The organism is Achromobacter sp. HZ01 (assembly GCF_003267925.1).
GTDB lineage: Bacteria > Pseudomonadota > Gammaproteobacteria > Burkholderiales > Burkholderiaceae_B > Achromobacter > Achromobacter pulmonis_A.
This window is the reverse complement of sequence record NZ_LWKV01000006.1, coordinates 110735-165227: the sequence shown is the minus strand read 5'-3', so window position 1 is coordinate 165227 and position 54493 is coordinate 110735. Positions and strand designations below refer to the sequence as shown.

The 54493-nt window shown below is 67.9% G+C and carries 60 protein-coding genes and 1 tRNA gene (2 of these 61 cut by a window edge); 8 read left to right on the top strand and 53 right to left on the bottom strand.

Features of this window, described 5'->3' with window-relative positions; genetic code table 11:
- Positions 1-613 carry the start of a cbb3-type cytochrome c oxidase subunit I gene (locus A6B37_RS24635; RefSeq protein ID WP_111827185.1) on the bottom strand. Its footprint begins 1901 nt before the window's first position, so the window shows 613 of its 2514 coding nt (coding positions 1-613); the start codon lies at positions 611-613; its stop codon lies beyond the left edge, outside the window.
- Positions 610-1587 carry a c-type cytochrome gene (locus A6B37_RS24630; protein ID WP_111827184.1) on the bottom strand — a complete coding sequence of 326 codons (978 nt, stop codon included), beginning with the start codon at positions 1585-1587 and terminating at the stop codon, positions 610-612. The genes A6B37_RS24635 and A6B37_RS24630 overlap by 4 nt, the downstream gene beginning before the upstream one ends.
- Positions 1588-1717: 130 nt before the next feature.
- On the opposite strand from A6B37_RS24630, the gene A6B37_RS24625 reads away from it, so the two are divergent.
- Entirely contained in the window at positions 1718-2134 is a 417-nt protein-coding gene (locus tag A6B37_RS24625) for a c-type cytochrome (RefSeq protein ID WP_111827183.1), read from the top strand.
- Complete coding sequence (locus A6B37_RS24620; protein ID WP_111827182.1) at positions 2131-2961, top strand: c-type cytochrome; 831 nt, start codon at positions 2131-2133, stop codon at positions 2959-2961. The genes A6B37_RS24625 and A6B37_RS24620 overlap by 4 nt, the downstream gene beginning before the upstream one ends.
- On the opposite strand, the gene A6B37_RS24615 is transcribed toward A6B37_RS24620, so the two are convergent.
- A complete protein-coding gene (locus A6B37_RS24615) occupies positions 2958-3137 on the bottom strand; it encodes a hypothetical protein (RefSeq protein ID WP_102772667.1) in 180 nt (59 codons plus the stop codon). The two genes, A6B37_RS24620 and A6B37_RS24615, sit on opposite strands and share 4 nt — an antisense overlap.
- A gap of 92 nt (positions 3138-3229) precedes the next feature.
- Here A6B37_RS24615 and A6B37_RS24610 point away from each other — a divergent pair, with 92 nt between their 5' ends.
- The gene (locus tag A6B37_RS24610; RefSeq protein WP_111827206.1) at positions 3230-3754 is read left to right on the top strand and encodes a YetF domain-containing protein; all 525 of its coding nucleotides are present in this window, start codon (positions 3230-3232) and stop codon (positions 3752-3754) included.
- Positions 3755-3821: 67 nt separating this feature from the next.
- Here A6B37_RS24610 and A6B37_RS24605 read toward each other — a convergent pair whose 3' ends face one another.
- From A6B37_RS24605 to A6B37_RS24535, 15 genes are all read right to left on the bottom strand, one after another.
- Complete coding sequence (locus A6B37_RS24605; protein ID WP_111827181.1) at positions 3822-4451, bottom strand: UdgX family uracil-DNA binding protein; 630 nt, start codon at positions 4449-4451, stop codon at positions 3822-3824.
- A gap of 10 nt (positions 4452-4461) precedes the next feature.
- Positions 4462-5499: a UDP-glucuronic acid decarboxylase family protein gene (locus A6B37_RS24600; RefSeq protein WP_102772871.1), complete on the bottom strand. Its 1038-nt coding sequence runs from the start codon at positions 5497-5499 to the stop codon at positions 4462-4464.
- Positions 5499-6470, bottom strand: a complete 972-nt coding sequence (locus A6B37_RS24595; RefSeq protein ID WP_246842569.1) for a glycosyltransferase family 4 protein — start codon at positions 6468-6470, stop codon at positions 5499-5501. The genes A6B37_RS24600 and A6B37_RS24595 overlap by 1 nt, the downstream gene beginning before the upstream one ends.
- Positions 6467-7528: a glycosyltransferase family 9 protein gene (locus A6B37_RS24590; protein ID WP_111827179.1), complete on the bottom strand. Its 1062-nt coding sequence runs from the start codon at positions 7526-7528 to the stop codon at positions 6467-6469. The genes A6B37_RS24595 and A6B37_RS24590 overlap by 4 nt, the downstream gene beginning before the upstream one ends.
- On the bottom strand, positions 7525-8529 hold the full coding sequence (locus tag A6B37_RS24585) for a glycosyltransferase family A protein (RefSeq protein WP_111827178.1): 1005 nt from the start codon (positions 8527-8529) through the stop codon (positions 7525-7527). The genes A6B37_RS24590 and A6B37_RS24585 overlap by 4 nt, the downstream gene beginning before the upstream one ends.
- Complete coding sequence (locus tag A6B37_RS24580) at positions 8526-10262, bottom strand: carbamoyltransferase C-terminal domain-containing protein (protein ID WP_111827177.1); 1737 nt, start codon at positions 10260-10262, stop codon at positions 8526-8528. The genes A6B37_RS24585 and A6B37_RS24580 overlap by 4 nt, the downstream gene beginning before the upstream one ends.
- Entirely contained in the window at positions 10250-11356 is a 1107-nt protein-coding gene (locus A6B37_RS24575; RefSeq protein WP_111827176.1) for a glycosyltransferase family 9 protein, read from the bottom strand. Before A6B37_RS24575 ends, A6B37_RS24580 begins: the two co-directional genes overlap by 13 nt.
- A 1-nt stretch (position 11357) precedes the next feature.
- Positions 11358-11933 carry an HAD family hydrolase gene (locus tag A6B37_RS24570; protein ID WP_102772675.1) on the bottom strand — a complete coding sequence of 192 codons (576 nt, stop codon included), beginning with the start codon at positions 11931-11933 and terminating at the stop codon, positions 11358-11360.
- On the bottom strand, positions 11924-12652 hold the full coding sequence (locus tag A6B37_RS24565; protein WP_102772676.1) for an SDR family oxidoreductase: 729 nt from the start codon (positions 12650-12652) through the stop codon (positions 11924-11926). The genes A6B37_RS24570 and A6B37_RS24565 overlap by 10 nt, the downstream gene beginning before the upstream one ends.
- 11 nt (positions 12653-12663) lie before the next feature.
- Positions 12664-13935: a glycosyltransferase family 1 protein gene (locus A6B37_RS24560; protein ID WP_111827175.1), complete on the bottom strand. Its 1272-nt coding sequence runs from the start codon at positions 13933-13935 to the stop codon at positions 12664-12666.
- On the bottom strand, positions 13932-14693 hold the full coding sequence (locus A6B37_RS24555; RefSeq protein ID WP_102772678.1) for a BON domain-containing protein: 762 nt from the start codon (positions 14691-14693) through the stop codon (positions 13932-13934). Before A6B37_RS24555 ends, A6B37_RS24560 begins: the two co-directional genes overlap by 4 nt.
- A 132-nt stretch (positions 14694-14825) precedes the next feature.
- Entirely contained in the window at positions 14826-17543 is a 2718-nt protein-coding gene (locus A6B37_RS24550) for an ATP-binding cassette domain-containing protein (RefSeq protein WP_111827174.1), read from the bottom strand.
- 57 nt (positions 17544-17600) lie between these two features.
- Entirely contained in the window at positions 17601-18077 is a 477-nt protein-coding gene (locus A6B37_RS24545; protein ID WP_102772680.1) for a hypothetical protein, read from the bottom strand.
- Between the two features lie 17 nt (positions 18078-18094).
- Entirely contained in the window at positions 18095-19006 is a 912-nt protein-coding gene (locus A6B37_RS24540; RefSeq protein ID WP_111827173.1) for a glycosyltransferase, read from the bottom strand.
- A complete protein-coding gene (locus tag A6B37_RS24535) occupies positions 19003-19791 on the bottom strand; it encodes a PIG-L family deacetylase (RefSeq protein WP_168202326.1) in 789 nt (262 codons plus the stop codon). The genes A6B37_RS24540 and A6B37_RS24535 overlap by 4 nt, the downstream gene beginning before the upstream one ends.
- Before the next feature lie 81 nt (positions 19792-19872).
- Between A6B37_RS24535 and A6B37_RS24530 the strand changes: the two genes are divergently transcribed.
- Positions 19873-20226: a hypothetical protein gene (locus tag A6B37_RS24530; RefSeq protein WP_102772683.1), complete on the top strand. Its 354-nt coding sequence runs from the start codon at positions 19873-19875 to the stop codon at positions 20224-20226.
- Positions 20227-20274: 48 nt separating this feature from the next.
- Here the strand turns inward: A6B37_RS24530 and A6B37_RS24525 are convergent, their stop codons facing one another.
- The 6 genes from A6B37_RS24525 to A6B37_RS24505 all read right to left on the bottom strand — a co-directional run bounded on the left by A6B37_RS24525 (position 20275) and on the right by A6B37_RS24505 (position 24412).
- The gene (locus tag A6B37_RS24525) at positions 20275-20700 is read right to left on the bottom strand and encodes a CBS domain-containing protein (protein ID WP_111827171.1); all 426 of its coding nucleotides are present in this window, start codon (positions 20698-20700) and stop codon (positions 20275-20277) included.
- 84 nt (positions 20701-20784) lie between these two features.
- The gene (locus tag A6B37_RS26135) at positions 20785-20937 is read right to left on the bottom strand and encodes a hypothetical protein (protein ID WP_168202325.1); all 153 of its coding nucleotides are present in this window, start codon (positions 20935-20937) and stop codon (positions 20785-20787) included.
- A 55-nt stretch (positions 20938-20992) separates the two neighbouring features.
- A complete protein-coding gene (locus A6B37_RS24520; RefSeq protein ID WP_111827170.1) occupies positions 20993-21379 on the bottom strand; it encodes a YkvA family protein in 387 nt (128 codons plus the stop codon).
- A 239-nt stretch (positions 21380-21618) separates the two neighbouring features.
- Complete coding sequence (locus A6B37_RS24515) at positions 21619-22668, bottom strand: NAD(P)-dependent oxidoreductase (RefSeq protein WP_111827205.1); 1050 nt, start codon at positions 22666-22668, stop codon at positions 21619-21621.
- Entirely contained in the window at positions 22572-23789 is a 1218-nt protein-coding gene (locus A6B37_RS24510) for an ABC transporter substrate-binding protein (RefSeq protein WP_111827169.1), read from the bottom strand. The genes A6B37_RS24515 and A6B37_RS24510 overlap by 97 nt, the downstream gene beginning before the upstream one ends.
- A gap of 194 nt (positions 23790-23983) precedes the next feature.
- Positions 23984-24412: a VOC family protein gene (locus tag A6B37_RS24505; protein ID WP_102772688.1), complete on the bottom strand. Its 429-nt coding sequence runs from the start codon at positions 24410-24412 to the stop codon at positions 23984-23986.
- Positions 24413-24648: 236 nt separating this feature from the next.
- Between A6B37_RS24505 and A6B37_RS24500 the strand changes: the two genes are divergently transcribed.
- Positions 24649-26214 carry a sensor domain-containing diguanylate cyclase gene (locus A6B37_RS24500; protein ID WP_146748021.1) on the top strand — a complete coding sequence of 522 codons (1566 nt, stop codon included), beginning with the start codon at positions 24649-24651 and terminating at the stop codon, positions 26212-26214.
- Between the two features lie 81 nt (positions 26215-26295).
- Here the strand turns inward: A6B37_RS24500 and A6B37_RS24490 are convergent, their stop codons facing one another.
- From A6B37_RS24490 to A6B37_RS24415, 16 genes are all read right to left on the bottom strand, one after another.
- Entirely contained in the window at positions 26296-27000 is a 705-nt protein-coding gene (locus A6B37_RS24490) for a GntR family transcriptional regulator (RefSeq protein ID WP_111827167.1), read from the bottom strand.
- Positions 27001-27188: 188 nt separating this feature from the next.
- Positions 27189-27605, bottom strand: coding sequence for a PaaI family thioesterase (locus A6B37_RS24485; RefSeq protein ID WP_111827166.1), 417 nt, complete (start codon positions 27603-27605; stop codon positions 27189-27191).
- On the bottom strand, positions 27602-28609 hold the full coding sequence (locus tag A6B37_RS24480; RefSeq protein WP_111827165.1) for a zinc-binding dehydrogenase: 1008 nt from the start codon (positions 28607-28609) through the stop codon (positions 27602-27604). Before A6B37_RS24480 ends, A6B37_RS24485 begins: the two co-directional genes overlap by 4 nt.
- Positions 28606-30150, bottom strand: a complete 1545-nt coding sequence (locus tag A6B37_RS24475) for a class I adenylate-forming enzyme family protein (protein ID WP_111827164.1) — start codon at positions 30148-30150, stop codon at positions 28606-28608. The genes A6B37_RS24480 and A6B37_RS24475 overlap by 4 nt, the downstream gene beginning before the upstream one ends.
- On the bottom strand, positions 30147-31244 hold the full coding sequence (locus A6B37_RS24470; RefSeq protein ID WP_111827163.1) for a M14 family metallopeptidase: 1098 nt from the start codon (positions 31242-31244) through the stop codon (positions 30147-30149). The genes A6B37_RS24475 and A6B37_RS24470 overlap by 4 nt, the downstream gene beginning before the upstream one ends.
- 20 nt (positions 31245-31264) lie before the next feature.
- A complete protein-coding gene (locus tag A6B37_RS24465) occupies positions 31265-32047 on the bottom strand; it encodes an ABC transporter permease (protein ID WP_111827162.1) in 783 nt (260 codons plus the stop codon).
- A 10-nt stretch (positions 32048-32057) separates the two neighbouring features.
- Positions 32058-32891 (bottom strand): ABC transporter ATP-binding protein, encoded by an 834-nt coding sequence (locus A6B37_RS24460; protein ID WP_111827161.1) that lies wholly within the window; start codon positions 32889-32891, stop codon positions 32058-32060.
- A gap of 18 nt (positions 32892-32909) precedes the next feature.
- Positions 32910-34007 (bottom strand): ABC transporter substrate-binding protein, encoded by a 1098-nt coding sequence (locus A6B37_RS24455; RefSeq protein ID WP_111827160.1) that lies wholly within the window; start codon positions 34005-34007, stop codon positions 32910-32912.
- 78 nt (positions 34008-34085) lie between these two features.
- Positions 34086-35006 carry a VOC family protein gene (locus tag A6B37_RS24450; protein WP_246842568.1) on the bottom strand — a complete coding sequence of 307 codons (921 nt, stop codon included), beginning with the start codon at positions 35004-35006 and terminating at the stop codon, positions 34086-34088.
- Positions 35007-35407: 401 nt separating this feature from the next.
- Positions 35408-35484 (bottom strand) — tRNA-Arg (locus tag A6B37_RS24445).
- A 31-nt stretch (positions 35485-35515) separates the two neighbouring features.
- Entirely contained in the window at positions 35516-36154 is a 639-nt protein-coding gene (locus A6B37_RS24440) for an XRE family transcriptional regulator (protein WP_102772690.1), read from the bottom strand.
- A gap of 12 nt (positions 36155-36166) precedes the next feature.
- On the bottom strand, positions 36167-37459 hold the full coding sequence (locus tag A6B37_RS24435) for an FAD-binding oxidoreductase (RefSeq protein ID WP_111827158.1): 1293 nt from the start codon (positions 37457-37459) through the stop codon (positions 36167-36169).
- A gap of 11 nt (positions 37460-37470) precedes the next feature.
- The gene (locus A6B37_RS24430; RefSeq protein WP_102772692.1) at positions 37471-38160 is read right to left on the bottom strand and encodes an amino acid ABC transporter permease; all 690 of its coding nucleotides are present in this window, start codon (positions 38158-38160) and stop codon (positions 37471-37473) included.
- A gap of 2 nt (positions 38161-38162) precedes the next feature.
- Positions 38163-38855, bottom strand: coding sequence for an amino acid ABC transporter permease (locus tag A6B37_RS24425; RefSeq protein WP_111827157.1), 693 nt, complete (start codon positions 38853-38855; stop codon positions 38163-38165).
- Between the two features lie 4 nt (positions 38856-38859).
- Positions 38860-39651, bottom strand: coding sequence for an ABC transporter substrate-binding protein (locus tag A6B37_RS24420; RefSeq protein ID WP_102772694.1), 792 nt, complete (start codon positions 39649-39651; stop codon positions 38860-38862).
- 53 nt (positions 39652-39704) lie between these two features.
- Positions 39705-40454, bottom strand: coding sequence for an amino acid ABC transporter ATP-binding protein (locus tag A6B37_RS24415; protein WP_111827156.1), 750 nt, complete (start codon positions 40452-40454; stop codon positions 39705-39707).
- A 130-nt stretch (positions 40455-40584) separates the two neighbouring features.
- On the opposite strand from A6B37_RS24415, the gene A6B37_RS24410 reads away from it, so the two are divergent.
- Together A6B37_RS24410 and A6B37_RS24405 are read left to right on the top strand one after the other, a co-directional pair.
- Entirely contained in the window at positions 40585-42087 is a 1503-nt protein-coding gene (locus tag A6B37_RS24410) for an aldehyde dehydrogenase family protein (protein ID WP_111827155.1), read from the top strand.
- A 146-nt stretch (positions 42088-42233) separates the two neighbouring features.
- Positions 42234-43526, top strand: a complete 1293-nt coding sequence (locus A6B37_RS24405) for a phospholipase A (protein ID WP_111827154.1) — start codon at positions 42234-42236, stop codon at positions 43524-43526.
- Positions 43527-43646: 120 nt separating this feature from the next.
- On the opposite strand, the gene pdxK is transcribed toward A6B37_RS24405, so the two are convergent.
- The 8 genes from pdxK to cnbCb all read right to left on the bottom strand — a co-directional run bounded on the left by pdxK (position 43647) and on the right by cnbCb (position 50166).
- Positions 43647-44510 (bottom strand): pyridoxine/pyridoxal/pyridoxamine kinase, encoded by an 864-nt coding sequence (gene pdxK / locus A6B37_RS24400; protein ID WP_111827153.1) that lies wholly within the window; start codon positions 44508-44510, stop codon positions 43647-43649.
- 24 nt (positions 44511-44534) lie between these two features.
- Positions 44535-44900 carry a cupin domain-containing protein gene (locus A6B37_RS24395; RefSeq protein ID WP_102772699.1) on the bottom strand — a complete coding sequence of 122 codons (366 nt, stop codon included), beginning with the start codon at positions 44898-44900 and terminating at the stop codon, positions 44535-44537.
- Between the two features lie 56 nt (positions 44901-44956).
- Positions 44957-45511, bottom strand: coding sequence for an XRE family transcriptional regulator (locus A6B37_RS24390; RefSeq protein WP_111827152.1), 555 nt, complete (start codon positions 45509-45511; stop codon positions 44957-44959).
- Positions 45512-45586: 75 nt separating this feature from the next.
- Positions 45587-46369 carry an aldolase gene (locus tag A6B37_RS24385; RefSeq protein WP_102772701.1) on the bottom strand — a complete coding sequence of 261 codons (783 nt, stop codon included), beginning with the start codon at positions 46367-46369 and terminating at the stop codon, positions 45587-45589.
- A gap of 23 nt (positions 46370-46392) precedes the next feature.
- Positions 46393-47034: a glutathione S-transferase family protein gene (locus A6B37_RS24380; protein WP_111827151.1), complete on the bottom strand. Its 642-nt coding sequence runs from the start codon at positions 47032-47034 to the stop codon at positions 46393-46395.
- 3 nt (positions 47035-47037) lie between these two features.
- Positions 47038-48009 carry a tripartite tricarboxylate transporter substrate binding protein gene (locus tag A6B37_RS24375; protein WP_246842567.1) on the bottom strand — a complete coding sequence of 324 codons (972 nt, stop codon included), beginning with the start codon at positions 48007-48009 and terminating at the stop codon, positions 47038-47040.
- A 393-nt stretch (positions 48010-48402) separates the two neighbouring features.
- Positions 48403-49215 (bottom strand): tRNA U-34 5-methylaminomethyl-2-thiouridine biosynthesis protein, encoded by an 813-nt coding sequence (locus A6B37_RS24370; protein WP_111827150.1) that lies wholly within the window; start codon positions 49213-49215, stop codon positions 48403-48405.
- Positions 49216-49242: 27 nt separating this feature from the next.
- A complete protein-coding gene (gene cnbCb, locus A6B37_RS24365) occupies positions 49243-50166 on the bottom strand; it encodes a 2-aminophenol 1,6-dioxygenase subunit beta (RefSeq protein ID WP_102772704.1) in 924 nt (307 codons plus the stop codon).
- Positions 50167-50408: 242 nt separating this feature from the next.
- Between cnbCb and A6B37_RS24360 the strand changes: the two genes are divergently transcribed.
- Entirely contained in the window at positions 50409-50894 is a 486-nt protein-coding gene (locus A6B37_RS24360; protein ID WP_246842566.1) for a MarR family transcriptional regulator, read from the top strand.
- A 200-nt stretch (positions 50895-51094) separates the two neighbouring features.
- Here A6B37_RS24360 and A6B37_RS24350 read toward each other — a convergent pair whose 3' ends face one another.
- The 5 genes from A6B37_RS24350 to A6B37_RS24330 form a co-directional block, all read right to left on the bottom strand.
- Positions 51095-51364: a hypothetical protein gene (locus A6B37_RS24350; protein ID WP_111827147.1), complete on the bottom strand. Its 270-nt coding sequence runs from the start codon at positions 51362-51364 to the stop codon at positions 51095-51097.
- Between the two features lie 55 nt (positions 51365-51419).
- Positions 51420-51803, bottom strand: coding sequence for an Hsp20/alpha crystallin family protein (locus A6B37_RS24345; protein WP_102772708.1), 384 nt, complete (start codon positions 51801-51803; stop codon positions 51420-51422).
- A gap of 37 nt (positions 51804-51840) precedes the next feature.
- On the bottom strand, positions 51841-52284 hold the full coding sequence (locus tag A6B37_RS24340; RefSeq protein ID WP_102772709.1) for an Hsp20/alpha crystallin family protein: 444 nt from the start codon (positions 52282-52284) through the stop codon (positions 51841-51843).
- A gap of 255 nt (positions 52285-52539) precedes the next feature.
- On the bottom strand, positions 52540-54162 hold the full coding sequence (gene groL, locus A6B37_RS24335; protein ID WP_111827146.1) for a chaperonin GroEL: 1623 nt from the start codon (positions 54160-54162) through the stop codon (positions 52540-52542).
- Between the two features lie 31 nt (positions 54163-54193).
- On the bottom strand, positions 54194-54493 hold the 3' portion of the coding sequence (locus A6B37_RS24330; protein WP_111827145.1) for a co-chaperone GroES. 18 nt of this gene lie beyond the right edge of the window; 300 of the gene's 318 nt are visible here — the last part of the coding sequence; its start codon lies beyond the right edge, outside the window; it ends in the stop codon at positions 54194-54196.

Here is a 54493-nt window from a genome sequence, read left to right as displayed (position 1 = left end):
GCATCTTGTCCAGCGTCATGCCGGGCGCGCGGGTGCGCAGAATGCCCACCGCCAGCTCGATGGCGCCGGCGATCGCCGAGATCTCGATGAAGCCTATGCCCAGCAGCCACAGGTCGGCGTTGAGCGCCGGCGAATACGCCGTGCTGGTCAAGGGCGGATACATGAACCAGCCGCCGTCCGGGGCCAGCCCCACGAATATGCTGCAAAAGAACACCAGGCCGCCGATGGCGTAAGCCCAGTACGCGTAGGCCGACAGGCGCGGGAACGGCAGATCGCGCGCGCCCAGCATGTTGGGCAGCAACAGCACCGCCACGGCCTCGACCGCCGGCACCGCGAACAGGAACATCATCACGGTGCCGTGCATGGTGAACAGCTGGTTGTAGAGCGCGTGTCCGATCAGCGCGTTGTCCGGCACGGCGAGCTGGGTGCGCATCAGCAAGGCCAGCATGCCGGCCAGCAGGAAGAACAGCAGCGCCGTGGCGATATACAGCAGGCCGATGGAAGTGTTGTTCACCACCGTCAGCGCGCGCCAGCCGGTCGGACGCCGCCAGGCGCGCTCCAGCCCCTGCAGTTCGCCGTCCGGGCGCGGCAGCGGATTGGGCGGCGGCCTCATTTCAGGCCGTCCAGGTAGCCGGCCACGGCGCGCAGTTCCGGCCCGCTCAAATGGTCGAAGGCCGGCATGCGGTTGCCGGGCTTGATGTGCTGGCCGCCGGCGATCCAGCCCGCCAGCGCGCCCACGTTGTTGGACAGCGCGCCGGCCGCCAGCATGGGCCGGCTGCCCACGTGGGTCAGGTCCGGCCCCAGCGTCCCGGCCGCCGCCGTGCCGCGCACCGCGTGGCACTGGGCGCAATCGCGCTGGAACACGCGCTCGCCCAGGCGCAGCGCCGGCGCGGCCGCGGCCGCCGGGCGGCGCTGCGCCTGCATCCATTGCTCGAAACGCGCCGGCTCCAGCGCCTGCACCTCGAACCGCATATTGGCGTGCTGGGCGCCGCAGTACTCCGCGCAGAAACCGCGGAACACGCCGGGCTCGGGCGCCAGCACGCGCAGCCGGTTGACGCGCCCGGGCACCAGATCCAGCTTGCCGGCGAGGCTGGGCGCCCAGAAGCTGTGGATCACGTTGTCGGAACGCAGCAGGAACTCCACCGGCACGCCGGCCGGAATCCGGATCTCGTTGGCGGTTTCGAACAGCAGGCCGCCGCCCGCGTCCCGGTAGCGCACGCGCCACCACCACAGTTCGCCCGCCACTTCGATGCGCAGGGCCGGCTCGGGTCCGCGCGCCATGGCGGCGGCCGTCTGCAAGGCGTAGACCAGCAGGGCCGTCAGCGCCGCCGTCGGAAACGCGACGCCGGCGGCCACGATCAGCGCCGGGCGGCCCAACAGACGGCGCGCCCGCGCCGGACCGTACATCGCCAGCCCCAGCAGCAGCGCCGCCGCCACGAAGATCGCCGCGGCGCCCAGGTACAGCACCCAGCCGATTTCGGCCATGCGGGCCGCGTCCTCGCCCTGCGGCTGCAGCACGGAATGGGTCTGCGCCCGGGACGCGGCCGGCAGCGCGACGGCAAGCAGGAAGGCAATGATGGGCGCCATATGAGAAAGCGGAAGTCCGGCCAAGACGCGAGCAGCCGCAGGCGGACGCCGCGCCGCCCGTGCCCAGCACGCGGCGTGCCCGCCGCACGGGGCATAAGACTTGCTGGACGCGCCAGCCAGGAGGCCCGCCGTGCAAGCTCATGCCCGCCCCATCGCCGCGCTCTTGGGCGCCGCCGCCCTCGCGCTGCTGGCCGGGTGCGAGGACGGACGTCCGCCGCTGGCGCGGGCCGGCCCCGCCGCGGCGCAGGCCGACCCGGCGCGCGGCCGCGGCCTGGTGGCCGCGCGCGGCTGCGTCGCCTGCCACACGGTCCCTGGCGTGCGCGGGCCGCGCTCGAACGTCGGGCCGCCGCTGGAGGACCTGGCGCGGCGCGCCTATCTGGGCGGCGCGCTGCCCAACACGCCGGCCAATCTGGCGCGCTGGCTGCTGGACCCGCCCGCCTTCAACCCGGGCACCGCCATGCCCGACATGGATCTGACGCCGGCCGAGGCCGCGGACATCGCCGCGTTTCTGCTGGCCCCCGCCTCATCCGGGGGACGCGCGCCATGAAAAACTGGAAAGTCGCCGCCCTGACCGTGCTGGCCGGCGCCGCCGGCGGGGCCGGTCTGGGCGCGGCCGCCGTCTATTGGGGCTGGTACGACGTCAGCGCCACCGCCTCGCACACCATCGCCGTGCACCGCCTGCTCGACGTTGCCCAGGTACAGGCGGTGCGGCGGCGCGCGGCGGACATCGAAGTCCCCGATCTGGACGATCCGGTCCGCGCGCGCAACGGCCTGGCGCTCTACCAGGCCCATTGCGTGCAGTGCCACGGCGCGCCGGGCGTCGCGCCCGAGCCCTATGCGCTGGGACTGAACCCGGCTCCCGCCGCGCTGGTCGGCAGCGCGCGCGAGCGCCCTGCCGCCGACATTTACTGGATCGTGCGCGAAGGCATCCGGATGACCGGCATGCCGGCCTGGCGCTACCGCCTGACGGATGCCGAAATCTGGGACGTGGTGGCGTTCATGCGCGTGCTGCCGGCGCTGTCGCCGCGCGACTACCGGGCGCAGGCCGACGCCGCCGGTCCGACGGCGCGCCCGCAAGCGGTCGCGCCACGCGTGGGCGACGCCGCGGCCGGACGCGACGCATTGCAGCAATACCTATGCGCCACCTGCCACGCCATACCCGGCGTGGCGGGCGCCAACCATGACGTGGGACCGCCGCTGGCCGGCATCGCCAGCCGCCCCTACATCGCCGGGACCCTGCCCAACACGCAGGCCAATATGCAGCGCTGGCTGCTTGCGCCGGACAGCATCAAGCCCGGGTCGGCCATGCCGGACCTGGGCCTGAGCGAGCAGGACGCGCGCGATATCGCGGCGTTTCTCGATACGCTGCGCTAGCTTCTGCTGCGCGCGCCGCCGCCGCGGTTGCGCTGGCTCTGCTGGTCCTGGCCGGTGCCGACCTGGCTGACATGGCCTTCCTTCTTGGTCCGGTTCTGCACGTCGCGGTGGCTGGCCTGGGTTTCGCGCGCGGTGTCGTCGGCCGACGGATTGGGCTTGCTGTCTTTGGGTTTCATGGCGGACTTCCTCGGATATGCCGGATGGTGTCCAGGCAGCAAGCCCCATGCCCGCAAGCCCCGTCCGGCACGGCGCTTGCTTGGGCTGCGCCATGGACAAGTTCATCGAAATCTTCGCGCTGCAGGCCGGCTTCGCCGAAATGCTGATACGCGGCACCACGATGTACTGGGTGCTTTACGCCTTGTTGCGCATTTCCGGCAGGCGCGACCTGGGTTCTCTGGGCATGGCCGACATGCTGGTGCTGGTGCTGGTGGCCGACGCCGCCGGCAACGCCATGTCGGGAGATTCCTACTCCATGGGCGACGGCATCATCGTGGTCGCCACCATCGTGGGCTGGAGCTATCTGCTGGACCGTCTCAGCTATTACATCCCACCGTTGCGCCGCCTGCTCGAACCGCAGCGGGTCTGCCTGGTGAAATCCGGCCGCGTACTGGCCAGCGGCCTGAAGCGCGAACACGTCACGCGCAGCGAACTGATGGAGCAATTGCGCCTCAAGGGCGTGGCCAGCCTGTCGGAGGTCCACCGGGCGTATCTGGAGACCACCGGCGAATTCAGCGTGATCCGCGCGTCCGACGCCAACAAGGGAGGCGCCTCCACGCTGGAGGAGGACGACTGAGCGGCGCAGATATTCCACCCTGTCGGTACTTTTTTCCGAATGCCGCGGATTTCCGCCGGACCGGACGCTAGCCGCCGGCCAGCTTCCTGGCGCGGACCAGCGCGTCCACGATGGTCCGGTACACGGCCTGGCGGCCCTGCTCGTCCGGATTGCGCAACGCGTACGAGGGATGGTAGGACGCCAGCACCGGTATGCCATCGCGCGCCAGCGTGCGGCCCAGCGCCGCCGCCAGGGTCTGGCCGCGGTCGCGCACCACGGCGCCCAGCGCGGTCGCCCCCAGGGCCACGATGACGCGCGGCCGGACGGTTTCGAGTTCCTTGTCCAGCCAGTAGGCGCAGGCCTGGATCTCGGCCTGCGCCGGCGTCTTGTGCATGCGGCGCTTGCCGCGCAGTTGCCATTTGAAATGCTTGACCGCGTTGGTCAGGTAGACCGCTTCGCGCGCCACGCCCGCCTGTTCCAGGGCCCGGTCCAGCAACGCGCCGGCCGGTCCGACGAACGGCAGGCCGGCCAGGTCTTCCTTGTCGCCCGGCTGTTCGCCCACCAGCATGATGGCGGCGCGGCGCGCGCCGGCCCCGGGCACGGGCTGGGTGGCGTTGCGCCACAGCCCGCAGCGCCGGCAGGCCTTCAGCGTTCTGGGGCGCTGCTGCGGGTCGACGTCGTCGGGCCCCGGTTCGGGCGGCGGTCTGGAAGCGGCCATGCGCCTGCCCCTAGCGGCGCGCCAGGGAACCAGGCGCGTACAGCTGCCGCCACGCCGCCGTGTCCGGCGGCCGGCGGCGCGCGCGCGCCGTCAGCTCCCGTTCCGCGCTGAAGTACGCCACCGTGCGCGCGATGCCCTCGGCCGGGTCGACGCGCGGCCACCAGCCCAGGCAGCGCCGCGCCAGCGAAATGTCCGGGCAGCGCTGGGTCGGATCGTCCACCGGCAGGTTGCGGTGCACCAGCGGCACCTGCGCGCCGGTCAGCACGCGCACCATGTCCGCCATCTGCAGCATGGTCAGTTCGGCCGGATTGCCCAGGTTGACCGGCCGCGCCATCTCGGCCGGGCTTTCCATCAGCCGCACCAGGCCGTCGATCAGGTCGTCCACATAGCAGAAGGAGCGCGTCTGCGTGCCGTCGCCATAGATGGTCAGCGGCTGGCCGGCCAGCGCCTGCATGATGAAGTTGGACACCACGCGGCCGTCGTCCGGCGCCATGCGCGGACCGTAGGTGTTGAAGATGCGCGCGATCTTCACGACCACGCCTTCGTGGCGCGCGTACTCCATGAAAATGGTCTCGGCGCAGCGCTTGCCCTCGTCGTAGCAGGAACGCGGCCCGATCGGGTTGACGTGGCCCCAGTAGCCCTCGCGCTGCGGATGCTCCAGCGGGTCGCCATAGACCTCGCTGGTCGAGGCCTGCAGCACGCGGGCGCCGCAGCGCCGCGCCAGCTCCAGCAGCTGCATGGAGCCCAGCACGCAGGTACGCAGCGTTTTCAGCGGATCGGCCTGGTAGTGGACCGGCGAGGCCGGGCATGCGAGGTTGTAGATCCGGTCGACTTCGATGCCGGCCAGCGGTTCGACCACGTCATGCCGCAGGCACGAAAAGCGCGGCTGGTCGGCGAAGCCGGCCAGGTTGCGCGCCCGCCCCGTCTGGAAATTGTCCACGCACACCACTTCCCAGCCGTCGGCAAGCAGGCGGGCGCAAAGGTTCGAGCCCAGAAAGCCGGCTCCGCCGGCGACCAGCGCGCGGCCGGTCCGTACAGTATCGTCCATCATGCAGCCTCCAGGATCGTATCGAAGACGTCCACCCAGTCGGACACGAATCGTTCCATGCCGAATCGCGCCAGCGCGGTCTCGCGGCCCCGGGCGCCCCACTGCCGCGCCAGTTCTGGCTGCTCCAGCAGCGCGCGCGCCGCCTGCGCCAGCCGCTCGGGACGGGTGTCCACGTAGCCGTTCTCCCCGCTTCTGATGACGGTGGGCAGTTCCGTCGCGGCGAAGCCCACCACCGGCACGCCGCAAAGCATGGCTTCCACCAGCGACAGCCCCAGGCTGGCGTAGCGGATCGGGCTGAAGAAATACCGGTAGCGCGCCATGAAGGCGCCGACTTCCATATTGGGCACCTCGCCCAGGCCGCCCAGTTCCTCCGCCCCCATGCCGATCAGGTCCAGCGGCGTGCGCGCGCGCATGTCCTCGAACAGGTCCAGCCCGATGCGCCTGCCGCGCCGCGCCAGATGGTTGATGGCGACGACGCCGCGCGCCAGCGAACCGTCGTAGTGCGCCGCGGGCGGCGGCACGCCGTGCTCGACCACGTGCACCGGCATGTCGCCGCAGTCCCACATCGCCGCGTTGTACGGGGTGACGTGCACGATCAGGCCGCGCGCGTGGCGAAACGGATGCACGCTGTCGGTGGGATGCGGGGCCGGCGGATTGTGCTCCAGATACGCGCAGGGCAAGGCGCGCTGCTCGTCGTCCAGCAGCAGCCGGGCGTCGTCCAGGTTCTGGCGCGACTGGTACAGCACGCAGTCGAAGCGCAGCGAGCGCAGGTCCTGCGCGGGCACCTGGACCACGTTGCCGGTCCACGGGATGCGCCGGCCCAGTTCGCCATAGCCCGGCGGGCCGCCGGGCAGCCCCGGCACGATGAAATCGTGCGGCACGTGGCCCAGCGCATACAGGTAATTGCCATGCACGTGCCAGGTCAGGATGCGCAGGCGGCGCGCGGCGCGCGGCGTTGTTGTCGGCATCATGGTTCAACCCTTCCCAGTTGCGCCCGCGCGCAGGCCAGCACCTGCGGCACGCTCACGGCCAGGGCGCAGGGATGGCCGATCGGACAGGTTTCGTAGGCGCACGGCCGGCAAGGCGCGTCGGCCGCCAGCACCGCGTGGCGGCGCCGGTCCAGCGGCGCCCAGCGCGCCGCGTCGCTGCCGCAGGCGATCACCACGCTGCGCGCGCCGACCGCGGCGGCCACGTGCGAGATGCCGGTGTCGTTGCACACCAGCAGACGGCAGCCGGCCACCAGCGCGGCCAGGCCGCCCAGCGCGGTCGCGCCGCAAAGATCGGCCAGCGGCACGCCCGCCCGCCGCCGCAGTTCGGCGGTCATGCCGCGTTCGGCCTCGGTTCCGGTCAGCGCGACCTGCCAGCCCTGCCCGGCCAGCGCCTGCGCGACCTGCGCATAGCGCTCCAGCGGCCAGCGCCGCGACGGCAGGCGCGCGCCCACGTGCATCAGCACCAGCCTGGCCGGGTCCAGCGCGTGCTCGCGCAGCAGGCGCCGCGCCTCGTTCCGGTCGGCTTCGCCGATGGGAAACTCCAGGCCGTCGTCCTCGGCCGGCAGGCCCAGATGGCGCAGCAGCGCCAGATAGCGCCGCGGCTCGGGCAGGCCGTCGGGCCAGGCCAGACGCTGGCCGGGGATCTCGGCGGCGGCCTCGGCCACGAAGCCGCCCCAGCGGCGCGCGCCCAGGCGTTCGACCAGCGGATTGGAGCGCGCGCCGCTGCCATGCATCTGCAGGGCCACGTCGTAGCCGCTGCGGCTCATGCGGCGAAAGAACGCCGGCAGCGCCTGCGGCCGCGCCGGCTGCTCGGGAAACGCCGGGATGCCGGGGAACTCGATCAGTTCGTCCACATAGGCGTGGAAGCGCGCGCAGAAGTCGCGCGCGCCGGGCAGCCCCACCAGCGCGACGTGCGCGTGCGGAAATGCGCGCCGCAGCGCGCGCAGGGCGGGCACCGCGCACAACATGTCACCCAGCTGCAGCGCGCGGAACACCGCGATGCTGGCCGGCGGAGAGGCGGGATCGAGCAGCGGCGTCATGCGCGCCTCCCGGCGCTGCGCACGCCCGCGTAGCGGACCCAGCCCACGCAGCGCCACCAGATCGACAAGAGCGGAATGCAGGCCGACGTCACGGCCAGGTCGATCACCTCGCGCACGCCGCGGCGCGTGCCGCGCAGGCGGCGGACAAAGAAATTCACGCTCAGCCCGGCCCACAGCACCGCCGCCGCCAGCGCGGCCTGCGCATGGCCCAGCGCGGCCAGCGCCACGGCCGAAACAAAGGCCGCCGCCACCACTAGGTAATAGCGCCAGGCCGTCGAACGGATGCGGCGCCGGTACAGCGACGGATACTTGCGGCGCAGCAGCATGTCGTACATGGCCTTCTTCTGCATGCCCAGCCCGGCCGCGAAACGCTGGCCGCGCAGCGGATGCAGCACCCGCGCGCGCGGCTCGCGCCGCACCTTCAGGCCGTGGTCCAGCAAGGCGAAATGCAGGTCGGAGTCTTCGCGCCAGGCCATGGCGTAGCGCGGATCGAAGCCGCCCACGGCCAGCAGCGCCGAACGCCGCACGAAGCAATTGGCGGTGATGAATTCGGAACGGGTCAGGCCGGCCGCGTCGCGTTCGTAGTCGCTGGGCGGGTCGGGGATGGGCATCTCGGTGGCGCCGGCCACGGCCGCAAGCTGCGGCGCCAGCGCGCGCACGCCGTTGCCCAGCCATTCCGGCTCGGGGATGGTGTCGTCGTCGGTGAACGCGATGATCTCCGCCTTGGCGCTGCGCCAGCCCAGGTTGCGCGCGCCGGCCGGGCCGCGCGTGCCGGTCACGGGCAGGTAGCGCAGCGCCGGCCGGTTGCCCCAGGCCTGCCGCAGTTCGCCGACCTGGCGCTCGGTGGCGCTGCTGGCCGCGTCGTCGCACACCAGCACTTCGTAGTCGTCGAGGCAGTAGCATTGGCGCGCCAGGGCCTCCAGGCAGCGCGCCAGCAGGTCCGGCCGCTTGTACGTGGGCACGACGACCGATACCAGGGGCTGGGCGGGGACGCGGTTCATCGGGGTTTCTCGATCAGGTAGGGGCCGATGACCAGCGCGTCCAGCGGCGAGGTCCAGAAGCATTCGACGGCGTCGCGCGGCGTGCAGACCACGGGCTCGCCGCGGGTGTTGAACGAGGTGTTGACCAGCACCGGCACGCCGGTCAGCCGCTCAAACGCGGCCAGCAGGTCGTAGTAGCGCGGGTTCTGGTCGCGCCGCACCGTCTGCACCCGCGCGGTGCCGTCTATGTGCCGCACCGCCGGAATCTGCTGCGCCCGGTGCGCCAGCACGTCATAGACGAACAGCATGAACGGCGCGCAGATCGAGCCGCCGCGGCCGTCGAACCACTCGGCCGCGCGCTCTTCCATCACCACCGGCGCGACCGGGCGGAAGTCCTCGCGGTCCTTCAGCCCGTTGAGCCGCGCCTGCATGGCGCCGTCCAGCGGCGAGGCCAGGATGGAGCGCGCGCCCAGCGCGCGCGGCCCGAACTCCATGCGCCCCTGGAACCACCCCAGGATCTTCTCCTGCGCGAGCAGGGCCGCGGCCTCGCCGGCCACGTCGTCCAGCCGCCGGAAGTCCAGGCGCGACGCATACAGGAAGCGCTCGATCTCCTCGTCCGGATAGGACGGACCCAGGTACGCGTGCTCCATGGTCCATTCACGCTTGCCGCCGCGCCGGTGGTAGTCCACGTACAGGGCCGCGCCCAGCGCGGTGCCGGCGTCTCCCGCGGCCGGCTGCACCCAGACGCTGTCGAACGGGCCGTCGCGCGCGATGCGCGCGTTCATGACGCAGTTCAGCGCCACCCCGCCCGCCATGCTCAGGTTGGCCGCGCCGGTCTTTTCGTGCAGCCACTGGACCATGTGCAGCGCGGTTTCCTCCAGCACGTACTGCAGCGAACTGGCGATGTTCTTGTGGCGCTCTTCGAAGGGCGCGCCGCGCCGCCGCGGCGGGCCGAAGCGCTCGGCCAGGCGCGCCGGATGCAGCGAGTAGCCGCCCTCTTCCTCCAGCTGCAGGATCTCGCGGAACTCCTTGCGCAGCGTCGGCTTGCCGAAAGAGGCCAGCGCCATCACCTTGTACTCGTCGCTGGAGTGCAGAAAGCCGAGATAGCTGGTGACCTCTTCGTACAGCAGGCCGAGCGAATGCGGCAGATCGATCTGCTTGAGCCGCGCGTACTCGCCGTTGCTGAAATTGCCGTAGCTGGTGGTCGTGCGCTCGCCGCGGCCATCCATGGTCAGCACCGCGGACTCGGCGCAGGGCGCGGCCAGGAAGGCGCTGGCCTCATGCGACAGGTGATGGTCCAGGTAGACCCAGCGGTCCATGATGTGCTGCAGCGTCAGGCCGTCGAAGCGAGGCGATTTCAGGTGATGGGGCGCGCCGTCGAGCAGCTGGCGCGGCGCGTTCACCAGGTACGACAGGAACAGCGGGTCCCAGGGCGATTTGCCTTCCTCGCCCGCGCCGGCGCGCGACGGCTCCAGCGGCAGGCTGATGTCCGCGCCGGGCGGCAGGCCTTCGGCCAGCAGCGCCGGATCGTAGGAATACACGATGTGATCCACGTCGCGCAGGTTGATGTGGGCCGCCGACAGGCAGTAGTCGATGGCGTAGTACGGCAGCTGCCAGGTGGTGAAGGGAACCGGGCGCTTGCCGTGCTTGACCCGGGTGAAGCGCTCTTCCTCGGCCGCCGCCAGCACGACGCCGTCGGCGACCAGCGCCGCGGCGCAATCGTGGTAGGCCGCGTTGATGCCTAAAGTGAACATGGGAATTCCTCCTGGGCGGCGCGCGCCCTGCCGGTCGCGGCCATCAGTTCGCGCGCCGCCTCGGCGACGCTGGACGGCTCGACGCCCGCCAGGCAGGCCTGGTGGCCTTCGGGGCAGACGCTGCGATAGCAGTACTTGCAAGGCACGTCACGGTTGAGCACCCGGGCGGGGGTCTGCCAGGGCGTGTGCTGCGGATTGGTCAGGGCGTACAGGTCCACAACGGGCACGCCCAGCGCGGCCGCGACGTGCGCCGGACCGCTGTTGTTGCAGATCAGCACGGCGGCCGCCTCCAGCGCCGCGCCCAGTTCGCCCAGCGTGAGGCGGCCGGACAGGTCGATCAGGCCGGGCAGCAGGCGGCGCGCGTGCGCCAGCGCATCCTCCAGCGCCGGGTCCTCGTGCCCGCCCAGCAGCAGCACGCGGCGGCCTTCGGCGCGCAGGCCGACCAGCGCCTGCATCATCTGCTGCGCGGGGTAGCGCCGCGATGCGGCGCTGGCCCCGGCATGCGCGCAGATCCAGCCGCCGGTCTCGGTCACGCCTTCGTGGTCGAGCTTGTGCCGCAGCGATTCGCGATCCTCGGCGCGCACCTGGAACGACATGCGCTGGTCCGCGCAGCGCGCGCCTATGCTGGCGACCAGGTCGAGCTGGCGCCGAACTTCGTGGCGGATGCCGGCCTGCGGCTCGGTCTCGCGCACCCATTCCGTGATCAGGCGGTAGGGATTCTCGCGGCTGTGGGCCAGCACGCGCGGCACGCCGGCCAGATGGCACAGCAGCGCGGCCGGCAGCGCGCTCTGGCTGTAGGCGGTGAAGATCACCGCCGCGTCCGGACGCAGCGCGCGCAGCCGCGCGATCATGCGCTCGTCCTGCTCGCGTCCCTGCGTGTCGTTCTTGATCCAGGCCGCGTCGTAGGCCAGCACGGTGTCCACGTCGGGCAGGTGCGGCTGCAGCCGCGCCCCCGCCGTGGAAGTCAGCAGCGACAGGCGGCGCGCGCCGCTTTGCTTGAGCGCGCGCAGCGCGGGGCTGCACATCAGCACGTCGCCCATATTGTCCAGCCGCACGCACAGCACGTGCGGACATTCGCTCCAGTCCCAGGCCATCTCAGGCCTCCCCGGCCGCGGCGGCCAGCACGATGCGGGCGGCGGCATCCAGGTCGGGCGCGCGGCCGAACGGCACACGCTGCGGGCCGGCGCGCCATTCGGTCTCGTGCCCCACGTCCAGCAGGATGCTGCGGCAGCCCGCCAGATTGCCGGCTTCCACGTCGTCGAGTATGTCGCCGATCAGCCAGGACGCCCGCAGGTCCAGGCCGAGTTCGCGCGCGGCGCGCAACAGCAGCCCGGGCCGCGGCTTGCGGCAATCGCAGGCCCCGGCGTAGCCCTCGACCACGCCGTCGGGATGGTGCGGACACCAATAGAACCCGTCCAGGTGCGCGCCGGCCGCGCGGAACATGGCGGCCAGCCGGGTGTGCACCGGCTCCAGCGCCGAGGCCGGAAACAGGCCCTTGGCCACGCCCGGCTGGTTGCTCACCACGACCAGCACGGCGCCGGCCGCGCCCAGGCGCGCCAGGCCCGCGAACGCCTGCGGCGCGTACGCCATGCGGCCGGGATCGACGTTGTAGGGCTCGTCGGCCAGCACCGTGCCGTCCTTGTCCAGGAATACGGCGGGCCTCAGGGCCATGACGTTTCCTTCATGGGCAGCACCATCACTTCCGGCACCACGGTCTCGCCCGGCTGCGTGAGCACGAAGCGCACGGCGCGCGCCACGTTGGCCGGGTCCTGCAAGGTGCCGGTGTCGATGTCGGGAAAGCGGTCCAGCAGGAACGGCGTGCGCATGCCGCCGGCGATCACCGCGCTGACCTTCAGCCCGGCGCCGCGCAATTCGGCGTGCAGCGCATGCGACAGGCCCATCAAGCCCCACTTGCTGGCGTGATAGGCGCTGGCGTTGGGCCAGGCGCGGCGCGCCGCCGTGGACGCGATATTCACGATATGGCCGCCCGGCGTCAGCCGGTCCTTGCCCAGCTTGGCCATCAGGAACGGGCCGGTCAGGTTGGTGCGCAGCACGCGCTCCCAGACGTCCGCGTCGAGCTGATCGATGGGCGCCGTCACGTCCACGCCGGCGCTGTTGACGATGGCGTCGAGCTTGCCGAACTGGCGCACCACGGCGTCCAGTCCTTCGCGCACGTCGGCCACCACGCCCACGTCCATGATGCAGGCCATCGCGTCGGCGCCGTCCTGCTTGAGCCGGGAAGCCAGCGCGTGCGCGCGCTGCTCGTCGATATCGGCCACCGCCACGCGCGCGCCTTCGCGCGCCAGCATCTCGCACAGGGCCGCGCCCAGTCCGCTGCCGCCGCCGGTCACCAGCACCACGCGTCCGTCCAGGGTTTCGTATTCATGCATGTCGGCCTCCTTCAGGCGGCGATGCGCGCGGCGTGGCGCAGCGCCTGCGTCGCGCCCGGCTCCATCTGCCGGTAGATGGCGAGCAGATCCTCGCCCACGCGCTTCCAGGTGTACAGACGGCGCGCGCGCAGCCTGCCGGCCTCGCCCATGCGCGCCCTCAGCGTCGAATCCACGGCCAGCTCGGCCAGCCGGCGGGCCAGGCTGTCGGGGTCGCGCGGCGGCACCAGAAAGCCGGTCTTTCCATGCACCACCGTGCTGCGGATGCCGCCCGTGTCCGAACCCACCACCGGACGGCCGCAGGCCATCGCCTCGACCGGCGTGATGCCGAAGGGCTCATACCACGGCGTGGTCACGAACACGTCGCTGGCGCTGTAGTAAGTGGCCAGGGCTTCGCGATGGCGGCGGCCGGTGAATTCCACCCACGGCGCCACCTGTTCCTCTTCGGCGATGCGGCGCAGCCGGCCGATCTCCGGCGTCGCGGTTTCGTCGGCGTCGTCGGTATTGCCGCCCACCACGCACAGCCGCGCGTCCACGCCGTGGCGGCGGCGCAGCCGGCCGAGCGCGCGGATCACGTTGTCCACGCCCTTGCGCGGCACCATGCGGCCCAGCTGCAGCAGCGTAAACGCGCCGTCGTCCCAGCCCAGCGCCGCGCGCGCGCTGGCGCGGGTCTGCGGCATCATCTCCGCGGCGTCGTAGCCGCAGGGCACGATGGCGATGCGGCGCGGGTCGGCGCCGTAGAGTTCCATCAGGTCGCGGCGGTCCTGCGGACATTCCGCGATGATGCGGTCGGCGCGGCGGATGATCTCTTCCTCGATGTCGAAGCGGCTGTCGGGAAACAGGTCCGCCTCCTGCTGGTGCTGGCGGCGCACCTTGCCCAGCGCATGGAAGGTCACCGCCAGCGGGATGCCGTAGCGCTGCGAAACCGGCAGCGCGGCCATCGCCGACATGAAGAAATTGGCGTGGATGGCGTCGTAGCTGCGGGCCTGGGCGCCGAAGTAGTGCATCAGATAGTCGGAGAACGCGTCCATGTGCGGCAGCAGTTGCTCCTTGGGCAGATAGGTGTCGGGCCCGGCCGGCACATGGATCACGCGCACATTGCGCAGCCAGGCATGTTCGGGCTCCAGCGCCGGATTGTCCTTGCGGGTGAACACGTCGACCTGCACGCCGGCGCGCGCCAGTTCGCGCGCCACGTGCGCCACATAGACGTTCTGGCCGCCGCTGTCCACGCTGCCGGCGACCGCCAGCGGCGATGCGTGTTCGCTGATGAGGGCGATTTTCTTCATGATGCGGCTCCTGGGCTGGCGATCCGGATGCGGTTGTCGACGTCGCGCACGCCGGGGCAGGCGTCCACGCTGTCTTCGATGCGATGCTTGGTGCGGCGGTCGGGCGCGGTGCCTTCCAGCGTCACGCAGCCTTCGGACACGCTGACCGAAACGTCGCTGACGTCCAGGCCGCTGTGGGCCAGGTACTCGCACACGATTTCGCGCACGCGTTCGTCGGTGCGCACATAGCCCTTGGGGTCGATACGCCGCGAACCGCGGTCGCGCCAGGCCTGCAGGCCGCGGTCATAGCCGCCGCGCTCGGCGGTCTCGAACGACAGATCGGGCTCGTCTTCCCATACGGGACGGTCCCCGTAATAACCGCCTTCCTCGTCGCCGTAGGAAGTCGGCCCGCTATAGGACGGCTCGCGCGAACCGTAGACCTGCTGGCGCTGGAACGAGGGGTCTTCGCGGCTGAAGCCGCCGTAGCTGCTCTGCCCCGGATCGGCGCTGCGGCTGCGCAGGCCGCCTCGGGTCATGCGGGCGCCGGGGCTGCGCGTGCCTTCGCCCTGGTAGCCGTAGGACGGTGCCGGATCGCGCCACGGCTCGCGGCGTCCGGCGGGACCGGACCGGTCGCGGTCGCGGTCAGGGTCCGGCTCGCTTGGCCGCCATCCGCGCTGCGAAGCCGGCCGATAGGGGCCGCCGCGGGACGCTTCCCGGCCGGGGTCCCTGTCGTAGTCGTCGGCGTCGTGCCACGGCGCTTGCCTTGGATCTTGCTTCATCGTCTTCTCCCTGTTGCGAAATCGCGAGCCGCCGGGCGGCTGGCAGGCTTACGCATCGGAGAGAAGCAAGTGATGTGCCGAAACGGTTCTGTGCGGGCGCGATGGACGGCCGCGCGATGTACCCGGCACTTCTTACCCGCGCGTGTAAGAAGTGCCCGACCGCCTCGCGGGCAGCAGCGATCCGACCGTGGCCAGCAATTCGTTGGGGTCCACCGGCTTGGACAGATGCACCTGGAATCCCGCCAGTAGGCTGCGCAGCCGCGCTTCCTGGCTGACGTGGCCGGACAGCGCGATGGCCGGCAGCCGGTGGGCCAGCGCCGCGCCGCGCTCGGCCTCCATCGCGCGGATGCGGCCCACGACTTCGTAGCCGTCGATGTCGCCCAGCGTCAGGTCGCAGATCAGCACCTGCGGCCACTGCTCCACCGGCAAGGCCTCGAAGGCCGCCAGCGCCTGCTCGCCATCCTTGTGCTCGGCCACCCGCGCGCCGTTGTCGCGCAGTATTTCGGCCAGCATCTCGCGCGCTTCGGGCTGGTCGTCCACCACCATGACGTAGGCGTCCTGCAAGGTCGATAGATGCATGTCGGGGCGGATCTCCGCGGGCTCCACGGCGCGCACCGGAAAGTCCACGGAATACGTCAACCCGCCGGTGGCGGCGGACACGCTGTGGAAGACCCCACCCTGGCGCTGCACGCGCGCGGCCAGCTGCGCGGGGTCCAGCGCGGCCGCGGCGCGGATGGAATCGGGAACGTTCAGCGCAACGTCAGTTTCGGCGGGCGGTTCTTCGTCCGCGCGCGCGGTGCGGCCGTCGGTCACGGCCAGCCGCGTCATCGGTCCTTCGCGGTGCAGGCGGATTTCTATCCGTCCGCCCGGCGGCGTGACCGCGATGGCGTGCAGGCACAGGTCCCACACCACTTGCTGCAAGGAGCTGGGATCGCCCGTGATGCGCGCGGCCTCGCTGCCGATCAGCGTGTACAGGTTGACGCCCTTCTGCTGCGCGGCGTCGCGCAGCGCGTCCAGCACCCCGGCCACCACGGCCATCAGGTTGACCGGCTGGCGCGTCTCGCGGTCGCGCGCTTCATCCAGCGCGGACTGCTGGCGCTGCAGCGCCCACATCTGCGCATACATGCCCTGCCGCGCCAGCAGATCGTCGTGGCGGCCCTGCTCGACGATGCGGCCGCGGTCCAGCACCACGATGTTGTGCGCATGCACGATGGTGGACAGACGGTGCGCGATGATGAGCGTGGTGCGCCCCCGCGACAGCCGTTCCAGTTCGGCCTGGATGGCGCGTTCGGTGCGCGTGTCCAGCGCCGACGTGGCCTCGTCGAACACCAGGATGGAAGGGTTCTTCAGGATCGCCCGCGCGATGGCGATGCGCTGGCGCTCGCCGCCCGACAGCTTCACGCCGCGCTCGCCCACCGGCGTCTCGTAGCCGTCGGGTAGGCTTTCGATGAAATCGTGCACCCGCGCCCCGCGCGCGGCCTGCACGATCTGGTCGCGCGTGGCCTCGGGCCGGCTGTAGGCGATGTTGTAGGCGATGGTCTCGTTGAACAGCAGCGTGTCCTGCGGCACGATGCCCAGCGCCCGCCGCAGGCTGCGCACGTTCACGGTGCGCAGGTCCTGGCCGTTGATCAGGATGCGGCCGCTGTCGGCGTCGTAGAAGCGCAGCAGCAGGCGCGCCAGCGTCGACTTGCCCGAACCGCTGCCGCCCACCACCGCCAGCGTGGTGCCCGCCGGCACCGCCAGGTCGATGTCCCACAGGATCTGGCGTCCGGGCTGGTAGCCGAAGCCCACGTTCTCGATGCGGATCTCGCCCGCGCCCGGCTCCAGCGCCGGCAGGCGCGCGTCGTCGCCGGTCTCGGGCGGATAGCGCAGCAGGTCGCATACGCGCTCGGCGTTGACGAAGGCCTCCTTGGCCTGGCGGAAAATCAGCCCCAGCGTGTTCAGCGGCAGGCAGATCTGGATGATGTAGGCGTTGACCAGCACCAGGTCGCCCACGCTCATCTGCGTGCTGACGACCTGCTGGCCCGCCAGCAGCATCACCGCCGCCACGCCGCAGGCGATGATCCCGCTCTGGCCGACGTGCAGGCGCGACAGCGAACGCTGGTTGCGGATGCCGACGTCGGTCCATTCGCGCAGCACCTTCGACAGGCGCTCGGACTCCAGCGCTTCGTTGGCGTTGACCTTGACCGCCTCGTAATTGAGCAGGCTGTCCACCATCCTGCCGCTGGCGCGCGAGTCCAGCTCGTTGAGCCGCCGCTGGTAGACGACGCGCTTGCGCACCAGCACCGTGGTGTAGCTGAAATACGCCACGAACGTGACCGTGACGATGAGCGCGAACCAGACGCTGTATCCCATCACCAGGATCAGCACCACCGACACGATCTCGATCAGCGTGGGCAGCAGCGTGAACAGCCCCGTGCCCAGCAGGAAACCCACGCCCGCGGTGCCGCGCTCCACGTCGCGCGCCAGGCCGCCGGTCTGGCGCGCCCCGTGAAAGCGCGCCCCCAGCCGCTGCAGCTGCTCGAACACGCGCACGGTGAAATCGGCCACGGTGCGCTGCGCCACCCGCACGAAGACCACGTCGCGTAGCTCCGTGAACACGCTGCCGCCGAAGCGGATCAGCGCGTAGCCCAGCAGCAGGAACACGGGCAGCGTCAGCGCGCCGGGCGCGCCGAGCGTATCCACGATCAGCTTGAGCACCACTGGCACCAGCACCATCAGCAGCTTGGCCGCCACCAGCAGCCCCACCGCCGCGGCCGTGCGGCGGCGGTACTTCCACAGCGCGCGCGCAATACTGCGCGTGACCTCTTTGCGGGCGAAGTCCGGGTCGTTGTTCTCGGGTGGGTTCATGGCGCGGCCTCCAGGGCGATCCGCGCCGGGCCAGCAAACGCCATTCCGCGGGCAGGATCAGCCCTGCTCCTGGCGCCCCTGGACCACCGCCTTGAACAAATGCGCGACCGCCGCCGCGAACGCCTCGTCGAACCACGGATTGGCGCCGCTGACCGCGACCACGATGCCGTCCATCGCCACGCTGCCCCAGACCCGCGTGTCCTTGGCGTGCAGCAGGTGCGGCCGCAGCGCCAGGACCTCATGGCTGGACAGGCCGGTGCGCCAGCTCAGGCGCGCCTTGCCGCGCGCATAGGCGCCGTAGTCGGCGTCCCATTGTTCAGGATCGCCGATGCTTTCCTGGTACAGGATGGCGTCGGCGAAATCGCAGGCGCCGGGGCGCGCCAGCGGATTCATGATCACCACATGGAAAAAACCGCTCTCGCCGACCCGCGGGTCGGCGCGCGCGGCCTCCAGCATGGGCAGCGCCAGGCGCACGGCCTGGGCGGCCGCGTCGCGCTCCCAGTAGGCGGCCAGGGGTATGGGGTTCATGGGCATCCTCCATTTGGCAGGCGCTAGCGCCGCGTGGCGCGAGCCGCGCGCAAGTCGCGTTCCCGGGGAATCCGTCCCCGCCAGACCTGTTCGAGCCGCTCGCAGACGGCCGCGTCCAGCGGCCGGCGACGGGCGCGGATCAGCCGCCAGCCCGCCAGCGCGTCGCGGCAGGCCCGCGCCCGGGCGGCCCAGCCCGGCAGCGCGCGCAGGGCCGCCACGCTGCGCGCCAGCGCCAGCCTCGCGGGCAGGCGCAGCCATGCCGTCCACAGCGCGTTGCGCGCCAGCATCCGGCGGCGCAATGGCCGGTCCCGCGCCGCCGAAGGCCAATGATGCACGCGCAGCTGCGGCGCGTAGGCGATCCGCCCGCCCCGCGCCATGATGTCCATGGCGAGCAGCTCTTCCTCGCCGCCGATGAACAGCGCCTCCCAATAGCCGCCCGCCTGCACAAAGGCGGCGGTCCGCATGACGCAGGCGCCCGCCATGAAGCCCGTCAGCTCCGGCCCGACCCCGGCGATGGCCGGCAGCGGGCTGTCGGCCATCGCCGCGCAGGCCGGGTCGGTTCTTTCTTCCGGCCCCACCACGATGCCGGCATTGAGCACCGCCACCTCGGGATGCGCGTCCAGCAGGTCCGCGGCCCGTTCCAGCGCGCCGGCGGCCCACCAGGTGTCGTCGTCGCAGAACGCCACATAAGGGGTCGCGACCCGCGCCACGCCCAGGTTGCGCCCGGCCGCGCCCAGATTGGCGCCGGCCTGGATCAGCACCGCATGGGGAAACGCCTGCGCCACGCGCGCCGCGGTCCCGTCGGTGCTGCCGTTGTCGACCACGAACAGCGGATGATGGCCGGGCAGCCGGCGCAGGCTGCGGCACAGCTCCTCGCAGCGGTTATGGGTCAGCACCACGACGGATACGCGGGGCGATACGGCCGGGTCGCTCACGCCCGCGGCTCCTCGCCGCCGGCTACCCGCCAGTAGCTCTCGGCCTGTGCGCCGGCGTCGGGCAGGCCGCCCAGGCCGCGCAGTTGCGACGCATAGGCCGACACCGCGTCGGCCTTGCCGGCCAGATCGGTCTTCAGCGGCGCGGGTGTCGCCACCACGCCGCGGGCGCGCAGCTGCGCCAGCCGCGCCTGCACCGCGCCCGGCCGCTTACGGTAAGGCACATCCTCGTAAAAAAACCAGGACAGGCCCGGGCAGGCCCGCGAGGCGTCCAGCCCCGCGTCGCTGACCCGGACGTGATCGTCATGGAACAGGCCCAGCGGCAGCGCCACCCGATCCGCGCCCAGCCCCGCCAACACGCGCACCAGGCTGTCGGCCAACTGCGCCTGGCCGTCCGGCGGCTGCTCGCCATACTGGGAATCCACGAAACCCAGGCCCAACCCCATGCAGCCGACCTGCGCCAACGCCAAGCGGTCCTCGGCCAGGCGCGCCGCCATCGCATCGGCCGCGGTCGGGAATCCGCAACGGCGGTCCCAGTCGGTGGACATGTCCGCGGCTTGCGGCAAGCCTGTGTAAGCGGTGATCACGACGCTGCCCGGGTGCGCGCGTAGCAGGCCGGCGCAGCTGAAGACCGCATCGTCCAGGTGCGGCGAAACCACGACGAAGGCGCCGGGCAGGCAGCGCGGCTCGCCAACGGCGGGATGGACGGCAGGCGTTTCCATGGGAATGCGCGACGGATCGAAGATGGGCAGCGCACCAGCAACCGCCGTGCCGCGCATGGCGCGCATCAAAAAACGCTGCGCCGCTGGCGCGGCCAGGCATGGCGCTTGCGGAACTTCGCCGACCATTCCCACGCAAGGAGCGTACACATGAAGATCCGAGTTCTCACCCATGCACTGGCCCTGGCCGTCGGACTGGCCTCGAGCGTGGCCCTGGCCCAGTCCGCCACGCCCACCTCGCCGTCCAACACGCCGAACGACAGCACCGCCGTGCCGCCCAACCAGCCGGTGCCGCCGGGACAGAAGGCGCCCGCGCCCAACGCCGGCTCGACCACGCCGACCAACCCGCCCAACCTGGACAGGCATGACCAGATGAAGTCCGACAAGCACATGAAAAATGGCAAATCGGAGCGCCGCCGGGAGCCCAACGAGAACGTACCCGCCACGCCCGGCAGCGGCGCCACGCCGCCTCCGGGCTACCCCAACACCGGCGGCTCGAAGTAAGCCGCGGCAGCGGCCCCGGGGCGGCTCCTACGTGCCGCCCCGCCCGCTTCAGCGCGCCGGCTGCGACGGCTGCGACACCTCGGCCAGCGTATTGCCCGCCGCCCCGGCCTTGGCCGCTATGTCCCCCAGCGAGACCACGCCGACCAGCTGCTTGTTGCGGTCGAGCACCAGCACGCGCCTGACCTGTTCGCTCTCCATCAGCCCCTTGGCCGTCTCGACGGTGTCGTCGTCATAGCACCATATCGGCCGTTCCGACATTGCGTCGTTCACACTGGCGGTATCCGGGGCGACCCCGCGCGCCGTGCAGCGCACGGTGATGTCCCGGTCGGTAATGACCCCGACCAGGCGCCGGCCGTCGCAGATGGGCAGCTCGCCCACGTCCAGGTCGGCCATGAGTTCGGCGGCGCGCCTCACGGTCTCTCCTTCGGTGAGATAGGCCGGTTCGGCGGTCATGATTTCTGAAAGGCGTGTCATGGCAATCTCCGGTAAGCCCGGCCGCCCGGAACGGCGGCCGGCGACATGAGATTGCCTGTCAGCAACCGCCGTACCGCCGGCGGCTTACTGCAGCCACTGCACCAGCACGCCGACGAAGAACAGCACCGCCACGGCGGCCAGCCAGAACGCCAGCATGGCCCAGGGGCCGCGCGCCTTGCGAGTGCGGGCGCGCTTGCGGGATTCGCTTGAAGGAACCTGCGGATCGGGGGTAGACATATCGGCCGCTCCTGAAAGGAGATATTGCAGTTTCAGCATGGCCTGTGCCCAAGGCCTAGGCGCCGAACCAGCGCCACGCGGCCACCGCCAGCCCGATCCACAGCGCCACGACCAGCGCCGCGCCGGCCTTGCTGGCCGGCTTGGCGCCGCGGGCCTGCATCCATTCTTCCGCCTGGCGCCGGCAGTCCGCCAGCACCGGCGGCGGCAGCAAGCGGATGGCCAGCCAGATCAGCGCCGGCAGCAGCAACACGTCGTCCAGATACCCCAGCACCGGTATGAAATCCGGGATCAGGTCGATGGGGCTGAGCGCATAGGCCACCACGAAAATCCCCAGCGCCTTCGCATACCAGGGCGTATCCGGATGCCTGCCCGCGAACCACAGCGTCACGCCGTCCCGCTTGATCCGCCTGGCCCAGGCCTTCAGGGTACTGTTGAAACTCATGATTCGGGCGCCGTTTTCCTTCTAGGACCGATAGGCCGCTGAGCCGCCCATTTCTTGATATCGGTCAACTGACAGACGGCGGCAATGCAACTACGCTCGACTCTAACCGATACGCGAGTACGAAGGGAGCAACCCTGCCAAGGGTCTGAGGAAGCGCGAATCGGCCAGAAGCCCCGGTCTGTCCATCTCCGGATCCGGGGCTTCGCTCTGTCTGAAGGACGGAAAAAGGGAAAACCCGATCAGCCCGGCTTCCATCCTTCCGGAACGCGCGCCGGGTCGATATGGGCCAACTGGCACAGCGCATCGGCAATACACGAAAAATCCTGCCCGCCGAATTCCGCCGCCCGCGCCAGGCTGAACGACTCGTGCACCGCGGCCGCCACCGGCATGGGAACCCTGGACGCATGCGCGGCGGCCAGCACCAGGGACATATCCTTGTGGGCCAGGTCTATCGTAAAGCCCGGCTCGGTCCGCCCGATCAGCACCTTGTTGGGAAAGTTCATTCGGAGCTGGCCGTTGGTGGCCGACGTCCCGTACAGCACTTGCAGCGTCTTGGTGATGTCCAGCCCGAAACGCTGCGACAGGGCCAGCGCCTCGCCATTGATCTGGCACAGCGAAACGGCCACGAAATTATTGACCAGCTTGGTCCGCCCGCCCGAACCGACCGGGCCGCAGTGATAAATCGTGGTGCCCATCGCTTCCAGCAGCGGCTTGACGCGCTGAAACTGCGCATCGCCGGCCCCCACCATGAACAGGGACTCGCCGCGGTCGGCATGCTCGGCCAGCCGGCCGACCGGCGCATCGACCCAGTGCAGGTCCTGCGCCGTCGCCAGCGCATGCAGCCTGTCGGTCGCCAGCGGATCGATCGTGCTCATGTCCATGATCAGCGCGCCGGCCCTGGCGTGCGCCAGCACGCCGTCCTCGCCCAGCACCACGGCCTCCACTTCCTTGGACGAAGGCAGCATCGTGATGACGATGCCGCACGCGCGCGCCAGCTCCGCCACGTCCCGGGCCTGGATGGCCCCGGCGGCGACCAGTTCCTGCGCGGCCTGGGGGTTGATATCCAGCACGAGCAGGTCGAACCCGGCCTTGCGCAGATTCAGCGCCATCGACTTGCCCATGCGGCCCAGGCCGATAAAGCCTATCTTCTCCATTGCCTCTCTCCTCGTTGCGAAATCCGGACAGCGCGCTTTCAGCTCTTGTTCTTGAGGTAGGGACACTCGCTTTCCGAAATCGGCGCGAAGGCGTCCTTGCCCGATATCACCTTGATGACCTTGGCGATATCCCATTCGCTCTTCGACTCAGACGGCCGCTTGACCTGCGCCATGTACATGTCGTGCACCAGCAGGCCGTCGTCTCGCAGGGTCGCGTTGCGCGCGAACATATCGTCAACCGGCGTCTCGCGCAGCTTCGCCATCACCTTGTCGCGATCGAAACTGCCCACCCCCTTGGCCGCCTTCAGATAATTCAAGGTCGCCGAATACGTGGCCGCCTGCACCATGCTGGCCTGCGCGTTGTGCTTGGCGAAGAAGCGCTTGGACCATTCACGCGTGCGGTCGTCGAAATCCCAGTAGAAGCCGGTGGTGTACTTCACGCCCTGCACGGCATCCAGGCCCAGGGCCTTGATGTCCGAGTCGAAAATCAGCAGGGGCACCACCTTCTGCCCGGCGTCGATGACGCCGAACTCCTTGGCCTGCCTGAGCGCGTTGGTGGCGTCCCCGCCCGTATTGGCCAGCACGATCACCTTGGCGCCCGAGGCCTGGGCCTGCAGGATGTAGGAAGAAAAATCGCCGCTATTCAAAGGGTGCTTCACCGTGCCCACGACCTTGCCGCCGCCCTTGAGCAGCACCTTCGTGGAATCGGCCTGCAGCATGTGGCCGAACGCATAATCGGCCGTGATGAAATACCAGCTGTCGCCCTGCTCGGCCAGCGTCGCCGTGGCGCTGGACGCGGCGATCGCCTGCGTATCGTACGACCAGTGCGTGCTGTAGGGAGAACAGTTCTTGTTGGTAATGGCAGAGGTCGCCGTGCCCGTGTTCATGATGACGAAGTCCTTCTCCGCCAGCAGATTCTGGACCGCCAGCCCCGTCGCCGAGCCCAGCACATCCGTCATCATGACCACGCCGTCGCGGTCCACCCACTCCCGCGCCCGCGCCGCGGCCACATCGGGCTTGTTCAGGTGGTCCGCCGACAACACCTTGATGGGACGCCCGAATATCTCGCCGCCGAAGTCGTCCACCGCCATCTGGGCCGCCACCACCGACCCGCGCCCTCCGATCTGCGAGTACAGGCCGGACATGTCGGTCATCACGCCTATGTTCACCGGCTTGGGCGACTGCGCCTGCGATACCCCCGCCATCGACAAACCCGCGGCCAGCGCAATCACCTTCACTTTGTTGCTAAAGCCCATCTTCGTCTCCCCGCTTTGTTGGCAGTCATGAGTGCTTTGCTACATCGGCAATCTATTGCGGCCGCCTGACGCATCACTGCGCAATGGCGGCGAGGTAACTCAGCGCGCATTCTGCGAACAACGGGGAGCTTTGTCTAATACAGAAACAACGGGGTGGCGATAGCGGAACGGTATCGTGGGAAAAGGGTTTTCAGCTAACCGCGATACGGCCGCTCCCCGATCAAGGCGGAAAATCGCAGCAGATAACCGTCGGGGTCCTGCACCAGGAACTCGCGCACACCCGATTCCGTGCCGCCGCTGCGGTACCACCGTTCCGAAACCCCTTCGAACAGCGGCCAGCGCGCCGCCGCCAAGGCCTCGAGCACGGGTTCCACGGCAGGCACCTTGATTTCGAGATTCATGCCGCGCCCGCGCGGCGCCTCCAGCGGCGCGACCACCCAATAGCCGTCGCCGCGCACTTCGACCAGCATGACCTGGGCCCCGCCCAGATCCAGATAGACGAATCCTTCCGCGTCGCGGCTGTAAGCGACGGAAAATCCGCAGAGGTCGATCCAGAATTTCTTGCTCGCTTCCAGGTTGGAGACGAGCAACTCGGGCACGAGCTGCGCGCGGCGCAATTCCATGGTGCTTTCCTTTTTCAGGCTGGCGGCAGCCCTGGCGTCCGCGCAGATGATAGCGGCATTTCCTGCCCGGATTCGAATAGAAACCGCAATCCTCCCCCGTCGTACGGTGTGGCGGAACGGCAACAAACCTGCGAATACCCGACTCTTTGCCGGCGCCCAATCGATGAGTCAGACCCTGCTGCGGTAAAAATTGAGATCTTCCATCAAGTGTGCAAGGCCCGTTCGACGAGGACAACTTGAAATCATCGCGTGTGACCTTGCTGGCGCTAATCCTGACCTTGGCGGCCTTGACCAGCGGCGCAACCTTCCTGAATGCGCTGATCGTCGGCCATATGGTGCAGAAAGAGCAATTGACGCACACCGAGTACGAGGCCAACCGTGCCTACGCCGTCAAGCTCGCCGCCTCGATCGATGAATACCTGCTGTCGATCCAGCGCCAGTTGCAGGTGAGCGCGAAGCTGGCGCCCGCGTTGCTCCATTCGCCTGCAGCGCTGGAGAACGAAGTGAAGCGTCTGGTCAGCCAATCGGATGGGATCACCGCCGCCTTGATCGTGGATGCGGATAACGGCTTGATGGCCTTTGCCTCGGCCGCGCCGGAACTCACCGATCGGTTGGACACGCTCAACCGCCTGGACGCCACGAGCACGCGGCAGTCGGGCAATGTACTTGCCTACCGTTTGGCCAACGGGCAGCTGGTGGTCGCGTTCTCGGAGCCGATCGCCCAGGCCGATGGCAAGTTTTCCGGCCTGGTCGGCGCGGTCATACTCCTGCAGCGCAAGAGCGCGTTCGACCGTCTTCTCAGCGACCACTTCCATTCCGACGGCTCTTCCATTTATGTCGTGGACGATACCGGCCTGGTGCTTGCTCATCAGGACACCAGCCGGATCGGCACCCGCAACCTCGCTGGCGAGGCCGTCCAGGCGCTGGCCCGCGGGGAGACCGGCGCCATGGACATCACCAACTATCGGGGCGAGCGCTTCTTCGCCGGCTATGCCCCCATGACCGTGGGGAAATGGGGAGTGGTCGTCCAGACGCCGGTCGAAGTGCTGGAAGCGCCGCAGCGCCTGCTGCTCAAACGCACTTTGCTCTATTCGATTCCCACTGCCCTGCTCGGCCTGGCGCTGGTGGTGGCGTCGGCGATGTGGATTTCCAGGCCCCTGGCCCAATTGGCCGCCCGCATGCGGGGCAACACGACCGACCCCGGCGATCTGGATCGCATCGATTGCCGCTACGCGGAAGCCCAGCTGCTCAAGGAGGCCGTGAAGATTGCGCAGGCGCAGCACGAACAGAAGATCGAGGCACTCAGCACCGAGACCATGACCGATGCGATGACGCAGCTGATGAACCGCCGCGGCCTGGCGCAGGAATTGCAGCGCCTGCCCAAGACGCGGCAGCCGTTCTCGGTGCTGGCCCTGGACCTGGACCATTTCAAGCGGGTCAATGACAAGTTCGGCCACGCCACCGGCGACAAAGTGCTCATCGCCCTGGCCTCGATCATCCGCCAGTCCATCCGGGGAGGAGATCTGCCGTTTCGTGCGGGCGGCGAGGAATTTCTGGTGCTGATGCCGGGCGCCGACCGGGCCATTGCCGCCGTCGTGGCCGAGCGGATACGCGCCACGGTCGAGAGCACCGAAATGCCGGACGGGGTGGGCCACATTACGCTTTCGATCGGCGTCGCCTTCTGGCCGGAGGATGCCGCGGAGGTGGATACAGTGCTGGATTGCGCCGATCAGGCGTTGTACGCGGCCAAGCGCAACGGGCGAAACCGGATCGAGGTGTATGCGGCGGCGGCCCGCCAGTAGGAGAGGTGCGCGACGGACAGGAATCGAACCTGTGACCCACGGCTTAGAAGGCTGTTGCTCCAGCGCGAGGCCAGCCCTTTACTACTCGGGAAGCGCTTCGTTGTCCAGGTAGATCCGCGCCAGCCCCTGGGCGATCGATTCTTTGATCTGTTCGGTGCGCTTGGAAATATGGCTGCGCAGATTCTGCTGCGCGGCGGCGAGATCGCCCGCGCGCAGGGCCGCCAGAATCGCGGCATGCTCGGCCTGGGTCTTGTCGCGGCCGATGCGCTCCATGTTGATCCAGCGGATGAAGCGTATACGCTCGTTCACGTTGTGCAGCACTCGCTGCAATTCCAGGTTGCCCGACATCTCCGCCAACATCTGGTGGAAGGTTTCGTCCAGGTGCACGAGTTCGGTAACCGGCAGGTCCGACGACTTGCTGCGGCTTTCCGCCAGGAAAGCCTCCAGCGCGTCCAGCTTCTGCGGGGTGGCGCGCTCGAACGCCAACTGCAGGCAGGCGAGCTCCAGCACCTCGCGAGTCTCGTAGAGGTCGATCATCTCTTTGAGGTTCAGCTGGCGCCGCACATAGCCGCGTCCAGCTTCCTGCAGAAAGCCATCTCGCGCCAGCAGATGCAAGGCCTCGCGCACCGGCGTACGGCTGACGCCCAGGCGTTCGGCCAGGGCGACCTCGTTGAGGCGTTCGCCGGGCTTGATTTCATAAGAAATCGCCATCTCGCGCAGCTTCTCCAGCACGTGCGAGAAAGCGCGTCGACCTTTTTCCGCCGGTTCAATGCTCGTCATGTTCATTGTTTTCGTCTCGGACTGCCGACGCCTTCGCAGGCCGCCAGGCATGATGGCGGGAGATGGCGTGACGGCGAACGGATCACGTTCGCCGCCGCGGCGGATTCGACCTCGATCAAAGGGGGCAAGCGATCATGATTGTAATAGCTCCAGACGCGCGGCGCGCCGACGGCCAGGCACGCCGCAGGCGGTGCTCACGATGGCGTCGCGAAGTTGGCGCGGCCCACCGCCACCAGCTTGTCGGCGTCGTCGCGAACCTCCACATCCGAGACGCAAATGCTCTTGCCCATGCGCAGCACCCGGCCCACCGCGCGCAGGCTGGTATTGGTGGCGGGACGCAGATAGTCGGTACGGAAGTTTATGGTCGCGAGCGGCTTGCCCAGCATCATCATCAGCACGTACTGGCCAACCGCGTCTATCATCGCCGCGATCACGCCGCCGTGAAATTGCCCGCTGCCCGCCATGCGCTCGAACTCCGGACGCAGCTTCATCTGCATCACTATCTCCTGCTTTTCGTAATCGGCGGACAGCACCGTCAACCCCATGAAACTGTTGAAAGGGGCCTTCTGCAGACGCTGCTGCATTTCTTCGATCGTCATCACTTCGCTCATGGCATCACCACCACTTTTCCCATGACCTCACGATCCTCGATCAGGCGCAGCGCCTCGCCCGCCTCGTCCAGGCTCAACACGCGGTCTACCGGAACCTGCATCTTCCCCGACTGCACCAGGGCCAGCAAAGCGTCCAGATCCTCGCGCATCCAGCCGTTCGAGCCGCGGATGTTCAGCTCGAAGGTCCAGATAAAGCGCAGGTCGGTCTGCGGGTCGTAGCCCGCGGTGGCGCCGCAGGTCAGCAGGCGGCCGCCGCGCCGCAGGCAGCGCATGGACTTGACCCAGGTGTCTCCGCCGGTGAAGTTCACCGCGACGTCGACGCCGCCATCGAACTTGCGGCGATGAGGCTTGCCGTAGAGCTCATAGATCGCCTTGGCGAAGTCCGCTTGCGAGTAATTGATGACATGGTCGGCACCCAGTTCCCGCAGACGCCGCATCTTTGCCTCGCTACTAGCGCAGGCCACGACCTCCGCGCCGGCTATCTTCGCCAGCATCACGCAACCCACGCCGACGCCGCCGCTGGCGCCCAGCACCAGGACTTTCTCGCCGGCCTGAACCTGTCCTATCGTGTGCATCATCCGGTAGGCCGTGCCGAAGGCCACGGGCAAGGCGGCGGCCTGCTCATAGCTGACGCCGTCCGGAATGCGGATCAACTGGTGCTCCCGCGCCCGGCACAGTTCGGCCAGACCGCCATGAACGGTTTCTCCCATCAGGCCGCCCTCGGCCCGGTTGATGGGATCGACCAGCACCCGGTCGCCAACCGCCCAGCCGTTGACGCCCGGACCGACCTCGACGATCTCGCCCGCCACGTCCAGGCCCATGATGACCGGGAAATCCAGCTTGATGCCCGGCATGCCCCGGCGCGTGAATACGTCGTGATAGTTGATCGACGTCGCCTTGACCCGCAGGACCACGTCGCCTTCGCCAGCCTGCGGATCGGGGAACGCGGGATCATATTGCATGACGTCCGGACCGCCGTGTCCGTGAATGACCACTGCCTTCATGGATGCTCCTTGCTCTGATTGAGGATGGGTGGGTTGAACATCAGCTCTGCGGCCAGCAGCGCGGCCGCCTTGCGGTTGACCTTGCCCGTGCTGCTGACGGGCATTGCATCGACGAAGCGCACCGCCCGTGGATGCTGATAGGCAGGCCCCAGGGCCAGCGCGTGTTCCTTGACCTCCGCTTCCGACAACGCCGCGTCGGGGCGCAGCACCACCAGCGCGACGGGCTTCATGCCCTTGAGCTGATCGGGCAGCGGCACGACGCAAGCCTGGAAAATGGCGGGGTGGCGCTCCAGCACCTTCTCGACCTCGGCGGGATAGATGTTTTCGCCGCCGCAAACGAACATATCGTCGGCCCGGCCCACGAAGTAATGGAAGCCACGCTCGTCGCGGCGCATCACGTCGCCGGTGATGTAGAAGCCGTCCTCCGTCATGGCTGCCGCGGTCTGCTCCGGCAAGCCGTGATAACCCAGCATGAGGGCCTGCGACCGCACCTGCAACACGCCGGTGGCAGCGCCGATCCTGTCGCCGTCGACCAGCCTGGACTGCACCGCAGGGTGCGGATATCCGACGGACAACACCGGCTGCGCCAGCCCCTGCGGGTGCGGACCGAACACCAGCGCCCCAGTTTCGGTCGCGCCGTAGCCATTGCCGATGGCCGCCCGTGGAAACATGGCGCACGCACTGTCGGCGATGCGCTGCGTGAGCGGCTCCGATCCGAGCCGCACCATGGCCACCGAGGACAGGTCCGCCCGCGCCACCAGCGCCGTTTCGCGAGCCAGCAATGCAATCATGGTGGGGATTGCGGTCAGCCAGGTGCAGCGGTAACGCTGGATCGCGTCCAGATAGCCGGCAGGTTCGAACTGCGGCATCAACACCAGGCTGCCCTGGCCCGCAAGGGCGAGCTTGACGGTATTGAGCGCATTCATGTGATACAGGGGCGCCGCGACCAGAAAGCGATGGCCGGAATAGTTCGTAGCCGCGATGCGCTGGCGCACGGTCCAGAGATAGCCCGCATGCGACAGCATTACGCCCTTGGGACGGCCTGTGGAACCCGAGGTATAGAGGAACAATGCGGGCTGCTCGGGCGCAACGGGCTCCGCCGTCCATTGCCCAGGGGCCAAGAACGCGGCATAGCCATCCGGTCCCGGCGCGCCGAATTCAACCACCGGCAATTGCGCAGCGCAGGCTTCCCGCCGCGGCCCGTCGCAGAACGCCAGACTGGCGCCGCAGTCCTTCACAATGAACTCGATGCCCGCAGCCGGCAAGCGGTGGTTCACCGGCACCGCGACCAGGCCGGCCCGCATGATGCCCAGATAGACCGCCAGGAACTCCATGCGATTGGCCGACAGGATCGCCACTCTGGCGCCCGGCGCCAGCCCGCGCGCCCGCAGCCCGCGGGCCACGCCGTCCGCCTGCGCATCAAGTTCGCCGTAGGTATAGACGCGCGGCCCGGACTCGCCGCCGAGGTCGATCAGTGCGACAGCATGCGCATCACGCGCCGGCGAGAACAGTGCGCCCAGATTGGCGGATGCGGTCGTCATGCATGTTTCCAGCCAGTCAGGCCCTCGACCGCCTGCCGGGTAATTTCCTGCGATTGGCGCAGCGTGTCCTCGCGCCAGATCTGATCCACCGGACAGAACGAGTCCAGAAGGTCTGCGCGCAGCATCTCGTAGCGTTCGCTGGAGGGGTCCGCCTTGAACTTCAGCCACAGGTCCAGGCGCAGCAGACGGCGCATGTGCCAACCGCGCGTGCCGAACTCGATCACGGCCCCGCACATCGGCACATCACCCAGGAAAGACTGCACGCCGTAAAACAGCAGTCCCTGATAGTTCGGGCGCGACTTGCCGTGTGGCCGCTGGCCGACAATGCGCTCCCTGCCCCACCACTGCACCGCCAGGTCATGCAGCGGCCCGCCCTCTTCGTTGAAGCACAGGAAGAACGGTTCGCCATATCCGCCTATGCCGGTGTGCCAGTCGATCAAGGCGACCTTGCCGGCGCCGGCGAGGTGGTCGCCGACGATGCGCTCCAGCGTCAGGTTGGACCATTCCCGCCCGTTGCCGCCATAGTTCAGACCGTCCGGATGGGAGTACTGGCCGCGCGCCAGCGTGTCATATAAGCGGTCTTCGCCATGGCTGGCGGCGAAGTCCTCCATGGCTTTCTGCGCGGCCGCCACGTCGGCACGGCTCCATTCGTCGCGTAGCAGCAGCGGATGCAGCAGCGCGTAGTCGGCATTGGCGGGATGCGCCCCGTCATGCTCGATGAAATTGCGATTCAGGTCCACGTTGTTTTCGGTTGTGCGGCTCAGGTGCGCAAAGCCCCAGGGATTGATGGCATGCACCATGACCACCGCCACGTCCGGATTCAGCTTCGCCGGGCCGTCGCCCAGCATCCATGCAATCTGCGCCGCCGAGCCGAAAAAGCCTTCGAGCCCGTGCGTGCCACTGACCACCAGCAGGCGGCGCGGCGCGTCGGCGCGGCCGAAGCAGGCTACGTCGGTCACCAGCGCCTTGCCGTCCGGCGCCCTGGCGCCGGCATGCGGGTACTCCGTCAGGCGTCCCCCTGCCTTTGCGGCGGCTGCCCGGAACTTGTCGCGCGCCCTGCCGTAGTCGAGCGCGTAGCATTGATGGAATTCCATGGATCAGCTCTCCTCTATCCCTATTCGGCCTGCACGGTGGCCGAGGTCGACTTGTCCCAGAACACCAGCTTGCGGTGCAGGAAACGGATCAGGTTGGTGCCGGTCAGGCCGATGAAGACCAGGCTGAACAGACAGGCGAACATGGTGGCGACGTCCATATTGACCGAGGCCGACTGGATCAGGTAGCCCAGCCCCTTGCTGGAAGAGATGAACTCCGAGACCACCGCGCCGATCAGGCTGAGAACCACCGATATCTGCAGGCCCGCGAAGATATGGCCCGAGGCGGCCGGAAGCTTGACGTGGAAGAAAACGTGACTGCGCGAAGCGCGGAAGGCTTTCATCAGGTCAAGCATGGCCGGGTCAGCCTGGCGTATTCCCACCACCGTGTTGATGAACATCGGGAAAAAGCTCATCAAAGCCACCATCACCACCTTGGAGGCCATCCCGAAACCGAACCAGACCAGCAGCAAGGGCGCGATCGCCACTTTCGGCGTGGACTGCAGAGCGATGATGTAGGGATAGATGAACTGCTCGAAGGTTTCGGACTCGGCGAGTATGGTTCCCACCACCAGGGCCAGGCCGCAGCCTATCAGGTAGCCGTACACCGTGCTCTGCAGCGTGAACAGGAAGTGCGGCCAGTACTGGCCGTCGATGTAGCCCGTCTTGAGCGCCTGCAGCACGGACTCCGGGGCAGGCAGCAGGTAATTCGGCACCGAAAACACGCGGATGCTGACGAACCACAGGATCACCAGCACCACGCCGGTTATCAGGGGGTAGAGCATGGACTTGATGGATCTGGACACGAGCGTCTCCCTAGTCGAAATGCACCAGCTGGTCGAACAACTCCCGCAGTTCTGCGCACAGGCGCGTGAACTCGGGATCGTTGAGCGTCGCCAGCGTCCGCGGCCGCGGCAGGTCCACGGACACTTCGCGGATGATGCGGCCTGGCCGCGCCGACATCACCACGATCCGGTCCGACAGGAACACCGCCTCGGCGATGCTGTGCGTGATGAACAGGGCAGACTTTCGCGTGGCCATCCAGATGCGCTGCAGCTCTATGCTCATCCGGTCGCGGGTCATTGTGTCCAACGCGGAGAACGGCTCGTCCATCAGCAGCACCGCCGGGTCATGCACCAGGCCGCGCGCGATGCCGACGCGCTGCTGCATCCCGCCCGAGAGCTCGCCGGGGTAGTTGTTCGAGAATTTCTCCAGGCCCACCAGGCGCAGCAGTTCCAGCGCCTTGGCGGTGCCGGCCTCCTTGTCCTTGCGCAAGGCCCGGATCGGCACCAGCACGTTGTCCAACACCGTCTTCCAGGGCAGCAGCGTGGGCTGTTGAAAGACAATACCCACGTCGCCGCGCGGCTTGTCGATGGGCGTGCCGCCAAGCAAGGCCTTGCCGCTGGATGGCGTCAGCAGGCCGCTGAACACCTTGACCAGCGTGGACTTGCCGCAACCGGACGGACCCAGCACCGATACGAACTCGCCGGCGCCCAGCTTCAGCGACAGATTGTCGACGGCCGTGATCGGCCCCTTGCTGCCGCGGTAGACCACGCTCACGTTGTCGGCCGTCAGCAAGGGGCGGCCGGCGCCGCCGGAGGGCGCGGGCCGGCGCCCGCCTTCGACTAGAGAGAGATTCAGGGAATTCATATCGGCTCCGGCTCGCGTCTACTTGAGCTGCCTGGCCGCGGCGGCCACGGCGGCGGCGTCGAAGTCGTTGATGTCTTTGACGAACTCGTTGGTGTAGAGCGGCTTGACGTCCACGTTCGCGGTGCTCAGCTGCCCGCCTTCATGCAGCACCTCGACATAGTCCTTCCAGGACTGCTCGGTGTAATAGCCCATTTTTCCGGCGCCCTGCTCCGGCAGCATCGTGGCCAGGCGCACCTTCAGGATCTGCACGGCATCCGCCAGCTTTTTCTCTTCGGTCCCCTCTGCCGGCTTGGTAGCCGGATACAGGGCCCAGAAGTTCTTCACGCAGGCTTGCGGATTGGCGTTACAGGCGATCACGCCCTTGGCAGCGGCGCGCGCGAACGCAACCACCAACTGCGGCTTCTCGCGCAAAGTATCCTCGTGCGCGATCCAGCCGCTGGAGAACAGCTCGCGATAGCTCTGGTCCATGGGCAGGCGGCGCAGTTCGACGCCCATCTGCTCGATCTGCACGTGCAAGGTATCGAACAGGTTCAGCGCCTGCACTTTGTCGTCGCCGATCGCGCGCAGCGCCGTAGCGCCCACGCCCACGGGCACGAACTCGTAGTCGCGCTGCACTTCCAAGCCGAGCTTCTTCATCATCGCCTTGGTGACCGCCAGGTTGCCCCAGGACATGGCGCCCACGCCGATCTTCTTGCCTTTCAGGTCGGCCAGAGACTGGACAGGACTATTCTTGGTGACCACGACATCGAACGGCGACAGGTATATGCCGTTGTAGAACATCTTGACCGGCAGGGGATCGCGCCCCGGCTGGCGCGAGATCACCAGCGGATCCGGCGTGATCCAGCCGAAAGTGATGTGCTTCTGCGTAACCTGAGGCAACATTACCGCGGCCCCCTGGAAGAAGGTCGCTTCGACATCCAGGCCCGCTTCCTTGAAGTAGCCCATGCCCACCGCCATCAACGTCGGCGCGTTGGAAAGCGAAATGTTGGTGCCGTAGGCGAACGTGACTTTCTCGGCCGCGTGCGCCGCGCCGCCCGAGACGGCCAGCGCCAAAACCGCGGCGCCGGCCAGGATGCCCCGCCGCGCGCGGCGCTTCGGATTTTCTATACCTGTCATGCTGCTGCTCCTGTTATTGAAATACTGGCTGGATATCGGTGCTGCAGACTGCCTGCCGGATCAAGGCATCCGGCTACATCAGGGAAAGGCCGGGCCGGCGCAGAATATGAGGCTCGCGCCGCCCGCATGCGAGGCCGCCACCACCAGTTGGTCGCCGGCGTGGCGGTAGGAAACCCGGTTGCCTTCCAGCACGGCGGCAGTGCGGGACAGGTCGGCCACTTCCACGGCGAGGGCCATCGGAAACGGCAGCGAGGGGATTTCGCATCCGGGCAGACGCGCTTTCAGCGCGTCGCGCGTTGCCAGCCCCAGGCATCCCGAACGCAAGTGGAACCAGGCTTCGCCTTCGCGCCGCAGGCATTCCACACCGAGATAGCGCTCATAGCGCGCCGCGGCCTCGTCCAGGTTCGCGACGGCGATGATGGCCGCCGCCAGCGCGCGCGCGCCGTTCGGATGAGACAGATAGCGTTCCTGCCAGAGCAATTCGGGGGTTTCGTGGCGCAGCGTCAGGATCAAGCCTTCGGGCATGGCGCCGCGCGGCGTGCGCACCTGGCTGAACCGTGCCAGTTCGGCTCCTTGTTGCGTGCCGATATAGCGTTGCAGCACGCCTGGCTCGGCGGCAAAGCCGACCTCGCGCAGCGCCGCGATGCGCTGGACGGGCCGGGCCGTATCGAAAGCGACGATATGCATGCCCGCATAGCGAGCCAGGCCGTCGGGAACGCCGCGCAGATCCAGCGCCGGGTCGACCACCGCGACCAATTCGATATAGCCCCGGCCAAGCATGGCGCAACGGTTGCCGATACCGGCCTTGACCACCTCTCGGGTGACGGCGTGCGTGCCGGAATGCTGAGACAGCGGCGTCAGCTGAAAGCCCAGCCGTTCGTAGGAAACGGCTACCGCCTCCATGTCGTGCGCGTACAGCCCCACGTGATCCAGGCCGACGGAATCCGGGCCTGCCGATTCTGTGCTCGCCATGGCTGAGGCGCCTTGGAGCTGCGTCATGGATATTCCTTCTTCTCTGTGTGGGCTACGACCAACTTCGGGAAGGCCAGAAGCGGCACAGGCAGGCCCGGCTTCTGTTCACATCAATGCATACATTGATATATACATCGATGGATATCGGGACTGCAATCGTTTTGCGAGGTGTCGGCATGAGGGATTTCACGGAGGCGAGCCGGACGCAGCCGGGCCGCGGATCGTGGCCAAAGGCCGTCGTAGCCACCGATGGTCGAGCGCGACGCGGCCGGTTCCCAGGGGTACGGGCTGGCAAAAATTTCGCGGTGGTTTTTGCTCAGGAGAGAGCGAGTACGCCAGGGTTCATGCGCCGACCGGAAGCATGAAGGAAACGGTCAGGGGCACCGAAGAAATCGTGCCGCGCATGCGAAGAAGAAGAGAGACTATTCTGGCGCGGCAGGAGGGGCTCGAACCCCCGACCTCAGGCTTAGAAGGCCCGTGCTCTATCCAGCTGAGCTACTGCCGCGCGACCCCGGAAGCGGTCCGGGCGCCGCATTTTACCTTGTTGCGGACGGTTTGGGCGGCGGGCGGCCGGCGGCCGGGTTGGCGTCCACTTCTTCCCCTATGTCCGCGTGCGTGGAGACCCACAGCACGACCGCATCTTTCTTGCTCAGGCTGATCACCCGGTGGCCCATGCGGCTGTCGATGTAGAAGCTCTCGCCGGCCTTCAGGCGGGCCGGCTCGTAGAACTCGGTGTAGAGCTCGACCTCGCCTTCCAGGACATAGACGAATTCCTCGCCCTGGTGGCGGCTCCAGTCGTGGAATTCCTCGAAGGCGCGGGCCTTGACGCGGGTGTGGAACGGCATCATGCGCTTGTGCGACAGCGCCGTGCAGAGCAGGCGATGGTCGTAGTACGGGGTTTCGTACTGGCGGCCCTCGCCCTGGCGGCTGAGGCTGCGCCGGCCGGTGCCCATGTGGGCGTCGGGCGCAGTGAACAACTCGGCCACGTCCAGTTCCAGGCCGGCCGCGATCTTGATCAGGTTGTCATAGGTGGGCGACAGCAGGCCGTTCTCGATCTTGGACAGGGTGGAGGCGGACACGCCGGTGGCCGCGGCCGCCTGCTTGAGGGTCCACTCCCGCGCCTGGCGCAGGGCCCGCAGCCGTAGCGCCAGCGCGCTTTGTTTGTTGCCTTCCATCTGTACACCCTGTCATGCCCGCGACCGCCGTTCCCGCCACCAGTCGCGCGCCTGGTAAGACCAATAAGTAAGTTGAACCGCCGCCGTGCCGAAGCCGCCGCCGTTCCAGGCCAGGCCGAAGGGTGCGAATAGCTTGTAGCGCTGGGTATCGCCCGCGATCGCCTCGGCCACGACGCGCCCGCCGATCGCGGTGGTGTTCATGCCGTGTCCGCCGAACGCCGTGCAATACCAGACGTCGGGGGCCAGCCGGCCGATCTGCGGCATCAGGTGGCGCGCGTAGGCCATGCGTCCGGACCACGCCGCTTCCACCTTTACCCCCTTCAACTGAGGATAGACGGAGAGCAGTTCGCGGCGCAGCGACTCGGCCAGGTCGGGCGGATCGTCGACACGGGTGGTGATTCTACTGCCCCAGCCGATACGGCCGCCGTCCAGCACGCGATAGTAGTTGCCCGCGCGGCGGTCGTCGCCGATGGCCGCGGTGCTGCGGATGGCCTCCCGGACCCGTTCTCCCAGCGGCTCGGTCAGCATGATGTAGGTGGCGATCGGCAGCATCGCCCGGCGCAACGCCGGCACCACGCCATCGGTGTAGCCGCCGGTGGCCAGCACCACGCTGCGGGCGTCGACCTGCCCCTGGCCGGTGCGCAGGCGCTTGACCGCGCCGTCGAGCCGGGCCTCGACCACGGCGGAGTCTTCATGGATGCGCACGCCCAGCCGGACGCATTCTCGCGCCAGCGCGCGCGCGTAGTTCAGGGGATGGAAATGAAACGAGGTGGGGTCCTCGATGCCCTGGAAGTAGACGTCCGACAGCAGCCGCTCGCGGACCTGGGCGCGGGTCAGGAAGCGCACGTCGCGGCCGAACTCGCGCTGCTGCTCGTCGCACCATTGCCGCAGCGCGTCGGTGGCTTCGTAGCGCACCACCCGCAGGCGCCCGTCGACCTTGCGGGCGTCTTCGATGCCCAGTTCGCGGATGTTGGCGCGGATGATCTCCACGCCCTCCATGGACAACCGGTAGAGCTGGCGGTAATGGTCTTCGTCGACGTGGCGGCGGATGGCGTCGGCGCCCGCCGAGAAAGCCGGCGACACCGAACCGCCGTTGCGGCCCGAGGCGCCCCAGGCGATGCGCCGCCCTTCCAGCAGGGTGACGCCGCGCCCGCGCCGCGCCAGTTCCAGCGCCGTCGACAGGCCGGCCAGCCCGCCTCCCACCACGCACACGTCGGCGCTGTCCGCCCCCGTCAGCGGCGGATAGTAGGTGCCGGCGTCGCCCAGCGTGCGCCGATAGTAGGTGTCGATGTACTCGGATGCCATGATGCTCCGTGTCAGTGCAGGCCCGCGCCCTGCAGGCCGCCGGTCAGGCGTTTCTCCAGCCAGTTGGCCAGGCGCAGCAGCGGATAGCAGTAGATGAAATAGATCGCCGCGATCATGCCGTAGATGAAAAGCGACTTGGCCGGAAAGGTGATGATGAAGACCTCGCCCTGGCGCGTCAGTTCGGTGATGCCCACCACCGACAGGATGGCGGTGCTTTTGATCAGCATGACGTAGACGCCGCTCATGGGCTGCACGATCAGGCGCATGGCCTGCGGCAGCACCACCAATCTGAGGATCTGGAAGGGCTTGAGGCCCAGCGTCATCGCGCCTTCGGTCTGGCCGCGCGGCACGGCCTGGATCGCGCCCATGACGATTTCCGCGACGTAGCACGAGGTGTAGACCGACAGCGACACGAAGGCGGCGGTGGCCGAATCCCAGTGCAGCAGCGCGATGCCGGAACTGGGCAGCACGAAGTAGAAGATATAGAGCTGCACCAGGAACGGCGTGCCGCGCAGGATGTGGATGTACAGCCCCAGCAGCTGATGCACGCCGCGGATGCGGTAGCTGCGGATCACGCCGATGACGAAGCCCAGCAGCGAGCCGGCGATGATGGCCACGAAGGAGATCTTGAGCGTTTCCCAGAACCCCTTGAGCAGGAAGGGCAGCACGACGCCGGCGGTGGAAAGATAGGACTCCAGCATGCTTACCTCGTGTTCCAGGCGGGCCCCGCCAGCCACAGGCTCACGCCGCGCGACAAGAGCAGCATGCAGCCGTAGATCAGCAGGTAGCCGGCCGCGATGGTGAGGAAACTTTCGTTGGGCACGATGCGGTCGCTGTTCATCTGCACGCCGGCGGCGACCAGTTCGAACACCGTGATCAGGGACAGCAGCGAGGTGTCCTTGATCAGCACGGCGGTCTGGCCCAAGAGCGGCGGCAGCGTGTTGGCGAAGGCCTGCGGCAGCACCACGTAGCGCAGCCGCTGCTGGTAATTCATGCCGCAGGCCTTGGCGCCTTCGATCTGGCCGCGCGGTACGGACTCGATGCCGACGCGGATGATTTCGCTCATGTAGGCGGCGTGGTGCAGGGTCATGGCGATGATGCCCAGCGCCATCTCGCTCCACCCCTTGGCCCCCGGCACCAGCGCGGGCACGGCGTAATAGACCAGGTAGATCTGCACCAGCAGCGGGGTCGAGCGGATGAACTGCACATAGGCCGCCACGGGGCGCCAGACGGCGCCGCGCGGCGACATGTGGGCCAGCGCGATCGGAATGCCGGCCAGCACCGACAGCACCAGGCTGGCGCCCGCGGCGATGAGGGTGTTGGCCAGTCCGGTGGCGAACTGGCCCGCGTACTGGCTGACGATGCGCCAGTTGTAGAAGTCGATCAGCCAGTCCATGGGGCTAGTGGTCTTTCTTCCAGTCGGTGGAGTACCAGTACTTGACCTGTTCCGGCAAGGTGTTGTCGGCCGTCTTCAGGGTCTGCCAGTTGTCCAGCCAGAACTTCAGGCGGAAGGCGTTGGGGCCGACGGCGAAGGCCAGCGGCTCGCGCACCATGATGCCGTCGAGCACCCGCAGGTTGCCGAAGTCCACCAGGAACTGGTTGGCGGTCGACATCGACATGATGCCGGCGTCCAGCCGGCCGCTGGACAGGGCCTGCCCCACCGGCGCGCTGCCGCCGGAGTATTCCTTCATGGTGGCCTTGGGCAGCATCTTCTTGCCCACTTCCGCATAGGTGCTGGCGCCCAGCACGCCCACGGTCACGCCTTCCTTGTCGAGTTCGGCGTACGACTTGTAGGGAGAATCCTTGGGCACCACGGCCACGGTCTCGGCGTAGAACATCGGGGCCGAGAACAGCACCTGGGCCGCGCGCTGCGGCGTGGGCGTCATGTCGGCGGCCACCATGTCGGCCTTGCCCGAGAGCAGCGCCGGAATCAGGCCCTTCCATTCGTAGTCCTGCAGCACCAGCTTCACACCCAGGTCGTCGGCCATGCGCTTGGCCACTTCCACGGCCAGGCCGGTGCGCTTGCCGCTTTTGTCCATGAAGCTCATGAGCGGGCCCGAGGTCTGCACGGCGACGCGCAGCTCGCCGCGCTTGAGGATGTCGGCCAGCTCGTCGGCCTGCGCCGGCGCGGCGGCCGCGGCGGCGGCCAGGGCAAAGCCCGCCACGCCCAGCCATTGTTTGATTTTCAGCATGTCTAACCCCTTGTGGTGAATGGACCTGGTGAATCCGGGCGCGGCGCCCGGCCCTACAGAATCCGCTCCAGGAAGGCGCGGGTGCGCGCCTGCCTGGGACGGCAAAACACCTCTTCGGGCGTGCCCGCCTCGACGATGCGCCCGGCGTCCATGAACAGCGCGCGGTCGGCCACGTCGCGGGCGAAGCCCATTTCGTGGGTCACCACGGCCATGGTCATGCCGTCGCGCGCCAGCGCGCGCATCAGTTCCAGGATGCCGCCCACGGTTTCGGGATCGAGCGCGGACGTGGCTTCGTCGAACAACATCAGTTTGGGGTCCATGGCCAGCGCGCGGGCGATGGCCACGCGCTGCTGCTGGCCGCCGGACAGCTGGCTGGGATAGCGCCCGCCGTAGTCGGCCATGCCGACCCTGCCCAGCAGTTCGCGGGCATAGCTTTCGGCCTGCGCGCGGCCGCGGCCGCGCACCACGCGCTGGGGCAGCGCCACATTGTCCAGCGCCGTGCGGTGCTGGAACAGATTGAAGTGCTGGAACACCATGCCGACCTCGGTGCGCCAGCGGTTGAGGTCGGTGCCCGGGTCCGTGAGCGACACGCCGTCCACACGGATGGCGCCGCTGTCTATGCTTTCCAGGCCGTTCAGGGTGCGCAGCAGCGTGCTCTTGCCGGAGCCGGAAGGCCCCACCACCACCATGACCTCGCCGCGCCCGAGCTGGCAATCGATGCCGTCGAGCGCGCGATGCGGGGCCTGCCCATCGCGCTGATAGGTCTTGGTGACTGCCTGGACAACCAGCAAGGGTTCTGCCACGGTTTCACCTATGCAAAGTGCGGCCGGCGAGCGCGGCCAAAAAGGTTTCGCATTTCGGGCTGGAGTTTCGTATAGTAAATTTTTTTCCAGCGTCGCCAGCTAGGCATAACCCTTAAGCGAAGGAACCAGCATGGACAACCCCCAAGACATCTTGCGCGCGCTCGGGCTGAAGCCGGAGGCGCTCGCCGGCGGCACGCTGAGCGCGCGCAGCCCGATAGACGGCGCCGAACTGGCGCAGGTCCACGAGCACACGGTGGCGCAGGCGCATTCGGCCATCACGCGCGCGCGCCAGGCCAGCCTGGCGTGGCGCGACATGCCGGGGCCGCGGCGCGGCGAACTGGTGCGCCTGTTCGGCGACATCCTGCGCCAACACAAGCGCGAACTGGGCCGCCTGGTCAGCCTGGAGGCCGGCAAGATCCTGGCCGAAGGCGAAGGCGAGGTGCAGGAAATGATCGATATCTGCGACTTCGCCGTCGGCCTGTCGCGCCAGCTCTACGGGCTGACCATCGCGTCCGAGCGCCCCGGCCACCGCATGATGGAGACCTGGCATCCGCTGGGCGTGGTGGGCGTGATCAGCGCGTTCAACTTCCCGGTCGCGGTGTGGTCCTGGAACGCCGCGCTGGCGCTGGTCTGCGGCAATGCCGTGGTCTGGAAGCCTTCGGAGAAAACGCCGCTGACCGCGCTGGCCTGCCAGGCGCTTTTCGCCCAGGCCGCGCAGCGCTTCGGCGACGCGCCGGCCGGCCTGTCCGAAGTGCTCATCGGCGGGCGCGACATCGGCGAGGCGCTGGTGGATTCGCACGCGGTGGCGCTGGTGTCGGCCACGGGCTCGACCCGCATGGGCCGCCAGGTCGGCCCGCGCGTGGCGCAGCGTTTCGGCCGCGTGCTGCTGGAGCTGGGCGGCAACAACGCCATCATCGTCGGCCCCACGGCCGACCTGGACATGGCCGCGCGCGGCATCGTGTTCGGCGCCATCGGCACGGCCGGCCAGCGCTGCACCACCACGCGCCGCCTGATCGTGCACGCCAGCGTGGCCGACGAGCTGCTGCGCCGCCTGAAAAAGGCCTACGCCAGCGCGACCATCGGCAGCCCGCTGGAGGCGTCCACGCTGGTGGGGCCGCTGATCGACCGCGCTTCGTTCGACGCCATGCAGGCCGCGCTCAAGGCGGCGCGTGAACAGGGCGGCCAGGTAACCGGCGGCGAACGCGTGCTGGCCGAGCAGTACCCCGACGCCTGGTACGTGCGCCCGGCCATCGCCGAAATGCCCGGCCAGACCGACGTGGTGTGCCACGAAACCTTCGCGCCCATTCTCTACGTCATGCGCTACACCGAGTTCAACGAGGCGCTGGCCCTGCACAACGGCGTGCCGCAGGGGCTGTCCTCGGCCATCTTCACCAACGACCTGCGCGAGGCCGAGACCTTTCTGTCGTCGGCCGGCTCGGACTGCGGCATCGCCAACGTGAACATCGGCACCTCGGGCGCGGAGATCGGCGGCGCGTTCGGCGGCGAGAAAGAAACCGGCGGCGGCCGCGAATCGGGCTCGGACGCGTGGCGCAACTACATGCGCCGCGCCACCAACACCATCAATTATTCGCGCCAGCTGCCGCTGGCCCAGGGCATCAAGTTCGGCGAATAAGCCGCGTTCGCGCCCTGCCCGCCCGCCCCCGCGCGTCGTCCGCGACGCGCGGGGGCTTACGCTTTCTACATACGCTTGGTCAGCCTTACAAACTGTTTCGGGGGTCGGTGCTACATTTCCTCGTCACAAAACCAAGTCATGTCCCTATGCATACAAGCCGTTCCGCACGCCCCGTCCCGTTCCTGCGCGCCCTGACCGCCGCCCTGGCCCTGGGCGTGGCCGGCAGCGCCGCCGCGGGCGTGTCATACCGGCTGGACCGCCCCTCGGCCGCCCCCGGCGAGACCGTCACCATCGAAGCGGTTTACTTCAACGAAGACACGGCCCGCGTCACCTGGGAAGCCCCGCCCGAGCTGGTGCTGCAATGGCGTGGCCAGGACGGCCAGATCGTGCGCAGCCTGGCCAGGCTGCGCGGCGGCCCGGCCAGTTTCAGCGTGCCGGTCAACAGTTTCGCGCGCATCGCCTGGACGGCCGAGGTGCCGTCCAGCGCGCACGGCCTGCAGGCCGTGTCCATCGAGGGCCAGCCCGCCATGATGGCGCTGGACGCCACCGGCCGCGACAGCGGCACGCTGGCCAGCACGCCCGCGCAAGGCCCGGTGGTGGACGCGCGCAGCGGCGAACCGGTGCCGCCGGCGGCGGTGGCCGCGGTCGGCGCGGCGCCCGAAGGCGGCCCCTCGCCCGACGCCAGCGCGGTGCCCACGGTGCAGCAGCAGACCGCGTTCGACCGTTTCCGCAGCTCGGTTTCCGAATACAAGCCGGTGTATTTCGACATCGGCACGCGCGGGCAGACCACCGCCCGCTTCCAGATCAGCGCCAAGTACCGCCTCTTCAGCCCCCAGGGCGGACGGCCGGCGACCTGGGACGAGAATTTCTACCTGGCCTATACCCAGACCTCGCTGTGGGACCTGGAGGGAGACTCCATGCCCTTCATCGACACCACCTTCAACCCCAGCGCGTTCTGGCTGTCCGACAATATCTGGTCCTCCGCCAGCCAGAACTGGCGCTTCGGCATGAACACCGGCGTCGAGCACAGCTCCAACGGCAAGGACGGCGAGGACTCCCGGTCGGTGAACGACGGCTACATCGAACCGCGCCTGCACTACCGCTTCGACGGCGGCAGCACGCTGACCTTCGCGCCGCGGGTCAAGGCCTACTTCGGCGTGGCCGAAGAAAACAGCGATTACTCCGACTACGCCGGCCACGTCGACTGGCAGCTGCGCTGGGCCCAGGACAACGGCGCCGTGGTCTCCGCCCTGTACCGCCAGGGCGATCAGAAGCGCCGCACCACGCAGCTGGACTTCGCCTGGCCGCTGCAGCGCACCTGGCTGAACATGAACGGCTACCTGCACCTGCAGTACTTCAACGGCTACGGCGAAACGCTGCTGGGCTACAACCAGCGCAACGAATCGCAGTTCCGGATCGGGTTGTCGCTGGTGCCGTAGGGGGATGGCGGGTTGATGTGCCTGATGGGTGTAGCGCGAAAAATCCTTGGCAAGAACACGAATATCGAACGCGCGAAACCCATCAGACGCCGCAACCCACCATATCCCCCCAACAAACACCTATCCCTCCACCGCCAACTCCTCCCACCCCAGTTCACGCGTGCGCTGCAGCGCCGCGGTGACCTGCCCGGCCGCAAGGCGCACGGCCTGCACCAGCTCCGCGCCCTTCAGCAGCCCGGCCGTAACCGCAGCCATGAACACGTCGCCGGTGCCGTGCACCGACGGCGGGATGGCGATCTCCGGATGGGTCACGACGCTGACGGCGTCGCGCGTGACCACCGCCAACTGCAGCGTGCCGGGCTCGGCCGCCATCGGCGCGGCGCTGGTCACCACGATCCACTGCGGACCGAGCGCGATGAGTTCGCGCGCCGCGGCCACCACTTCGTCCATGGACGACAGCGTGCGGCCGGCCATCTGCTCCAGCTCGAAATGGTTCGGCGTCATGCCGTCAGCCAGCGGCACCAGCAGGTCGCGGTATTGCGCCACCAGCCCCGCGTCCACGTACAGGCCGTCGTTGCGGTCGCCCATGACCGGGTCGATGTACACGCGGACCCCGGGCCGCGCGGCGCGCAGCGCCGGCAGCCAGGCGGCCAGCAGACCGGCCTGCCCCGGCTGGCCCAGATAGCCGCAGACCACGGCGCGCGCCACCTTGGTCACGCCGCGCTCGTCCAGCCCCTGCAACAACCCCTGGAACCAGTCCAGCGGCGTGGCCCCGCCATGCAGCGTGGGGTAATGCGGCGTATTGCTGAGAATGACGGTAGGCAGCGCGATCGCGCGCAGGCCCGCCTTGCGGAACACCGGCATGGCGGCGTTGTTGCCGACATATCCGTAGACGACCTGGGACTGGATCGAAACAACGTCCACCTGCACGGTGACGGCGGGCAGCTCGGCCCCCGGTTGCGGGCCAGCGGCGATGGCGGTCATGGGGCTTGCTCTCCTGGCAGGGCGTTACGCCATGCGGGTGACGAAATAGATCTTCTTGACGAACTGGTCCACTTCCCAGCGGCCGGTATAGCCTTCCGGCATCACGAAAGCCTCGCCCACGGTGAGTTCGTGCACCGTGCCGTCCGGATCGACCAGCCGGGCCGAGCCCTCGACGATGTAGCCGAACTCGATATAGCCGGTGGTGTTGGACTGGAACACGCCCGCCGTGCTTTCCCACACGCCGGCCTCGGCCTTGCCGGCGTTGCCTTCGAAGGCCGTCACGGTGCGGAAGGCGGCGTCGCCCGAGATCGGGCGACGCGGCTTGCCGGGCACCGGGTTTCTCATGGGGCCGGCATCGATGCGGACCAGCCGCGATTGATCGTTTTTCATGGCATTTCCTGTGTCTGCTGTATCTGTATCAGCATTATGCGGCAGACCGGAACGCTTCAGTGCGCCGCCACCACCAGCACCTCGGCCATTGCCCGGCTGACGGTGCGCATGCGGTGCGGCAATTCCGAGTCGAAATACACGGAATCGCCGGTTTCCAGGCGGAACTGGCGTTCGCCCACGCGCACTTCGACGGCGCCCTTGAGCACCAGCAGGAATTCCTCGCCGGGATGCGGAAACACCGCGGCGTCGTCCGGGAACTCGCGCGGCGGATGCACCACGAAAGGCTCCATCGCCTTGACCTTGCGGCGCCCGGCCAGCGATTCGTAGTGGTAGGCGCTGCCCAGGCCGCGGCGCTGCAGCGCCTCGCGGTCGGCCACCCGCACCACGCTGACCACCTCGTCCTGCGCGGCCTCCTCCGACCCCACCAGCTGGGACACGCCCACGCCATAGGCCTCGGCCAGCCTCAGCACGGTCGAAATGGACGGCTCGCTCAGGCCCCGCTCCAGCTTCGAGAGGTAGCTCTTGGTCAATCCGGTGCGCTGCGCCAGCTGTTCCAGGGACAGGGACTGCTGGCGCCGCAGGGCGCGCAGGCGATGCGGCAGGTCGATCATGGACAAAAGGGTTGGGAAAATCCAACCGCAAAGAATGCCCTAAACCGGCCCGCCCGTCGAGCCGCCGCGTCGCTTTCAGGCGAGCGCGTCGGGGTGCGCGCGCAGCGCGCGCCGCGCGAAATACGAAAACCCCACCTGCGAACGCTTGGGCGTCAGAATCCAGTCGTGGGCCTCGCGGCCCAGCGCCGGCGGGATCGGCTGGATCTTGCCGGCGGCCATGGCCAGCAGCTGCATGCGCGCCGCGCGCTCGAACTGCAGCGCCAGCACGCAGGCCTCTTCCACCGACCCGGCCGCCACCAGCATGCCGTGGTGCGACAGCAGGATGGCGCGCTTGGCGCCCAGCGCGGCCGAGATGATCTCGCCCTCTTCATTGCCCACCGGCACGCCCGGCCAGTCCTTCAGGAAGGCCACGTCGTCGTACAGCGGGCAATTGTCCATGTGCGAAATCTCCAGCGGCACCTCCAGCATCGACAGCGACGCGGCATGCAGCGGATGCGTATGGATGATGCAGTTCACGTCCGGACGGGCGCGGTAGATCCACGAATGGAAGCGATTGGCCGGATTCGGCATGCCCCCGCCCTCCTGGACGCGCAGGTCCTCATCGACCAGCAGCAGATTGCTGGCGGTGATCTCGTCGAACCCCAGGCCCAGCCGCTGCGTGAAATAGCGGTCCGGCTCCGGCGCGCGCGCGGTGATCTGCCCGGCCAGGCCCGAGTCGTGGCCGCCGTCGAACAGGATGCGGCACGTCAGCGCCAGCTTCTCGCGCAGGCTCCAGTCGGGCGTCTCGAACTGGCGCTGCATCTCGGCTTGCGCGCGCGCGATCAGTTCATCTTTTCCCAAGTGCATCGTATCGGCCATCATTGCTCCATCGGATTGAGTCGTCATGCCGCTTCGATCAACGGCGTAAAGCCCGGCAAGGCGCGCATGCGCGCCAGCCAGGCGTCGATATGGGTGAAGGCGGACAGGTCGTAGCCGCCCTCCGCCGCCATGCTGGTATAGGGAAACAGCGCGATGTCGGCGATGGTGGGCGCGCTCCCGACCAGATAGTCCCGGCCCGCCAGGTGCGCGTCCATCCAGGCCGCCGCCTTCATGCCGATCTCGCGCCATGCCCGCATGGCGGGATCGTCCACCTGCGCCGTGCGGCGCAGATGGATCAGCAGCCGCGGCTGCGCGAAGGCATGCATGTGCTGGGTCTGCTCGAAACTCAGCCAGCTGCTGACCTGCGCCTGCGCCAGCCGCCCGGCCGGCAGCCAGGGCGTGCCCTGCCCCAGATACCAGAGTATGGCCTGCGACTCGGCCAGCCACTGGCCCTCCGGCGTAAGCAGCACCGGCACCTGGCGCCACGGATTGAGCCGCGCGAAGGCCTCGGTCTCCAGGTCTCCCTGCACGATGTCGAACGTGCGCCGCACGATGGGCAGCCCCATGTAGCCGCAGGCCAGCCGTATCTTCCAGGCGTTGCCGGAACGCAATGTGTCGGCCAGCTCCAGCGGCTTGCCCGCCAGGGGATGAGGAGTCGGGTTCATCGGTCAGTCCATCCTGATGTCGGCGCGCTTGACGATCTCGGCCCACTTGGCCTTCTCCCCGGCGATGAAGCGCCGGTACTCGTCCGGCGTGCCGGTATACAGCTGCGTGCCCTGCGCAGCCAGCCGCTGCCGCAGCTCGGGCGAAGCCAGGGTCTTCTGCAATGCCGCGTTCAAGGTTTCCAGCACGGCGGGCGGCGTGCCCGCCGGCGCGAAAAACGCGTTCCACGAACTGATCTGCAGCCCCGGATCGCCCACCTCGGCCGCCGTCGGCACGTCGGGCGCGGACGGCAGGCGCTGGTCGGCGGCCACCGCCAGCGCGCGCAGCCTGCCCGAAGCCGCATGCGGCATGATCACCGGGCTGGCGTCCATCACCACGTCCACCTGCCCGCCGATCGCCGCGTTCACCGCCTCGCTGCCGCTCTTGAACGGCACGTGCATCACGTCCACGTTCGCCGTCAGCTTCAGCAGCTCCAGGCCCAGATGGGGCGAACTGGCGTTGCCCGCCGAGCCGAAATTCAGCTTGCCCGGATTGGCCCGCGCGTAGGCCACGAATTCGCCGAACGTCGCCGCCGGCAGCCCGGCCCGCACCGCCAGCAGGTACGGCGAGCCGGACACCATGCCCACGGGTACGAACTTGTCCGCATCGTAGCCGAGCTTGCGGTAGATCAGCGGATTCACCACCTGCGTGCCCACCGTGCCCATGAAGATCGTATAGCCGTCGGCCGGCGCCGTGGCCGCCAATTGCGCCGCGATCACCCCGCCCGCGCCCGGCCGGTTCTCGACCACCACGCCCTGCCCCAGCGCCTCGCCCATCCCCTGGCCGACCTGCCGCGCGACGATATCCGTGATCCCGCCCGCGCCGAACGGCACCACCAGCCGTATCGGCCGCTCCGGATACGCCGCCGCCTGCGCGCCGCTTCCGCCCGCCACTGCCGTCGCCAGCGCCAGCGCGCTGGCCATGCTCTTGAACCCCATGTCGATCCCCTTTATGCCGCAATCATGTTTGCGATGACACAAAGTGTCCTATAGAACATTGATTTTCCACAAGCGGAACGATGCAGGGGAAATCCCTGAGAGGTGGGATAGGGGTCGGTTATTCGTTGGAGTCCGTTTTTGGCTTTGGCGGGGAAGACGCGCCAATGGGGAGGACGACGATTTGTTCTGTTCTGCGCGGACGGACGAGCCGCGGGCTGAAGGAAGGCGACCTTCTTGGCGAGCGCGATGAACGGGCGTAACGGTCTTGGCCTGCGGAATTGGGGTACGCGGCACGGAGAAGCTTGTGGTCGGTAGCCGCTTCCGGCCCCGGGGCGGGGTCCCGCTCCCACATACGCCGATGAGTACCGCTAAAACTTGCCTATGCGACACCCACTACTGGAGCCTGAACTCCACGACAGCGCCCCCGCTCCCATATAGCGGCGCATATTCATGCACGACAGCCTGCCTGAAACCGCCGCCCATCGCGCCCAGCAGCCAGTGAAAGTGCTTCAGGCCCATGTCCGGGCGTGCCTGCTCGGCGTATTCGGGCAGGATGGCGCGTACCGCATCCACATCGCCGCCTTCGATCAGCGCGAGCAGCCGGCGATTCCACGCGTCGTCGTTTTCGGACACGTAGCGGTCTTTCCGGAGATCGATGTTTTCCCGGAACATGCTGTTGGACAAACCGCCGATACCCACGACGGCGACACGCTTGTCGTGCAAGGCGGCGGCGGCGATGGCGCCCAGTTGCTCGGTCTGCTCGCCGCTGTGGTAAAGATTGTTCGCGGCGGCGACCATGGGAAGCGCAGATGTTCCGAAGCCCATCAGCGTGGCGGCGGTTATCGTGCCGGTATCGATCGGAAACTGGTCGTAGTCCACGCCGCGCGTCTTGATTCCCGCACCGTTGCAGGCATCGATACAGCGCTGCGCCAGTGCGGGCTCCGAATGGATGTCGAACGGTTGCTCGCCAAACTCGTGCCAGTTTTCATCGACGTGCAGGCCCGTGCTGCGCGGCCGGGTAATCCACAATTGGTCCAGCACCGCGAACCACTGAGTGGAGTAGACCAGCACGCAATCGGGTCTGGATGCGGCAAGCGATTCGCCGACTGTGGCCAAGGCGTCTCGAAGGCGTCCCCAGGGCGCGATGTCGGGCCGCAGCTGCGGCAGCGGGCTGCCCGGAACCAGGAATGCCGATACGATGGACATGAGATCTCCCCTTTTCTTTGCGTGCCGTCAGGCGGCCTGCCCCGCGGGCTGCAGGCTTGAAAGACCCGCTGCCTGAAGATCCCACTCGATGACCGCATTGCCGGTGCCGATGACGGTTCCGTATCCGTGCAGCCTTCCGGCCAGCTCCGGATACCCCATCGCCGCGTGCATCCACGTGAAGGCGCCCGATTTCACCTCCGCGAAAGCTTCGTCGATGAACTGGGGCAGCAACTGGAAGGTTTCCTTCATGCGGCCCTGGCGCATGAGGTCGATCATGCGCACATCCCATTTGTAGCCGTCGTAGCGCTCCGGATGCTCCTTGGTCATGTCTTCGGGCAGTTCCGGCTCTTCATGAAAATGCCAGTGGGACAAGGTGTTGCTGGCCAGGAGGACGGCCCGGCGTCCCGTCTTGCGAATGGCCTCGCGCGTGGCGCGGCCAAGTACGTCCATCTCGCCCAGGCCCTCCTTGGTGTTGAGGTAGTACGGCGTGTTATTGGCGGAGATTCCCACCACCGGGATGTCCCATTGCGGCCGGATCATGTGCAGCGTGGTGATGGTTCCGTAATCCGGCCGGAACTTCGGATTGCGCATCATCTTGCTGACCAGGCCGGCCTTGGCGGCCTCGTCGCAGCATGCTTCGGCCAGCTCCACATCGACGTCCATGCCGAAGTCATAGCGGAAGATGTTGGGAAAGATGGGATCGACCGAGCGGCCGGCGAGCCGGGGAACCCCCAGGAAATGATGGCCAACCTGGGTGATCCAGTGCGGCGAATGGACCAGCAGCACATCCGGCTTCAGACGCTCGATGCTCTCGCGTGCCTGCGCATAGGCCCATCGCAACGGTTCCCAGCCGCCCTGCGAACGCGGCTCGTTCTGCGGCGGGTTTTCGCCATACACCAAGTGGGGCGGATGCGGCGCCAGGAAGCCGGCGACAATCACTCCTTCGCTCATGGCGAATCTCCTTGAATTGATGGCTGGACCTCGATGACTTCCTGACGCTACCGCCATTTAAGATGTGTACGTACTATCTTATCGAAAGAGAAATTTCCTCGGAACATGGTAGTTACCCTTTAGTCGATTGCGGCAACAATGCTGGGTCCCAGCGTAATATGGCTCACCACCCTGGAAACAAGCCCAGCACGATGCCTCCCAAACATCCAGTCCGTCCCGCTCGCGCGGGTTCTTCGCTTCCGATGATCACGCCGGAAGTGCAGGTCCTATTGCAGAACTTCCGGCTCGAAAATGTGCCGTCCCATCTGCTGCGGCGCGCGCATTTCAAGGCCGAAGAGATCTTCGCCAACACCTTTTCCCGCGAAAGCGTCACGCCAAGACAGAAAGCGGCCTTGATCCTGCTCCATCAAGATCCCGGACTCAGCCAGAACGCATTGGCCGAACGGCTCGCCATGGACCGCAACACCGTCGCCGAGATGATCAAGCGCATGCACCGCGGCGGGCTCATAGAGCGCAGGCCGTCGCCCACGGACGCGCGCGCCTATCAGCTTTACATTGCGCCGGCCGGCGTGGAGCTGCTGTGCCGAGTCATGCCGCGAGACGCCACGGTGGAAGACCAATTACTTGCCCGGCTGCCCGAGGAATACCGGAGTCTCTTCGTGAAATGCCTGCGCCTGATCGCGGACGACGAAGCCCCCGGCAAGAACGACGGCCGCTCGGCCGCCTAGCGCGGCTGGACGTTGCGCGTCGGCGTTATGCGCCAGAACGTGTTCGAGAGATCGTCGGCGACGATCAGCGCGCCTTTCGGATCGACCGTCACGCCTACCGGACGACCGCGGGCCGTCCGCCCTGGTATGGCCCGGCCGGTAGGCGAACCGCAGAACGGCGTCCTGGTTGGCGACATAGCGCCGTTTTTGGCAGGGCGGCCTTACGGCGCCGCGACGCGCTGACTGATCCTGCCCGAATCGATCAGCAGTTTCAGATAGGCCGTTCCCTCCTGGATGGCGCTAGCCGGCGTATCGCGGGGCGTAAGCGGGCACGGAATGCACCAATCCACGAGAACCAAGGTGGAGTGCGTGACCTGGACGAGCGGCAGAAAGCCCTCGGGAAGCGTGCCGCGCTGTTCCAGGCAGCGTAACGGCACGGCGCGCACGCCCAGGCGGAATCCTCTGTGTTCGGTAAGGACAAGGTCGTTCATGGAGCGGCTCCGGCGCGCCGCGGCGGTGCAGAGCCGCCGCGGCGCGCGCAATGCATCACGCCATCGTCACCGGAATCTGGCGCGGCTGCGCTTCGCGAATGCGCGGCACTCGCAGCGTCAGCACGCCTTGCCGCAGGCTGGCTTGGATCGCCTCCTTGTCAAACTCCGGCCCCAGCCTGAAGGAGCGGCGAAACAGCGGTTCGCGCAGTTCGCCATGGATCAGCCGGACACCGGCGGGAACCGGAACCGCGGCTTCGCCTTCGATGACCAGCACCTCCGATTCCACCTTGACGCTCAACCTGTCCTTCGTGACGCCAGGCAGGTCCGCCAGGACGGTGACGCCCGCAGCGTCTTCAAAGATGTCGACCGCGGGCAGATTGGCGGGACGTTGCTCATTGGAACGGCCGCCCTGTTCAACAAGTTCGTTACGCTCGTTCATGATCGTTCCTCCTGAGTAGGATGAAGGGAAGCTTGCATCACTGGATTGCAACAAGCCGCGGCTTCGACGACTCTTTCTTCTTGATGGATATCAGCAGGCAGCCGTCGATGTACCGCGCCTCGACCTTGTCCGGATCGACGTCGCCGGGCAACTCGATGACGCGCGTGAAATTCCCCTCGGCGCGTTCCCGAGCGTAGTAACGGCCGTTATCCGGCAGGGGCGGCATGCTCCGCGTGCCGCTGATGGTGAGCAGCCCCTTCTCTATGGATACTTTCAAGGCGTCGGGTTCGATGCCGGGGACGAAACCGACGACCACAGCGGCGTCATCCGAAACCCCGATGTTGACGGGCGGGAAGCGTCCGCGTGGCAACGACCGCAATGTGGCCGGCAAGCCCGCGCTGCGAAAGATCCGGTCCATCTGCTCCTGGACCGCGTCAAAGAGAGAATCGAAACCGCTGTCGCTGAAAGGGTAGTTGGCCATAATTACCTCCCAAGTTCGTCTGGAAGGATCGAGACCGCGCCACGTCGCCGCAAGAGCGACCGGCACTCGATCGCTTCAATGCGGATATAGGATTCAACCGCGCGGATTCAAGAGTCCGGGTCCTTTGATTTAAAAAATGGCGGTCCCGGGCGCTATAGATTTTTTCTGCGGCCCGTTGCAACGACAAAAAAGGGCATCGCGCCGCCGGCGCGATGCCCTCAGAGCAGACTGGATGGCTTGGCCGTTATTCCGCCGTCAGAAGTCCATCGCCTCGGCCGCGGCGGCCTGCGGCTTGGTTTCTTCCGGAACCTGCGCGATGGTGGCGGCGGTGGTCAGGATGAGCCCCGCGATCGAAGCCGCGTTCTGCAATGCGGTGCGCGTGACCTTCGTCGGATCGACGACGCCGATATCGACCAGGTCGCCATAGTCGCCGGTGGCGGCGTTATAGCCATAGTTTCCTTTGGCTTCCATCACCTTCGCCACGACCACCGAAGGCTCTTCGCCTGCGTTGGCGACGATGGCGCGCAGCGGAGCCTCGAGCGCCCGCAGGATGATGCGAATGCCCGCATCCTGATCGGCATTGGCGCCTTTCATATCCTGTATCGCCGCCCGGGCCCGCAGCAGCGCAACGCCGCCGCCGGGCACGATGCCTTCCTCGACCGCCGCGCGGGTCGCATGCAGCGCATCATCGACGCGATCCTTCTTCTCCTTCATTTCGACTTCGGTTGCGGCGCCCACCCGGATGACGGCAACGCCGCCCGCCAGCTTGGCGACACGCTCCTGCAGCTTTTCGCGGTCGTAGTCGCTGGTGGCGTCGTCGATCTGCTTGCGGATCGACTTGACGCGCGCATCGATGGCCTCCTGCTTGCCGCCGCCATCGATGATGATGGTCTCTTCCTTGCGAACTTCGATCCGCTTGGCGCTTCCGAGGTCTTGCAGCGTGGCCTTGTCCAACTGCTTGCCCGTTTCTTCCGAGATCACGGTGGCGCCGGTGAGGATCGCAATGTCCTCCAGCATGGCCTTGCGGCGATCGCCGAAGCCTGGCGCCTTCACCGCGGTGACCTTCAGCACCCCGCGCATGGAGTTGACCACCAGGGTGGCAAGCGCCTCGCCTTCCACGTCCTCGGCAACGATAAGCAGCGGCTTGCCCGCCTTGGCGGCGCTTTCCAGCACCGGCAGAAGCTCGCGAACGTTGGAGATCTTCTTGTCGTACAGCAGGATCAACGGGTCATCGAGCTGAGCGATCTGCTTTTCCGGGTCCGTGATGAAGTATGGGCTCAGGTAGCCGCGATCGAACTGCATGCCTTCCACGATATCCAGTTCGTTGTCCAGCGACTTGCCATCTTCCACCGTGATCACGCCCTCGCGCCCGACCTTGTCCATCGCGTCGGCAATGATCTTGCCGATCGCCTCGTCGGCGTTGGCCGACAGCGCCGCGACTTGCGCCGTCTCTTTGCTGGTGGAGATGGGCTTGGACATCTTGCGCAGCGCCTCCACCACACCGGAGACGGCCTGGTCGATGCCCCGCTTCAGATCCATGGGGTTCATGCCGGAGGCCACGTACTTCATGCCTTCCTGGACGACCGCCTGCGCCAGCACCGTGGCGGTGGTCGTGCCATCGCCCGCGACGTCGGCCGTCTTCGATGCGACCTGCTTGACGATCTGTGCGCCCATGTTCTCGAACTTGTCCTTCAGTTCGATTTCCTTGGCCACCGAGACGCCGTCCTTGGTAATGACCGGCGCGCCGAAGCTGCGTTCGAGCAGCACATTCCGGCCCTTCGGGCCGAGCGTCACCTTTACGGCATCGGCCAGGATATTGACGCCCTTGACTACGCGGCTGCGGGCGCCGTCGTGGAACTTAACGTCCTTCGCACTCATTTCTAGCTCCTCAATCCATAGGCCGGCGGCGTCAGGCCGCCTTCTTCAGTTGAGCGTCTTGCGACGTGAGCACGGCGAAAACATCCTCTTCGCGCATGACCAGCAGTTCTTCGCCGTCGACCTTGACGGTCTGGCCGGCATACTTGCCAAAGAGAACGTGGTCGCCGACCTTGAGTTCGGGCGCCTGCAGCGAGCCATCTGCGTTGCGCTTGCCCTGGCCGACCGCGAGGACCTCTCCCTGTTCGGACTTTTCCGCCGCCGAGTCGGGGATGACGATGCCGGATGCTGTCTTGTGCTGCTGTTCGATTCGCTTGACGATAATCCGGTCGTA

Bases quoted from the DNA above. Each gene is read 5' to 3' on its own strand.
- A6B37_RS24630 (WP_111827184.1), bottom strand. From the start codon at position 1,587: ATGGCGCCCATCATTGCCTTCCTGCTTGCCGTCGCGCTGCCGGCCGCG.
- A6B37_RS24620 (WP_111827182.1), top strand. From the start codon at position 2,131: ATGAAAAACTGGAAAGTCGCCGCCCTGACCGTGCTGGCCGGCGCCGCC.
- A6B37_RS24615 (WP_102772667.1), bottom strand. From the start codon at position 3,137: ATGAAACCCAAAGACAGCAAGCCCAATCCGTCGGCCGACGACACCGCG.
- A6B37_RS24610 (WP_111827206.1), top strand. From the start codon at position 3,230: ATGGACAAGTTCATCGAAATCTTCGCGCTGCAGGCCGGCTTCGCCGAA.
- A6B37_RS24605 (WP_111827181.1), bottom strand. From the start codon at position 4,451: ATGGCCGCTTCCAGACCGCCGCCCGAACCGGGGCCCGACGACGTCGAC.
- A6B37_RS24600 (WP_102772871.1), bottom strand. From the start codon at position 5,499: ATGGACGATACTGTACGGACCGGCCGCGCGCTGGTCGCCGGCGGAGCC.
- A6B37_RS24595 (WP_246842569.1), bottom strand. From the start codon at position 6,470: ATGATGCCGACAACAACGCCGCGCGCCGCGCGCCGCCTGCGCATCCTG.
- A6B37_RS24590 (WP_111827179.1), bottom strand. From the start codon at position 7,528: ATGACGCCGCTGCTCGATCCCGCCTCTCCGCCGGCCAGCATCGCGGTG.
- A6B37_RS24585 (WP_111827178.1), bottom strand. From the start codon at position 8,529: ATGAACCGCGTCCCCGCCCAGCCCCTGGTATCGGTCGTCGTGCCCACG.
- A6B37_RS24580 (WP_111827177.1), bottom strand. From the start codon at position 10,262: ATGTTCACTTTAGGCATCAACGCGGCCTACCACGATTGCGCCGCGGCG.
- A6B37_RS24575 (WP_111827176.1), bottom strand. From the start codon at position 11,356: ATGGCCTGGGACTGGAGCGAATGTCCGCACGTGCTGTGCGTGCGGCTG.
- A6B37_RS24570 (WP_102772675.1), bottom strand. From the start codon at position 11,933: ATGGCCCTGAGGCCCGCCGTATTCCTGGACAAGGACGGCACGGTGCTG.
- A6B37_RS24565 (WP_102772676.1), bottom strand. From the start codon at position 12,652: ATGCATGAATACGAAACCCTGGACGGACGCGTGGTGCTGGTGACCGGC.
- A6B37_RS24560 (WP_111827175.1), bottom strand. From the start codon at position 13,935: ATGAAGAAAATCGCCCTCATCAGCGAACACGCATCGCCGCTGGCGGTC.
- A6B37_RS24555 (WP_102772678.1), bottom strand. From the start codon at position 14,693: ATGAAGCAAGATCCAAGGCAAGCGCCGTGGCACGACGCCGACGACTAC.
- A6B37_RS24550 (WP_111827174.1), bottom strand. From the start codon at position 17,543: ATGAACCCACCCGAGAACAACGACCCGGACTTCGCCCGCAAAGAGGTC.
- A6B37_RS24545 (WP_102772680.1), bottom strand. From the start codon at position 18,077: ATGCCCATGAACCCCATACCCCTGGCCGCCTACTGGGAGCGCGACGCG.
- A6B37_RS24535 (WP_168202326.1), bottom strand. From the start codon at position 19,791: ATGCGCGCCATGCGCGGCACGGCGGTTGCTGGTGCGCTGCCCATCTTC.
- A6B37_RS24530 (WP_102772683.1), top strand. From the start codon at position 19,873: ATGAAGATCCGAGTTCTCACCCATGCACTGGCCCTGGCCGTCGGACTG.
- A6B37_RS24525 (WP_111827171.1), bottom strand. From the start codon at position 20,700: ATGACACGCCTTTCAGAAATCATGACCGCCGAACCGGCCTATCTCACC.
- A6B37_RS26135 (WP_168202325.1), bottom strand. From the start codon at position 20,937: ATGTCTACCCCCGATCCGCAGGTTCCTTCAAGCGAATCCCGCAAGCGC.
- A6B37_RS24520 (WP_111827170.1), bottom strand. From the start codon at position 21,379: ATGAGTTTCAACAGTACCCTGAAGGCCTGGGCCAGGCGGATCAAGCGG.
- A6B37_RS24515 (WP_111827205.1), bottom strand. From the start codon at position 22,668: ATGGGATATCGCCAAGGTCATCAAGGTGATATCGGGCAAGGACGCCTT.
- A6B37_RS24510 (WP_111827169.1), bottom strand. From the start codon at position 23,789: ATGGGCTTTAGCAACAAAGTGAAGGTGATTGCGCTGGCCGCGGGTTTG.
- A6B37_RS24505 (WP_102772688.1), bottom strand. From the start codon at position 24,412: ATGGAATTGCGCCGCGCGCAGCTCGTGCCCGAGTTGCTCGTCTCCAAC.
- A6B37_RS24490 (WP_111827167.1), bottom strand. From the start codon at position 27,000: ATGAACATGACGAGCATTGAACCGGCGGAAAAAGGTCGACGCGCTTTC.
- A6B37_RS24485 (WP_111827166.1), bottom strand. From the start codon at position 27,605: ATGAGCGAAGTGATGACGATCGAAGAAATGCAGCAGCGTCTGCAGAAG.
- A6B37_RS24480 (WP_111827165.1), bottom strand. From the start codon at position 28,609: ATGAAGGCAGTGGTCATTCACGGACACGGCGGTCCGGACGTCATGCAA.
- A6B37_RS24475 (WP_111827164.1), bottom strand. From the start codon at position 30,150: ATGACGACCGCATCCGCCAATCTGGGCGCACTGTTCTCGCCGGCGCGT.
- A6B37_RS24470 (WP_111827163.1), bottom strand. From the start codon at position 31,244: ATGGAATTCCATCAATGCTACGCGCTCGACTACGGCAGGGCGCGCGAC.
- A6B37_RS24460 (WP_111827161.1), bottom strand. From the start codon at position 32,891: ATGAATTCCCTGAATCTCTCTCTAGTCGAAGGCGGGCGCCGGCCCGCG.
- A6B37_RS24455 (WP_111827160.1), bottom strand. From the start codon at position 34,007: ATGACAGGTATAGAAAATCCGAAGCGCCGCGCGCGGCGGGGCATCCTG.
- A6B37_RS24450 (WP_246842568.1), bottom strand. From the start codon at position 35,006: ATGACGCAGCTCCAAGGCGCCTCAGCCATGGCGAGCACAGAATCGGCA.
- A6B37_RS24440 (WP_102772690.1), bottom strand. From the start codon at position 36,154: ATGGAAGGCAACAAACAAAGCGCGCTGGCGCTACGGCTGCGGGCCCTG.
- A6B37_RS24435 (WP_111827158.1), bottom strand. From the start codon at position 37,459: ATGGCATCCGAGTACATCGACACCTACTATCGGCGCACGCTGGGCGAC.
- A6B37_RS24430 (WP_102772692.1), bottom strand. From the start codon at position 38,160: ATGCTGGAGTCCTATCTTTCCACCGCCGGCGTCGTGCTGCCCTTCCTG.
- A6B37_RS24425 (WP_111827157.1), bottom strand. From the start codon at position 38,855: ATGGACTGGCTGATCGACTTCTACAACTGGCGCATCGTCAGCCAGTAC.
- A6B37_RS24420 (WP_102772694.1), bottom strand. From the start codon at position 39,651: ATGCTGAAAATCAAACAATGGCTGGGCGTGGCGGGCTTTGCCCTGGCC.
- A6B37_RS24410 (WP_111827155.1), top strand. From the start codon at position 40,585: ATGGACAACCCCCAAGACATCTTGCGCGCGCTCGGGCTGAAGCCGGAG.
- A6B37_RS24405 (WP_111827154.1), top strand. From the start codon at position 42,234: ATGCATACAAGCCGTTCCGCACGCCCCGTCCCGTTCCTGCGCGCCCTG.
- pdxK (WP_111827153.1), bottom strand. From the start codon at position 44,510: ATGACCGCCATCGCCGCTGGCCCGCAACCGGGGGCCGAGCTGCCCGCC.
- A6B37_RS24395 (WP_102772699.1), bottom strand. From the start codon at position 44,900: ATGAAAAACGATCAATCGCGGCTGGTCCGCATCGATGCCGGCCCCATG.
- A6B37_RS24390 (WP_111827152.1), bottom strand. From the start codon at position 45,511: ATGATCGACCTGCCGCATCGCCTGCGCGCCCTGCGGCGCCAGCAGTCC.
- A6B37_RS24385 (WP_102772701.1), bottom strand. From the start codon at position 46,369: ATGGCCGATACGATGCACTTGGGAAAAGATGAACTGATCGCGCGCGCG.
- A6B37_RS24380 (WP_111827151.1), bottom strand. From the start codon at position 47,034: ATGAACCCGACTCCTCATCCCCTGGCGGGCAAGCCGCTGGAGCTGGCC.
- A6B37_RS24375 (WP_246842567.1), bottom strand. From the start codon at position 48,009: ATGGGGTTCAAGAGCATGGCCAGCGCGCTGGCGCTGGCGACGGCAGTG.
- A6B37_RS24370 (WP_111827150.1), bottom strand. From the start codon at position 49,215: ATGTCCATCGTATCGGCATTCCTGGTTCCGGGCAGCCCGCTGCCGCAG.
- cnbCb (WP_102772704.1), bottom strand. From the start codon at position 50,166: ATGAGCGAAGGAGTGATTGTCGCCGGCTTCCTGGCGCCGCATCCGCCC.
- A6B37_RS24360 (WP_246842566.1), top strand. From the start codon at position 50,409: ATGATCACGCCGGAAGTGCAGGTCCTATTGCAGAACTTCCGGCTCGAA.
- A6B37_RS24350 (WP_111827147.1), bottom strand. From the start codon at position 51,364: ATGAACGACCTTGTCCTTACCGAACACAGAGGATTCCGCCTGGGCGTG.
- A6B37_RS24345 (WP_102772708.1), bottom strand. From the start codon at position 51,803: ATGAACGAGCGTAACGAACTTGTTGAACAGGGCGGCCGTTCCAATGAG.
- A6B37_RS24340 (WP_102772709.1), bottom strand. From the start codon at position 52,284: ATGGCCAACTACCCTTTCAGCGACAGCGGTTTCGATTCTCTCTTTGAC.
- groL (WP_111827146.1), bottom strand. From the start codon at position 54,162: ATGAGTGCGAAGGACGTTAAGTTCCACGACGGCGCCCGCAGCCGCGTA.